Source organism: Spirochaetota bacterium (assembly GCA_017999915.1).
Classification (GTDB): domain Bacteria; phylum Spirochaetota; class UBA4802; order UBA4802; family UBA5550; genus RBG-16-49-21.
In genome coordinates, this window is sequence record JAGNKX010000004.1 from 57,672 (window position 1) to 115,342 (window position 57,671).

53 protein-coding genes and 1 tRNA gene (2 of these 54 cut by a window edge) are annotated in these 57,671 nt (G+C 49.9%); 18 read left to right on the forward strand and 36 right to left on the reverse strand.

Annotated features, from left to right (window positions below; all coding sequences use genetic code 11):
* Together KA369_07315 and KA369_07320 are read right to left on the reverse strand one after the other, a co-directional pair.
* Nucleotides 1-799: the 5' portion of an NAD-dependent epimerase/dehydratase family protein gene (locus tag KA369_07315; GenBank protein ID MBP7735764.1), read on the reverse strand. The gene continues 194 nt to the left of window position 1, outside the view; 799 of the gene's 993 nt are visible here — the first part of the coding sequence; its start codon is at nucleotides 797-799; its stop codon lies off the left edge, out of view.
* Between the two features lie 111 nt (nucleotides 800-910).
* Nucleotides 911-3,088, reverse strand: a complete 2,178-nt coding sequence (locus KA369_07320; protein ID MBP7735765.1) for a hypothetical protein — start codon at nucleotides 3,086-3,088, stop codon at nucleotides 911-913.
* Nucleotides 3,089-3,859: 771 nt separating this feature from the next.
* Between KA369_07320 and KA369_07325 the strand changes: the two genes are divergently transcribed.
* Nucleotides 3,860-4,777 carry a cysteine synthase family protein gene (locus tag KA369_07325; protein MBP7735766.1) on the forward strand — a complete coding sequence of 306 codons (918 nt, stop codon included), beginning with the start codon at nucleotides 3,860-3,862 and terminating at the stop codon, nucleotides 4,775-4,777.
* 112 nt (nucleotides 4,778-4,889) lie between these two features.
* The gene (locus KA369_07330) at nucleotides 4,890-5,843 is read left to right on the forward strand and encodes a serine acetyltransferase (GenBank protein MBP7735767.1); all 954 of its coding nucleotides are present in this window, start codon (nucleotides 4,890-4,892) and stop codon (nucleotides 5,841-5,843) included.
* Here the strand turns inward: KA369_07330 and KA369_07335 are convergent.
* The 8 genes from KA369_07335 to KA369_07370 form a co-directional block, all read right to left on the reverse strand.
* A complete protein-coding gene (locus tag KA369_07335) occupies nucleotides 5,840-7,195 on the reverse strand; it encodes an FAD-dependent oxidoreductase (protein ID MBP7735768.1) in 1,356 nt (451 codons plus the stop codon). The genes KA369_07330 and KA369_07335 overlap by 4 nt on opposite strands.
* A 532-nt stretch (nucleotides 7,196-7,727) precedes the next feature.
* Complete coding sequence (locus KA369_07340) at nucleotides 7,728-8,303, reverse strand: rubrerythrin family protein (GenBank protein MBP7735769.1); 576 nt, start codon at nucleotides 8,301-8,303, stop codon at nucleotides 7,728-7,730.
* A gap of 136 nt (nucleotides 8,304-8,439) precedes the next feature.
* The gene (locus KA369_07345) at nucleotides 8,440-8,970 is read right to left on the reverse strand and encodes a ferritin (protein ID MBP7735770.1); all 531 of its coding nucleotides are present in this window, start codon (nucleotides 8,968-8,970) and stop codon (nucleotides 8,440-8,442) included.
* A 16-nt stretch (nucleotides 8,971-8,986) separates the two neighbouring features.
* A complete protein-coding gene (locus tag KA369_07350; protein ID MBP7735771.1) occupies nucleotides 8,987-9,364 on the reverse strand; it encodes a desulfoferrodoxin in 378 nt (125 codons plus the stop codon).
* Nucleotides 9,365-9,418: 54 nt separating this feature from the next.
* Nucleotides 9,419-10,417 (reverse strand): cytochrome d ubiquinol oxidase subunit II, encoded by a 999-nt coding sequence (gene cydB, locus KA369_07355; GenBank protein MBP7735772.1) that lies wholly within the window; start codon nucleotides 10,415-10,417, stop codon nucleotides 9,419-9,421.
* A 2-nt stretch (nucleotides 10,418-10,419) separates the two neighbouring features.
* Nucleotides 10,420-11,751, reverse strand: coding sequence for a cytochrome ubiquinol oxidase subunit I (locus KA369_07360; GenBank protein ID MBP7735773.1), 1,332 nt, complete (start codon nucleotides 11,749-11,751; stop codon nucleotides 10,420-10,422).
* 43 nt (nucleotides 11,752-11,794) lie between these two features.
* Nucleotides 11,795-11,959 carry a rubredoxin gene (locus KA369_07365; GenBank protein MBP7735774.1) on the reverse strand — a complete coding sequence of 55 codons (165 nt, stop codon included), beginning with the start codon at nucleotides 11,957-11,959 and terminating at the stop codon, nucleotides 11,795-11,797.
* A gap of 371 nt (nucleotides 11,960-12,330) precedes the next feature.
* Nucleotides 12,331-12,738 (reverse strand): transcriptional repressor, encoded by a 408-nt coding sequence (locus KA369_07370; GenBank protein MBP7735775.1) that lies wholly within the window; start codon nucleotides 12,736-12,738, stop codon nucleotides 12,331-12,333.
* 490 nt (nucleotides 12,739-13,228) lie between these two features.
* Between KA369_07370 and KA369_07375 the strand changes: the two genes are divergently transcribed.
* Nucleotides 13,229-14,506 carry a cytochrome c554 family protein gene (locus tag KA369_07375; protein ID MBP7735776.1) on the forward strand — a complete coding sequence of 426 codons (1,278 nt, stop codon included), beginning with the start codon at nucleotides 13,229-13,231 and terminating at the stop codon, nucleotides 14,504-14,506.
* Between the two features lie 169 nt (nucleotides 14,507-14,675).
* Here the strand turns inward: KA369_07375 and KA369_07380 are convergent, their stop codons facing one another.
* Complete coding sequence (locus KA369_07380; GenBank protein ID MBP7735777.1) at nucleotides 14,676-15,152, reverse strand: peroxiredoxin; 477 nt, start codon at nucleotides 15,150-15,152, stop codon at nucleotides 14,676-14,678.
* A 65-nt stretch (nucleotides 15,153-15,217) separates the two neighbouring features.
* On the opposite strand from KA369_07380, the gene KA369_07385 reads away from it, so the two are divergent.
* On the forward strand, nucleotides 15,218-15,877 hold the full coding sequence (locus tag KA369_07385) for an N-glycosylase/DNA lyase (GenBank protein MBP7735778.1): 660 nt from the start codon (nucleotides 15,218-15,220) through the stop codon (nucleotides 15,875-15,877).
* Between the two features lie 29 nt (nucleotides 15,878-15,906).
* On the opposite strand, the gene KA369_07390 is transcribed toward KA369_07385, so the two are convergent.
* From KA369_07390 to KA369_07425, 8 genes are all read right to left on the reverse strand, one after another.
* Nucleotides 15,907-15,978: transfer RNA gene (locus KA369_07390), tRNA-Gln, on the reverse strand.
* A 244-nt stretch (nucleotides 15,979-16,222) separates the two neighbouring features.
* Nucleotides 16,223-16,705 (reverse strand): ferritin family protein, encoded by a 483-nt coding sequence (locus tag KA369_07395; GenBank protein MBP7735779.1) that lies wholly within the window; start codon nucleotides 16,703-16,705, stop codon nucleotides 16,223-16,225.
* 4 nt (nucleotides 16,706-16,709) lie between these two features.
* Entirely contained in the window at nucleotides 16,710-18,182 is a 1,473-nt protein-coding gene (locus KA369_07400) for a leucyl aminopeptidase (GenBank protein ID MBP7735780.1), read from the reverse strand.
* An 87-nt stretch (nucleotides 18,183-18,269) separates the two neighbouring features.
* Nucleotides 18,270-18,650: a hypothetical protein gene (locus KA369_07405; GenBank protein ID MBP7735781.1), complete on the reverse strand. Its 381-nt coding sequence runs from the start codon at nucleotides 18,648-18,650 to the stop codon at nucleotides 18,270-18,272.
* Between the two features lie 2 nt (nucleotides 18,651-18,652).
* A complete protein-coding gene (locus KA369_07410) occupies nucleotides 18,653-20,743 on the reverse strand; it encodes a VacB/RNase II family 3'-5' exoribonuclease (protein MBP7735782.1) in 2,091 nt (696 codons plus the stop codon).
* An 8-nt stretch (nucleotides 20,744-20,751) separates the two neighbouring features.
* The gene (locus tag KA369_07415) at nucleotides 20,752-21,102 is read right to left on the reverse strand and encodes a hypothetical protein (GenBank protein MBP7735783.1); all 351 of its coding nucleotides are present in this window, start codon (nucleotides 21,100-21,102) and stop codon (nucleotides 20,752-20,754) included.
* Nucleotides 21,103-21,263: 161 nt separating this feature from the next.
* On the reverse strand, nucleotides 21,264-22,298 hold the full coding sequence (locus tag KA369_07420; protein ID MBP7735784.1) for a nitronate monooxygenase: 1,035 nt from the start codon (nucleotides 22,296-22,298) through the stop codon (nucleotides 21,264-21,266).
* Nucleotides 22,299-22,393: 95 nt separating this feature from the next.
* Complete coding sequence (locus KA369_07425; GenBank protein ID MBP7735785.1) at nucleotides 22,394-23,545, reverse strand: acyl-CoA dehydrogenase; 1,152 nt, start codon at nucleotides 23,543-23,545, stop codon at nucleotides 22,394-22,396.
* Nucleotides 23,546-24,072: 527 nt separating this feature from the next.
* On the opposite strand from KA369_07425, the gene KA369_07430 reads away from it, so the two are divergent.
* The 9 genes from KA369_07430 (at nucleotide 24,073) to KA369_07470 (ending at nucleotide 32,276) form a co-directional block, all read left to right on the forward strand.
* The gene (locus tag KA369_07430) at nucleotides 24,073-25,017 is read left to right on the forward strand and encodes a hypothetical protein (GenBank protein ID MBP7735786.1); all 945 of its coding nucleotides are present in this window, start codon (nucleotides 24,073-24,075) and stop codon (nucleotides 25,015-25,017) included.
* Nucleotides 25,018-25,021: 4 nt separating this feature from the next.
* Nucleotides 25,022-26,563: an NAD(P)H-hydrate dehydratase gene (locus KA369_07435; GenBank protein ID MBP7735787.1), complete on the forward strand. Its 1,542-nt coding sequence runs from the start codon at nucleotides 25,022-25,024 to the stop codon at nucleotides 26,561-26,563.
* 9 nt (nucleotides 26,564-26,572) lie between these two features.
* The gene (locus KA369_07440) at nucleotides 26,573-26,959 is read left to right on the forward strand and encodes a YkgJ family cysteine cluster protein (GenBank protein MBP7735788.1); all 387 of its coding nucleotides are present in this window, start codon (nucleotides 26,573-26,575) and stop codon (nucleotides 26,957-26,959) included.
* Between the two features lie 432 nt (nucleotides 26,960-27,391).
* On the forward strand, nucleotides 27,392-28,243 hold the full coding sequence (locus KA369_07445) for a hypothetical protein (protein MBP7735789.1): 852 nt from the start codon (nucleotides 27,392-27,394) through the stop codon (nucleotides 28,241-28,243).
* A 60-nt stretch (nucleotides 28,244-28,303) separates the two neighbouring features.
* Entirely contained in the window at nucleotides 28,304-28,654 is a 351-nt protein-coding gene (locus KA369_07450; GenBank protein ID MBP7735790.1) for a hypothetical protein, read from the forward strand.
* Nucleotides 28,655-29,232: 578 nt separating this feature from the next.
* Entirely contained in the window at nucleotides 29,233-30,165 is a 933-nt protein-coding gene (locus tag KA369_07455) for a M23 family metallopeptidase (GenBank protein MBP7735791.1), read from the forward strand.
* Nucleotides 30,166-31,227, forward strand: a complete 1,062-nt coding sequence (locus KA369_07460) for a tetratricopeptide repeat protein (GenBank protein ID MBP7735792.1) — start codon at nucleotides 30,166-30,168, stop codon at nucleotides 31,225-31,227.
* 164 nt (nucleotides 31,228-31,391) lie between these two features.
* Nucleotides 31,392-31,850, forward strand: coding sequence for a hypothetical protein (locus KA369_07465; protein ID MBP7735793.1), 459 nt, complete (start codon nucleotides 31,392-31,394; stop codon nucleotides 31,848-31,850).
* A gap of 12 nt (nucleotides 31,851-31,862) precedes the next feature.
* Complete coding sequence (locus KA369_07470; GenBank protein MBP7735794.1) at nucleotides 31,863-32,276, forward strand: ParB N-terminal domain-containing protein; 414 nt, start codon at nucleotides 31,863-31,865, stop codon at nucleotides 32,274-32,276.
* On the opposite strand, the gene KA369_07475 is transcribed toward KA369_07470, so the two are convergent.
* On the reverse strand, nucleotides 32,277-33,422 hold the full coding sequence (locus tag KA369_07475) for a class I SAM-dependent RNA methyltransferase (GenBank protein MBP7735795.1): 1,146 nt from the start codon (nucleotides 33,420-33,422) through the stop codon (nucleotides 32,277-32,279). It lies immediately after the preceding gene.
* A gap of 248 nt (nucleotides 33,423-33,670) precedes the next feature.
* A complete protein-coding gene (locus KA369_07480) occupies nucleotides 33,671-33,817 on the reverse strand; it encodes a hypothetical protein (GenBank protein ID MBP7735796.1) in 147 nt (48 codons plus the stop codon).
* Between KA369_07480 and KA369_07485 the strand changes: the two genes are divergently transcribed.
* Nucleotides 33,816-35,249 carry a hypothetical protein gene (locus tag KA369_07485; GenBank protein ID MBP7735797.1) on the forward strand — a complete coding sequence of 478 codons (1,434 nt, stop codon included), beginning with the start codon at nucleotides 33,816-33,818 and terminating at the stop codon, nucleotides 35,247-35,249. The two genes, KA369_07480 and KA369_07485, sit on opposite strands and share 2 nt — an antisense overlap.
* Nucleotides 35,246-35,707: a hypothetical protein gene (locus tag KA369_07490; protein ID MBP7735798.1), complete on the forward strand. Its 462-nt coding sequence runs from the start codon at nucleotides 35,246-35,248 to the stop codon at nucleotides 35,705-35,707. Before KA369_07485 ends, KA369_07490 begins: the two co-directional genes overlap by 4 nt.
* A gap of 50 nt (nucleotides 35,708-35,757) precedes the next feature.
* Here the strand turns inward: KA369_07490 and KA369_07495 are convergent, their stop codons facing one another.
* Nucleotides 35,758-36,798, reverse strand: a complete 1,041-nt coding sequence (locus KA369_07495; protein ID MBP7735799.1) for a hypothetical protein — start codon at nucleotides 36,796-36,798, stop codon at nucleotides 35,758-35,760.
* A gap of 419 nt (nucleotides 36,799-37,217) precedes the next feature.
* On the opposite strand from KA369_07495, the gene KA369_07500 reads away from it, so the two are divergent.
* The 3 genes from KA369_07500 to KA369_07510 all read left to right on the forward strand — a co-directional run bounded on the left by KA369_07500 (nucleotide 37,218) and on the right by KA369_07510 (nucleotide 43,279).
* The gene (locus tag KA369_07500) at nucleotides 37,218-38,984 is read left to right on the forward strand and encodes a DNA primase (GenBank protein ID MBP7735800.1); all 1,767 of its coding nucleotides are present in this window, start codon (nucleotides 37,218-37,220) and stop codon (nucleotides 38,982-38,984) included.
* Between the two features lie 171 nt (nucleotides 38,985-39,155).
* Nucleotides 39,156-40,910, forward strand: coding sequence for an RNA polymerase sigma factor RpoD (rpoD, locus tag KA369_07505; protein ID MBP7735801.1), 1,755 nt, complete (start codon nucleotides 39,156-39,158; stop codon nucleotides 40,908-40,910).
* Between the two features lie 62 nt (nucleotides 40,911-40,972).
* Entirely contained in the window at nucleotides 40,973-43,279 is a 2,307-nt protein-coding gene (locus KA369_07510) for an NAD(P)-binding domain-containing protein (protein MBP7735802.1), read from the forward strand.
* 2 nt (nucleotides 43,280-43,281) lie between these two features.
* On the opposite strand, the gene KA369_07515 is transcribed toward KA369_07510, so the two are convergent.
* From KA369_07515 to KA369_07580, 14 genes are all read right to left on the reverse strand, one after another.
* Nucleotides 43,282-44,691 (reverse strand): aspartate aminotransferase family protein, encoded by a 1,410-nt coding sequence (locus tag KA369_07515; GenBank protein ID MBP7735803.1) that lies wholly within the window; start codon nucleotides 44,689-44,691, stop codon nucleotides 43,282-43,284.
* Nucleotides 44,692-44,716: 25 nt separating this feature from the next.
* Nucleotides 44,717-46,348 carry an FGGY-family carbohydrate kinase gene (locus KA369_07520; protein ID MBP7735804.1) on the reverse strand — a complete coding sequence of 544 codons (1,632 nt, stop codon included), beginning with the start codon at nucleotides 46,346-46,348 and terminating at the stop codon, nucleotides 44,717-44,719.
* On the reverse strand, nucleotides 46,345-46,851 hold the full coding sequence (locus KA369_07525; protein MBP7735805.1) for a TIGR00725 family protein: 507 nt from the start codon (nucleotides 46,849-46,851) through the stop codon (nucleotides 46,345-46,347). Before KA369_07525 ends, KA369_07520 begins: the two co-directional genes overlap by 4 nt.
* 63 nt (nucleotides 46,852-46,914) lie before the next feature.
* Complete coding sequence (locus KA369_07530) at nucleotides 46,915-47,829, reverse strand: hypothetical protein (protein MBP7735806.1); 915 nt, start codon at nucleotides 47,827-47,829, stop codon at nucleotides 46,915-46,917.
* Nucleotides 47,830-47,876: 47 nt separating this feature from the next.
* Nucleotides 47,877-49,082 (reverse strand): hypothetical protein, encoded by a 1,206-nt coding sequence (locus tag KA369_07535; GenBank protein MBP7735807.1) that lies wholly within the window; start codon nucleotides 49,080-49,082, stop codon nucleotides 47,877-47,879.
* Between the two features lie 92 nt (nucleotides 49,083-49,174).
* Complete coding sequence (aroE, locus tag KA369_07540) at nucleotides 49,175-50,032, reverse strand: shikimate dehydrogenase (GenBank protein MBP7735808.1); 858 nt, start codon at nucleotides 50,030-50,032, stop codon at nucleotides 49,175-49,177.
* Between the two features lie 59 nt (nucleotides 50,033-50,091).
* A complete protein-coding gene (ispH, locus tag KA369_07545) occupies nucleotides 50,092-51,816 on the reverse strand; it encodes a 4-hydroxy-3-methylbut-2-enyl diphosphate reductase (GenBank protein MBP7735809.1) in 1,725 nt (574 codons plus the stop codon).
* Nucleotides 51,817-51,829: 13 nt separating this feature from the next.
* Nucleotides 51,830-52,762 (reverse strand): hypothetical protein, encoded by a 933-nt coding sequence (locus KA369_07550; GenBank protein ID MBP7735810.1) that lies wholly within the window; start codon nucleotides 52,760-52,762, stop codon nucleotides 51,830-51,832.
* Between the two features lie 16 nt (nucleotides 52,763-52,778).
* Nucleotides 52,779-53,294 carry a type II secretion system protein M gene (locus KA369_07555; GenBank protein MBP7735811.1) on the reverse strand — a complete coding sequence of 172 codons (516 nt, stop codon included), beginning with the start codon at nucleotides 53,292-53,294 and terminating at the stop codon, nucleotides 52,779-52,781.
* Nucleotides 53,291-54,925: a pilus assembly protein PilM gene (gene pilM / locus KA369_07560; GenBank protein MBP7735812.1), complete on the reverse strand. Its 1,635-nt coding sequence runs from the start codon at nucleotides 54,923-54,925 to the stop codon at nucleotides 53,291-53,293. The genes KA369_07555 and pilM overlap by 4 nt, the downstream gene beginning before the upstream one ends.
* An 18-nt stretch (nucleotides 54,926-54,943) precedes the next feature.
* Entirely contained in the window at nucleotides 54,944-56,170 is a 1,227-nt protein-coding gene (locus tag KA369_07565) for a general secretion pathway protein GspK (protein ID MBP7735813.1), read from the reverse strand.
* Between the two features lies 1 nt (nucleotide 56,171).
* Complete coding sequence (locus KA369_07570) at nucleotides 56,172-56,873, reverse strand: prepilin-type N-terminal cleavage/methylation domain-containing protein (GenBank protein MBP7735814.1); 702 nt, start codon at nucleotides 56,871-56,873, stop codon at nucleotides 56,172-56,174.
* Nucleotides 56,870-57,220, reverse strand: a complete 351-nt coding sequence (locus tag KA369_07575; protein ID MBP7735815.1) for a hypothetical protein — start codon at nucleotides 57,218-57,220, stop codon at nucleotides 56,870-56,872. The genes KA369_07570 and KA369_07575 overlap by 4 nt, the downstream gene beginning before the upstream one ends.
* 37 nt (nucleotides 57,221-57,257) lie before the next feature.
* Nucleotides 57,258-57,671 carry the 3' portion of a prepilin-type N-terminal cleavage/methylation domain-containing protein gene (locus KA369_07580; GenBank protein MBP7735816.1) on the reverse strand. 171 nt of this gene lie beyond the right edge of the window, so the window shows 414 of its 585 coding nt (coding positions 172-585); its start codon lies off the right edge, out of view; it ends in the stop codon at nucleotides 57,258-57,260.

Consider the following 57,671-nt stretch of genomic DNA (forward strand, 5'->3'; position numbering starts at 1 on the left):
CAAGGACGCAGTACGCGGGCAGGGTGCACATCCAGGCGGGTGTCGCGAAACGAGGCGTCTTTTTGCAGTACATGTCCGAGATGATCCTGGCGATGTCGCACACGTGGTACCAGTGGCCGCTCGCGAGGTAGTTTTGCCCGGCCTTTCCTTTTTTTTCCGCGGCGAGGGCGCAGGCTATGACGTCCCGTGAATCAACCCAGTTGTAGCCTCCATCGATAAGGGCGGGGTACTTGCAGTGGTATATGTCGAGCAGGACCTCTCCCATGCGTGAGGGCTTGAAATCGAACGGGCCGAGCACCGCCGTGGGATTGATGACGACCGTGTGCAATCCCCGATCGACGGATTTAAGGGCCTCAAGCTGGCCCATGGCCTTTGACCTATCATAGGGAAACTGTTCTTGGCCGAGGGCGAGGGCCCTTGTTTCATTGATCTCCTCGTCGTAGGGATCGGAGGAATAGGCATGGATGGAGCTGAAATGGATAAGGCGTTTGACCTTGTTGCGGAGGCAAGCCTCGACGATATTGCGGACACCGCCGACGTTTATCTTTTCAACGGCGCCGCCTTCGGAACCTACTATTGATATTTTCGCCGCGGCGTGAAAAACGGTGCTGACGCCCTTCGTCAGTTTCATCAGGGAATCGAGGTCCAATACGTCGCCGTCAATGGTCTCGACATCAAGGCCGTTAATTCCCCGAAGGTCTTTGCGCACCAGGACCCGGACCGATCTTTTCTGGTCGAGGACGGCGCGTACAAGGCCCGCGCCGACGTGACCGGTTGAGCCGGTAATTGCCACATCCATACTATCTCTCCTCGTGATTGCCGCAGCAAGTAAATTGGAATCGTTCAGCTGGAAACATGAGGGTAACTATTTGAATGGGGAGATAAAAATCAAGTTAAAAAAGCAGCCCGCTCACTCGGTTTTGAGGATCGAGAGCAGGTCCATGATCTTTTTGGAATAACCGGTCAAGCTCTCGATTATTTGCACGAACTGGTTCATGCTCTGTGCCGTTTTCTGGACCGCTTCATTCATCTGGTCGATTGCCCCGAGGACTTCCTTGGCGGTGTGGAGCTGCTCGTCCGAGGCAACCGCGTTTTCATTAGAAAGCTCGGTGAGGGCGCTCACCTCCTGGAATATGTTCTGCGCGGTTTCCATGAAGGATTTTGAATTATAGGCGATGCTCACGATGATGTCGGAAGTATTGCGGACGGATAAGATCATCTTCTGGATCGAATCGGAGATATTGGATATAAAGGTTATGCCCTCACGTACTTTCTGGTTGCTCTCGTTGACGAGCCGCTCGATTTCCCTGGCCTCCGAATTTGTCTTGTCCGCGAGCTTGCCAACCTCGTCGGCCACGACGGCGAAGCCCCTGCCGGCGTCGCCGGCCCGGGCGGCCTCGATGGACGCATTAAGGGAAAGGAGATTGATCTGGTCCGAGATGTCCTGTATGACCGACAGGGTTTCGGCGACCTTGCCGGAGCTGTCCCCGATGGCGCGTATGCCGTCGACCGTGGTTTTCAGCTTCTGTTCGATATCAGTGACGCTGGCGTAGGATGCCTCGGCGATTTCCTCTGCTTCCTCTGTCTTGAGGGAGATCTGTTTCATCGATTCGACAAATTGCTGGATTACTTTGAAAACATTCTGGGTTTTGTTGAATTGTTTTCTAATGTTCTCTGATATAAGCTCTATGGATGAGGATATTTCCTCCACCGAGGCGGAGAATTCTTCAATGGTGCTGGCCTGGATGCGGGAATCGTCCGAAATGATCTGGCTGGTGGAGGAAACCGTGCCTGCCATCTTGTTCAGGTCATCGGCGGTGCCCTTCAGGTTCAGCGAGAGCCCCCTGAAAATATAGGCGAGGTTTTCAATGGCCTTTACCATGTCGCTCATTTCATCGCCGATGCCGTGGGACCCTGATAGCCTGGTTTCGGTCAATATGCCCTGGGAGAGCTTGATAACAAAGGACGATGAATCTTCGAGGATCTTGAATTTACGCGTCGCCATGCTCAGGGAGAATACGGTAATGCCGATGACAAAGGCGATGCCTATGAGGACCATGAACATGGCCAGGTTGTTGGTGGGGCTGAAAAACGAGTGTGACACCTCGCCGGTGATGATGTACAGAGCCGTGTCCGGTATATGGGAGTAGAATGAATAGAATATCTGCTTATTGTAAAATATATCGCATAAACCTTCTTTGCCGGATAAAAGTTTTTTAACATTTTCGGTAAAATGGTCGGTGTTTTTCCAATTCTTTTCTATATCGGTGAGGGCGCTTTTTCCTATGGTATCCTTGAAACTCGAATCTACAATGGTTCCCGATTCATTCATTATGAAAAAGAAATCTTTGATGAGGATATTCCCCTCTTTGAGTTTCTCCGTAAAATAAGCTGTTTTATCTTCCCCGGGTTGTTTTAAATATGCCTCATCAAGGCTTACTATTTTAAGTTTATAGCTGTTAAACAAGTTTTGCTGCTGCGCCGGTTGAAACAACCCCCACGCTGTTTTATAAGCATAAAGGGAAAAAATGATAAGCAGGGCTAGAACCATATTCATGATCGGCAGAACGATCTTATGCTTAAGCTTGATTCGCTTGAATTGTGTCTTGTAGCTTGAGAGGACAAGAACGATGACAGGATATAAATAAACATAATAGAGGTTGCCGGTGATGATGCCTATTCCCAGGAGACAGAAATTGCCTATGGCTATGCTTCCCATGGCAGCCGGAACACCCATGATGTATTGAACGATCATGTAGAGGGTGGGAGCGAACACGAAGATGACCATGGCCATGACATAGAGCTTTGTCGTGTAATTCTGCATCCTTTTGGCAGTTACGTCATCGATGGCGGCGTTTTCATCATTCGTGGAAAAAGCCGATCTGAATCTCAGCATCAGGATAAGGTTCGTCGTAATTGTAACCGTCATTACGCCGATGAATATGCCGATGGCGGTAAATCCCACTGTCTTGAATTTTGCGCTTTCGGCAAGGTACATGGTTACGCCTATTGCCGCAGCTTCGCAAAGGGCCGTGATTATCAGGTGCATGACAATTAATTTTGGGAAGGCTTTTTTTCTGTCAAACATGCTATTATACCGGTAACGCAAAAATTTAATGGGAATTTTTTATATTCACAATATTGAGCAACCATGTCAAGCATAAACATTCGTTTGAACATAAATTAATTGGATGACCAATCAAAAATACTGTATCCAATTGATTTTGCTAACCAGCGGTTACAGATGATATCGTTACCTGTCGTATTGTGTAGCCGATCGAAGTAATGTCCCTTCTGAATACATCTGTCCTATTCTATCATTCAATCAGACCTGCGATCAGCATCACCGGCATTCAGGGATCGGATGGCGTCCCAACAATGCCTGGGAATTGATTTTTTGCGCACAACAAGTCGAGATATTCTCCTGAATTATCCGAGCGCAGTGATGGCACGCTTAATTGCCATGTAAAAATGCTGTGCATTATTGCATTGATTTATTTTCTATGAATGTTTCAGGTTGTGTGGGGTGTTGTTGAAGGCGGTCATATTAAGTGGATGAAATATGATTGGAATGTCTATCCATAAGAAATTGTATTTCCATAACTACCTTAAAGGTCATTGAATGGTGGTTGATAAATTAAACGTACGTTAAATTTATTAGTGTATATAAATCTACAACAACAATTAAAAAATCAGTATCTGGAAGACGAGAGCTTAATAATATGATGTTTTTATGCCATTATAAGATGACTTTTTATATCGATGCGTAATTATTTGCTGTATTGGTAAAAAATTACTTGCAAATCATGGGATGAAAAAATCTATCATTACCTGAATTTTTAATATTGGAGGAGCGGCCATTAGCGTTTTAGATGCAATAGGCAACACCCCGATGGTTGAAATGACCAGGATTTGGTCTCCCAAAGATACGGGCATAAGAATACTGGCGAAGCTCGAAGGGTCCAATCCCGGCGGCTCGGTGAAAGACCGGCCCGCTTATTATATGATAAAAAAGGGGGTCGAATCGGGAGAGCTCACAAAGGATAAGATTATCCTGGAGCCCACCTCGGGTAATACCGGCATCGGCATGGCGATGATCGCGTCCGCCATGGGGTACCGGATCAAGCTCACCATGCCTGCCTGTGTCAGCGAGGAACGCCGCTCCATACTTATCGCCATGGGAGCCGAGCTGGAGCTAACCCCCGGGTGCGACAAGACGGACGGCGCCATAACAAGGGCCCACCATATCATAGAACATTTTCACGAACAGTATTTTATGCCGAACCAGTTCGGAAATCCCGCAAACTGGCTGGCCCATTACGAGACTACGGCGCCGGAGATCGTCAGGGACACCAAGGGAGAGGTGGACGCCTTCGTTGCCGGCATGGGGACGACCGGCACCCTCATGGGATGCTCGCGATATTTCAGGGAGCGCAATCCCCGCACGAAGGTCGTGGGCGTTGAACCGACACTGAATCATCGGATCCAGGGACTCAAGAACATGAATGAATCGATCATTCCCGCCATATATGACCCGAAGCTCCTTGATGTGAAACTGGAATGCACCGACGATGACGCCTTTGACACTACGAGAAACCTGGCGCTCATGGAGGGCCTTTTCTGCGGCATGTCAAGCGGCGCCGCCATGTGGGGCGCCATGACGGTGGCAAAAGACATGCCCCGTGGTTCCACCATCGTGGTTCTCTTCCCGGATCGCGGAGACAGGTACCTCTCGACGGAAGTGTTCAGGTCGGTGTGCGCCATCTGCCCGCCCTGATAGGGCTCTCTCGCCGACGCCGCATCCCGAATCTCACCCGCGCCTGAACTGCTTGACATTAATAGCGGCCTGATCGATGTTTATTCATCCTATGCGATATCCGGAGGCTGATATGAAATGCGGGATCGGCGCGCGTAACGGCAGGCTCACAGAAGATTTTATCAATGACATTGTCGGCGATCTCTGCAGGCCTGAATCCTACGAAGCCGTATACCATCGCACCTACCATGATTTTCCCATGCCGTCGGTGGAAAGCCTCAGGGAATTCGTCGATCTGATGAAGTCGATATTGTTCCCGGGGTATTTCGTCAATTCCGACGTGAAGCCCGAGACCATGAAGTTCTATATCGGGTCGGCCCTTGACATGGTCTATCGCCACCTGGCGGAACAGGTGAAGCGGGGGTTCTGCTTTTCCTGCGCAGAGGCCGGCGAGACGGACCATGACTGCGAAGATTGCGAGAGAAGATCGAAAGATGTTTCAAAGAAATTCCTGCTTACCCTTCCTCGTTTGCGGAGATTGCTTACCCTGGATGCCCGGGCTGCCTTCAAGGGAGATCCGGCGGCCAAAGGCGTCGGTGAGACCATATTCTGCTATCCAAGCCTGTCCGCGCTGGCGAACCACCGCGTCGCCCATGAACTGTATTGCCTCGAAGTCCCTCTTATACCGAGGATTATTTCCGAGATGGCCCATTCCGAAACGGGTATAGACATCCACCCCGGCGCCAGGATCGGAGAATCATTCTTCATAGACCATGGCACCGGGACGGTCATAGGCGAAACTGCGGTGATCGGCGCAAACGTGAGGATCTACCAGGGAGTGACCCTGGGCGCGAAAAGCTTTCCCCTTGACGAAAATGGAAATCCGATCAAGGGGATTCCCCGCCATCCCATCGTGGAAGACGACGTCATAATCTATTCCGGCGCTACCATACTGGGGCGCGTCACGATCGGGAAAGGGGCGGAGATCGGGGGCAACGTGTGGCTCACCAGGGATGTCGCCCCGGGGGCGAAGATAATGCAGGGTAAGGCCGAGGAATTCCTCTTCGGGGATGGACTCGGCATTTAGAAGGGCTTGCGCTTCAGAAGCTTCTGCGCCGCCGCGTTGACCGGGTCCCAGACCGGGGAAAAGGGCGGGGCGTATCCGAGGTCAAGGTAGGCGACCTCGTCGATCTTCATCCTGGCCGTGACCGCAGTTGCGATCACATTGGTACGGAGTGCGGCGCCGTCGGGACCGGCTATTTCCCCACCGATCAATTCGCCGGTGTCGGAGTTGATGGTCAATGAGACCAGGATTTCCTTCGTCCCGGGATAATAACCGGCCCGCGATCGCCATTTGACCAGGGCCGATTCGGCCTTTATACCCTCGCGGGCAGCGTCGGCGCCGTTCAGGCCGGTTTTTCCCACCTCGAGATCAAAGACCTTGACGAGCTGGGACCCCACGGAGCCCCGAAACAGCTCTTCCTGGACGCCTGCGGCCTGGAGTCCGGCGACGCGCCCCTGCTTGTTGGCGGTGGTCCCCAGGGGAAAATACACATCGTTGCCGGTTATTATGCTTTTTACCGTTGAGCAGTCACCGGCCGCCAACACCTCGGGTACATTGGTCCATGATCCCTCATCAACTATGATGGCGCCCCGGTCATTCATGAGCAAACCGGAGCCTTTTAAGAATTCCGTATTGGGAGCTATGCCGGTGGATGCGATGATAAAATCAGCTTCATGGATGCCCCTGTCGGTATGAACGGCCAGGCCCGTAACTGATGCATCGATATGGCTGATCTTTGTCGAAGCGATAATGGTGACATTGTTCTCCTCAAGGGTGCGCCAGATGAGGTCCCTGATCTCCGGGGAAAGAGGCATGGCAACGGATTCAAATTTTTCAAGAATAGTCACATCAATGGAAAGCCTTCGCAACGTTTCAGCCAATTCCAGACCGATGAATCCTCCGCCGATGATTATACATGATTGAGGCCTATGCTCCCTTATGAAATCCTTTATCGATATTCCCTGAGAAAGATTTCTCAAAAAAAAGACCGATGGGCTGTCAATTCCGGGGATGGGGGGTATAATGGGCCTGGCCCCTGTGGCGATAACGAGCCTGTTGTATCCCAGCGTATATGTCTTTTCGGAAGTACGCGCCGTCACGGTTTTTTCGGAAAAATCGACATCAATTACTTCAGTGCCTATGCGGATGTCGATTTTTCTTTTTCCCCTGAATTCGTCAATATCGATGGCTATAAGGCTTTCTGAATTTTTGACTATATCGGCTATAAAATAGGGCATGCCGCAGGCCGCGTAAGAAACATGAAGGCCCAGTTCCAGAACGGCAATTGTCAGTGAAGGATTGATACGCCTTGCCTGGGACGCAGCGCTCATTCCCGCGGCGTCACCGCCAATGATTAAAATGTCAAATTTTTCCATCAGGTATTATCATTAATCTTTATTTATTTATATATAAAAAAAAATCGCAAATGTCAAGAAAAATATAGAAAATTCTAAAATACTGTATTTCTATGTTGACGATAATTTGAAAAATTAGTATTTTAAAAACACCTTAAATACCATGGAGGTTATTTTGAATATTAATATAACAAAAGAAGCCAGGACGCGATTGCATAAGGCCCTTGTAGAATCGGATTTTCACAAACCGGCGTTGAGGGTGGTTTTTTCAGGTTTTGGTTGAGGCGGTCCCCGGCTGGGACTGGCTCTGGATGAGCTGGAAAATAGCAGCGATCAGATCATTGAAAGCGACGAAATCAAGATCCTGGTCGATGAAAGGGTATCGGATTTTCTGGATTCCATACCTTCCCTGACGGTGAATTATATTGAAACAAAGCATGGATCCGGTTACGTTTTTGAAGGATTGAAAACGTGTTAGAAATCTAATGCATTATCATATTAATAAAAAGAGCGGCACCGCATGATGCCGCTCTTTTCGTTCTGGGGCCTGTTATTAGAAATTGTCATCGAGCACTTCGAAATATGCCTGGGGATGGAGACAGGTCGGGCATTTTTCCGGGGCGCTCTCGCCCTCGTGGATATAACCGCAATTGCGGCATTTCCATTTGGTCTTTCCCTTTTTCTTGAAGACCGTACCGTCCTGTATGTTCTTCATGAGCGCCAGATAGCGCTCTTCGTGGTGCTTCTCCACTTCGGCGATCTTTCTCCAGGCAATGGCGATATCCTTGAATCCTTCCTGTTCCGCTACGTCAGCGAAGGACGGATAGAGCAGGGTGTGCTCTTCATTCTCGCCGGCGGCGGCGGCTTTGAGGTTTTCCACCGTGGTGCCTATGACGCCGGCCGGGTAGGAGGCGTTGATTTCCACCACTCCGCCTTCGAGAAACTTGAAAAAGCGCTTGGCATGCTCTTTCTCGTTCTCGGCGGTTTCAAGGAATATCGCCGCGATCTGCTCATATCCCTCTTTTTTAGCCTGTGAGGCGAAAAAGGTATACCTGTTCCGGGCCTGTGATTCGCCCGCAAAAGACGCTAAAAGGTTCTTTTCTGTCTTAGTTCCTTTTACACTTTTCATTCTAATCTCCTCGTTGAGTTGATAGGGGTATGGTTCCCCCGTAAATTATGTTGCTACACCTGGCAGGCGCCATGTTTCAGTCATGTGCTGATAGGACTTACTCCGGACTTAGAGCGCGTATTCAGACGCGCCAAAGCTATGCGCCGGCACCGGCAATGCCCGTATACAGTGCCATGTTCAATATCCTCTGTGCGAGCTCGCGGTCTTTCATAAGGAGACCATTGCCGTCATTGCCTATAAGCTTGAGCTCGTCCAGTATCTCAAGGGCCGATGCCTCTTCCTCGACCTGCTCGGCCACAAACCACTGGAGCATGTTGTTCGTCGCGTGATCCTTTTCCGCGATCGAGAGGTTGACGAGATCGTTTATAAGGCCGGTGACCTTCTGTTCATGCCTGTAGACTTCTTCAAAGACGTGCTCCGGCGATTTCCAGTCCGTGGGCGGGCCTTCTATGGGCTTCAGAAGCACCCTTCCGCCCCTGTCAAAGAGGTAGCGGTAGAATTTCCTTGAATGAGAGAATTCCTCGGCCGCCTGGATCTCCATCCAGTGGGCGAAGCCTTTCAATCCCTTGTTCTGGAAATAGGCGCACATTGAAAGATACAGGTAAGCCGAATACTGCTCGGCGTTTATCTGGTTGTTGATGGCATCTTCTACTTTTTTGACTATCATAGAGCGTTTCCTGGCGTCATTTTTTCCAGAGACCGTGAAGGTTGCAGTACTCGCGCACCGTCGATTTTTCGTCAGCGCAGCAGAATTCAGCTTCAGGCGCCTGGCCCGGCTTGAGGAACTTGCGGTCCGATGTTCCGTCTGCGGATATCACCTGTATCCACTCGATATAATGCTTTTCCTCCATCGGATGGGCGACTTCTCCCACCTTGGCCTTGATCCCATGATCGGATTTGCTGACGGCGGGAATATGCTTCTCCTTTGCCGCGTCGGTGGTATTCTCGGTAAGAAGCGTCATGTCCTGACCGCAGCAGACAAGGGTTCCGACGCTTTCATGGATGACCTCGACGATATTGCCGCAAACCTGACATTTGTAAATTTCAAATCTCTTTGTCATTATGAACCTCCATAAAATTTGTTACCGGCAGCATGGCCGGCGATACTGTGATTGTTATTGTGAGACTTTTCCTTTAAAAACACGGTATGAATATATGGTATACCCCAGGACTATGGGCATGCCGATCAGGGCGATGATGAGCATGACCGAAAGCGTCAGTTGGCTCGACGACGTGTTGTATATCTGAAGATGAAGGCCGGCGTCATCGGTCGCCCTTACGAGATTGGGGAATTGAATTGACCCGGCAATACCCCATAGCCCTATAAAAGAGATCGACGACAGGATGAATGCGGCAAAGCCGCTGTTTTTCCCGAGCCGTGACCTCGCCGCCGCGATGGCGATGAAAACAATGGCAGTACAGATCCAGGCGGGAATGTTGGCCATCCGCTCCGGCATGACGATAAAGGCGACGATAATGGAAAGGGCAAGGAGCGCCGCGTAGGCGATAGCTATTTTCTTGCCGGCGCTCACGATCCGGTCATGGAGCTCACCCTCGGTTTTAAGGGCCCCATAGGCGCATCCCTGGAGGAGTATCGCAGACAGGCCGAGAAGTCCGATGGCCAATGGATAGGGACGCAGCAGGGTGAAGAAGGTGCCGGTAAATTCCATCTTGTCGTTCAATGGAATGCCAATGAGAACATTGCCGAGGGCCACGCCGAAAAGCAGGGATGGCAGCGCGCTCCCCACGGTAAAGGCCCATTTCCAGAGGGTCCGGCGATTTTCATCCAGCGACCAGAATTCAAGGGCCACGGCCCTGAATATCAGGGCGAACAGCACGAGCATCAGGGCGAGATAAAAGCCGCTGAATACCGTGGCATAGACATGGGGGAACGCGGCGAACAGGGCGCCGCCCCCCGTGAGGAGCCATACCTCATTGCCGTCCCATACAGGGCCAATGGCGGTGAAAAGGGCCGTTATATCTTTTTTATCCCTGGCAAAATAGGGGAGCAGGGTGCCAATGCCGAGATCAAATCCGTCTAGGACAGAATAGCCGATGAACAGAACGCCGATCAGGATGAACCATATGATCTGAAGGATTTGAATGGTTTCCATGATTATTCCCCCACGTATCCGAGAGTTGTTTTATCGGGTCCCTTGCGAATAATGCCGAAGAGGAGCTTCAGAAATACAATGAATAAAAGGATGTAGATGGCGCTGAAAGCAATGATAGTCAGCAATATCTGCCATGCCGGCACCACGACCGATGCGGCATCGACGGTTTTCAGCACTTTGTACACTGCCCAGGGCTGCCGCCCGATCTCGGCGGCCATCCATCCCAGTTCGTTGGCAATGAAAGGAAGGGGCACCGATAGGACAAGAACCCAGAGAAACCACCGCGCATCCTTTAGTTTGCCGGTTATCATGAGGATGGCGGAGATCGCGGCAACGAGGGCGAAGAATGAGCCAAGCCCTATCATGCCGTGATAGGTGAGATATGTTAACACAATAGGCGGCTGTTCATCTTCGGGAATCTCGTCAAGGCCCTGTACCCTGGAGTTGGGATCGAAATTGATGCCGATGCTCAGGAGCTTGGGAACGGCGATCTCGAAATGGGTCTTCTTCTGCGACGGATCGGGCAGTCCTATGATGGACATGGGCGCGCCTTCCTGGCTTTGCCAGAGCGCTTCAAAGGCGGCCATCTTCGCAGGCTGCGTATTGGCGACCTGAACGGCATGTCCGTGACCAGAGCCGAACTGGAGAAGCGCAACGGCTATGAATAACCAGAGGGCGATCTTTATCAGGTACTGGGCAGATTCCCGGTCCCGTTGTTTCAGGAGGTACCACGCGCCTATGCCGGCGGTGAAGAGCGATCCGGTGATCCAGCCGCCCATCACGGTATGAAGATAGCGGATAAGCGTTGAATCGTTGAAGGCTGCGGCGAAAAAGTCCTTGAGCACCGCCCGGCCCCCTTCAATGGCGAATCCGGCCGGAGTCTGCATCCATGAATTGGCAATGATTATCCACAGGCCTGAAAGATGGGAAGCGAAGAAAACCAGGAACGCCGATAACAGATATACGCCTTTGGAGAGGCGGTTTCTCCCGAAGATGAGCATCCCCAGGAACACCGATTCCATGAAAAAGGCAAATACGCCTTCGGCGGCGAGGGGCGCGCCGAAAATGTCGCCCACCATCCGGGAATAATTGGACCAGTTCGTGCCAAAGGAAAATTCCAGGACGATACCGGTGGCGACTCCCATGACAAAAACAAGGCCCAGAATCTTGATCATGAAATTTGATATTTTAAGATTATGCTCGCTTCCGGATCTGTAATACAGAAGCTCAAGTATTACGATCAGCAGCGTGAGCCCCAGTGTCAGGGGTGGAAAAATGAAATGGAATCCCGCAGTTAAACCGAATTGAATTCTTGAGAGAAGAACCGCATCCATTATTCTGCCTCCAAATGATCAGACATGTTTCAGCAATGTTATGCTAATCTTCGTATGGCTCGAACTGGTCTTTTCCTACGCCGCATTGCGGGCAGACCCAATCATTGGGCAGCTTTTCAAAGGGCGTGCCGGGTGCGATGTCGGAATCAGGATCTCCCGCTTCAGGATCGTAGACATACCCGCATACTGAACATACATATTTTTTCATAATTAAGGCCTCCCTGATGATTTTCAGCAAAAAATTAGTTATTGCTCGAATGCAACTCGTTATGTTGTTTATATTCTTTAAATATATATTATATAATAAAGGGCTTTTTGGAAACCATTTTTTATATCAGACCAGTTGCAAAACCGGTATTTCACCTCTCCCGGCAAGGGGTGGCAAAATTAGAAATCTATAAAAGCAACAAGCCTGTTGATAAACGCCGGATATATTCGTACTATCTAACATTTGTAATAAATACAAATATCATTTCCCCCTATTTTATTTCAAGAAAAAAATAATCGGAAAATGGAAATATTTTTAAAACGTGGTAATCCGTTATGCGAAATGAACAATAGAAAATGCGATGCAACCGGTTATTTTGAGCATCGTTTACAGATGCCCTTGAAATAGACCTGCCGTTCCGTAATATAATGACCCTGAATTTTTCTGCTGACGCTCAATCTCTTGTCGAAGCTCATCTGGTCCATCTCGATGTCATATAACATTCCACATTGGATGCATTTGAAATGACCATGAAATGTAAGGTCCGCGTCATAGCGAACCTCATTGTCTTCAATGGTAATGGAGGATACAAGGCCTTTTTCGGAAAATGTTTTCAATGTATTGTAAATGGTGGTTTTTGACAGGGTCGGTATCTGTTTGATCACTTCGTCATAGATCATGTCTACCGTTGGATGGGTCCTGTTATTAGATAGGTATTCGTAGATTTTCAAACGATGAAAGGAGGGACTGATGTCGTTTTCCAGTAAAATGCTTTTAATGTCGTTAGCCAATGTTGCCCCCCACCGCGACAAGTCAAATCTGATAGGATATGAGCATATGATCTTCACTGTCAATTGAATCTATCAGATACTGATCAGAATTCATGCTGTCAATGGCGCCCACCCGATATGCATTGTCACGTATTGTAGCCGCTTTCATTCCGGAACCGCCGGGTAATATTTTTGTGATTGTTATGCGATATATCAATAATGCGCGTCACTATTCATAACTTGTCATGGTATTATCTTTCTGCGTCTATTTGTCAACAAAAAGATAAACGGGTAAATAATGGTAGTCCATAATTGTTTCAAAAATGTAACGATTACAAGATATATAAAATTTTGCCGCATTACAATGATTAATGAGGTTTTCGGCGAAAAAATGATTGCTAACAGGATGATGGTGTTTAAAATCATAATAAATTGCATAAAATAAAGAGGAATGCGTATGAAATCAGGTTTCTCCCTTGGTTCGATGATGGTGATCTGTATGGCGTTACTGCCTATGTCCTGTTCAAAGACGCGGCATTATGAATTATCGCAGTTTGTTTCGCCTGAGACATGCGGAGGATGCCATGCTGAAATATACGAGCAGTGGAAAGGGTCAATGCACAGCCTGTCCCATGTGGACCCGATATACAAGGAGGTGGCGCTTCATGACCTCAAGGGGGTCACGGACCCGGACGAAATCAAAGAAGCGGAACATTGCGTTTCGTGCCATACCCCGGTCGGGTATGTATCCGGCATGCCTCTGAAGACATCGGACCATTTGAAAAAAATTCCGGATCTGGCGCAGAAGGGCGTCCAGTGCGACTACTGCCACTCGGCAACCGGAGCGGGAAGGATTTACAACGCCGATATCAGTCTGAAACCGGGCAACGGCGAGAACGAGCCGGGAATCAAGCGCGGTCCCCACAAAGACGCAAAGCCTGAGTTCCATGGAGCAGAGTTTTCGAAATTCCACACCGGGGCGGAAATATGCGGCGCATGCCATGATGTCCGCCACGTGGTTTTCGGCACCAGGCTGGAAACGCCCTATGAGGAATGGAAGAAAAGCCCCTATGCCGAAAAGGGCATTCCATGCCAGGATTGCCATATGAGGCAGCGTCCCGGTATCGCGGCAACCGGATCGACCGACAGGCCCGACAATCCCGGTTCTTCGGCTGAAGGGGGGCCGAAACGGAAGCACATATATACTCATTACTTTACAGGAACCAATACACTGGTCCCGAAACTATACGGAAACAATGACCAGGTGGCGATGGCTGAAGAGCGCCTGAAAAATGCGGCGGACGTATCTGTCGGCGATACGATCAGAAATGGAAAGCTGACCGTTGCCGTGAAAAACAAGGGAGCGGGCCACTATCTGCCCACGGGCCTTACCCACGTGCGACAGATGTGGCTGGAGCTAACGGTTTCCGGCAGAGGCGGAGCCACGCTGTACCGCAGTGGTGGATTAGACCCCCAGGGCCGCATTGCAAGCGGAGCCGTCATCTACCATACGGTATTCGGAGACGGCAAGGGAAAACCGGTCATGAATGTAGCGAAGGCGCGGGAGATATTGAAGGATAAAAGAATCGAACCGCTGAAAAGCGCCGTTGAAAATTATACCATGCCCCGGATCAATGATAAAAAAGTTACCGTCGAGGTTAAGCTCTGGTATCGCATTCTTCCCCAGGAAGCGGCGGACGCGGTCATGGGCGCGGGGAAAATAAAGATCCCCGCTGTTCTGATGGCGTCGGACAAAAAGCTTGTGACTGTTGAATAGACATTTAACGCTGTCGGATTATTTATTAATTATAATAGGATCGTTCTGGTAAGATTGAAAAAGCTTAACACGTGATTTTGTCTAATCCGCGATAGTCGCCAATGCCGCAGCGGCTATCGCGGCAATGACATGGAACGGCTCAAGACGATTTTCTCCGGTCCGGCAACGGTCAGGACAATTCTTTCAGTCTTTCAAATACCTCGTCAACGTGTCCCTTCACCTTTACCTTTTCCCACGCTCCCCGAATCACTCCCTCGGGATCGATAAGAAAGGTTGACCGCACCACGCCGTAGGATTCTTTGCCGTACAGCTTCTTGATCTGCCACACACCATAGAGCTTCAGGACCTTGCGGTCGCTGTCGCTGAGGAGGGTTATTCCCAGGTCATTCTTGGCGATGAACTTCCGGTGGCTTGCTTCGGAGTCAGGGCTGATCCCCAGGATTACGGCATTGAGCTTTTTGAATTCACCGGCCCGGGAGGTGAAATCAACCGCCTCCAGGGTGCAACCGGAGGTATTATCCTTTGGATAGAAATAGAGAACGACCCATGAACCCCTGAAATTTTCGAGGGATATCATGGTTCCATCGGAATCTGTGAGGGTGAAACCGGGAGCCGTCGATCCGGTCGTCAGCTTTTTACCTGCCATGGCATATCCTCAAAATACAATTGATTTTAATGCTCGTCATTATAGTCTATGGCGGAAAAGCCGCCATGTCAACAAAACAAATTAAAAATCGTATCGTTGAGATCCTGAAAATCCATGCTGAAATTTCCGGCCGGATAGAGGAGCGACTTCTGGAATTTAAAAAGATATGGAAGGAGGGCGATGATTGCGCACTTTTCATAGAGATGGTTTTCTGCCTCCTGACCCCTCAATCAGGCGCGAGGCGGTGCTGGCGGGCCGTGGAGCTTCTTCTTGGAAAGAATTGCCTTTTTGAAGGCACATACGAAGATATTTGCCCGGAGCTTAACATCGTTCGTTTCAAGAACAATAAGACGAATTATATCCTGGAAGCCCGGGACATGTTCAGGGGGCCGGGAAAATCCCTGAGAAATATCCTGGAAGGTTTTGACGATAGTTTTTTATTGAGAGAATGGTTAGCGAAAAATGTAAAGGGATTGGGATATAAAGAGGCAAGCCACTATCTGAGAAATATAGGGCGGGGCGATTCCATAGCGATCCTTGACCGCCACATCCTGAGGCATATGCATAACCTCCGCATTATCAACGATGTCCCCGGTTCCATATCTCCGCGTCAATACTGCGAGATGGAAAAAAGGCTCGATGACTTCGCGTTGAAAATCGGCATCCCCCTGGCACATCTTGATTTTGTTCTCTGGTACATGGCGACCGGCGATATATTCAAGTAAGAACCATGAATCGTTGTGAGCTTTGAATGCTACGGGAGAAGGATTCGAACCTCCACTGCTGAGTCCAAAGCCCAGTGTGCTACCAGTTACACCATCCCGTAATGATAAAAAAGAGCCCGAGGCTGAATTTTACACCGTCGAATGAATATATGATCGATGACCTCGTCTTCTAAATGTCAGAGTAATAACAGCATGGTTAATCAGCCATAATTTATTGAAAAAGCTTGTTTCAATGATGTAAAATTAGCCATGGCTATCCATGGCTCTATGGGTGGACAAAACGTGGAATTGATCGCGGCACGCGCAAACCCCGCAGTTTGCTGCGGGGTATTTTATATATCGTTATTATGATGATATTTTTAATTTGTCAATCACGTCAAGGATCGTGGATACGTGTTTCCGCTCTTCATTTATTATCCTGTCGAGCATCAGGGTCGTATCCTTGTCTTTTGTGAAGAGCTCCTTTAATTCGCTGTAAAAAAGTATGGAATCTTTTTCGGCGGAGAAGGCATGCTTTAACGCGTCCATCGGAGTGTTTATCCCGGAGAGTATCTGTGCGATCGATTCATGTTGTGAGTCGAATATCCTGCCGCCGCCAATTGCCCTCAGGTAGGCGTAGTATTCCTCGTTATATAAACCGGCGGCCTCGGTCTTGCCGTGGAATGATTGGAAAAGCCTCTCATGCTCCAGCTCCTCGCGGGCGAGGAAGTCAAAAGCATCATGGACGGACATGTCCGTGAACCTGCCGGCGCAGCCGGAATAAAATTCATACCCGGCTCTTTCAATGCCGATGGCGATGTCTATGATTTCCTTGATCGTATAGGGCATGATGTTAATCCTTCCATTGGGATAGGGCCTCAACGAGGAGGCGGACGCCGAAGCCCGTGGCGTTTTTGGGCCGGTATCCGCGCTGCTTGGATGAATGCGCCGTGCCGGCGATGTCAATATGGGCCCACCGGGTGTTTGTCGTAAAGTTCTTCAGGAAAATCCCCCCCATGATGGTGCCGGCGTTTTTTTCGGATGAGATGTTGCACAGGTCCGCTATATCGGACTTCATGTTATCCTCGTAATCCTTGTACAGGGGGAGTCTCCAGATCAGCTCCCCGGTGTCTTCGCCGGCCTTTTCAAGGAGCGCTCCCAGTGGCTCGTCGGTGGTGACGTATCCGGCAATTATCTCGCCGAAGGTTACCACGCAGGCCCCGGTCAGGGTGGCGATGTCCACGATGCAGTGGGGCTTCAGCACTTTATCGGCATAGGCGATGGCGTCGGCGAGTATGAGGCGCCCCTCGGCGTCGGTATTGCCGATTTCGACGGTAATCCCGTTATACCCCTTAAAGACATCGCCGGGGCGGTAGGAGTCGCTGGCAAGCATGTTGTCCGTGAGGGGCAGGACGGCGTAAATGTTCTTGTTCAGCTTCAATTCAGCCGCTGTCTTCAGGGTATACAGGGCCGCGGCGGCGCCGGCCATGTCGGTGCGCATGTCCTCGATATGGCCCGAGGGCTTAAGGTTAATACCTCCTGAATCGAAGGTGATCCCCTTGCCGATCACAGCGAAGAACTTTTTGCTCCGGGGATTGCCGCGGTAGGTAAGTATGACCAGGCGGGGAGGTCTTGAACTACCCTTGTTGACGGCAAGGAGGAGTCCCATCTTCAATTTTTCTATCTGCTTTTTGTCAAGGATCGTGCAGGCGACGCCGGGAATCTTTTTCAGCGCAGCGGCCTCCCTGGCGATACCACTGGAATCGGATTTTTCGCTGGTTTCGTTGATGAGGTCACGGCAGAGAAGGGTGTTTTTCGATATGATGGCGGCTTTTTTAAGCATAGCCGCGGCGCCTTTGACGCTGGTGTAAAAAACGGCGCCCTTGATAGGGGCCTTGCCATTGTCGTTTTTCTTTGTCTTATACCGGTCAAAGCTGTAATTGGCCAGATACAGACCTTCGGCTAGGGCGGACAGCACCGCGCCGCTTTCGATATTTTTAATTTCCGGGACGATTACATGGACCTGGTCTATGGATTTTTCGCGGCACTGGAAAGCGGCGCCAGCGGCGCTGCGGCGCAGGGATTCGGCGTCGCAGTCCTTTTCCTTGCCTATGCCGCAGAGGATGATGTTCGGCTTGTCAGAGAAAGGAAGGAAAATGGTCTCGGATTGCTTACCCTTGAAAAACGAAAGGTCTATCGATTTTTCCACGTAGGAAAATCCGCCAGGCAGCTTTATGCCCTGACCGGCGGCTGATTCACCGGCGAAGATCAGAACAGTATCGATTTTGGTATAAGAAGAGACGGGTTTTTTTGAAACAAGATTCATGTCACACCTCATCTGAATCCCTTTGTAGCACTGGTGTTTTTTCATACAACAATTTTTTAGAATTAACGGAAGGAAAAGACGGAACGATCACCGGTGGTAAGACTTCCTTGATCTGCTGCGGATGTATCGCAGGCTGTATCCATCTTCGACTTTAAGCATATGGATCGTTCCGTAAAACTGCTTGCCGGCGACCTGTATCAGGTATACCGGAGGGCTCCAGCGCTCGATGGCGCACAGGCCAGAGTCAAAGAGGCGCACTTTCCCGGCGCCGCAGGAGACAGGCTTGTCGAGGGGCGCGGTCCCGGCTGAACCATTGTCGACCTCATCAGCCTTGACTTCGGTTCCGTCCAGGAACGCCAGCATGTCAAACTGGGCGATACGGAAGGTTGCAAGTGATTCACCGCCGTCAATTATAATATCATAGTATGCAGGCGAATCCGGATGATGATGGATCGCGAATTGGGGCATGGTCATATCACTTCAAAATCGATTATCATGCGGTCGATTTCGACGCTGGTGAGTTTCACCCGGACGCGGTCTCCCATCCTGAAGCGCCTGCCGTACTTTTTGCCTATCACCGTGTAATCATCCTCTTTCACCAGGTAGAAATCGTCCGTAAGGGACCAGATGGGAACCATGCCGTCGATGGGCTTTTCCGTGATGGTCACGTAGAACCCGTACCGGCTGACGCCGTTGATGACGCCGGTGAAGATCTCGCCGACGCGGTCCTTCATGAGCCGGCAGATCTTGAGCTTGCGGAAATCGCGCTCCGCCGACTGGGCCACCCTCTCCATTTCGGAGCTGCGGTCGCCGATCTCGATGATCTCATCCTGTCCGTAGGGATGGTTCGTTCCGTCAAGGATGCTCTTAAGACAGCGGTGCACTATGAGGTCCGGATAGCGGCGAATGGGCGACGTAAAGTGGGTGTAATCCTTGAAGCCGAGGCCGAAATGCCCCTCCGGGAAGGCGCCGTAATAGGCCTGCATCATAGACTTGAGTATCACCATGTTCACAACGTGCTCGACCTCGGATCCAGCCACCTGCGACAATACCCTCTGGAAGTTCATTGTCACATTGCCGGCCGCCTTGAAGGGAATGCCCAGCTGCCTGAGAAATTCCTTGAGTGAAACAAGGGAGTCGGCGCCCACCGGCTCGTGGTTGCGATAGAGCGAAGGAACGCCGTTTTCACGTATGAACCGGGACACGGTGACGTTGGCGCAGAGCATGCATTCTTCGACGAGGAGATGGCTTTTCAGGCGTTCCACATACTTGATGTCGGTGACGACGTTGTTTTCATAGACCAGGGACTGGTCCGTCAGGTTGAGTTCCAGGCTCCCCAGGCTCAGGCGGCGGCCGTTAAGGAGCAGGGCGCACTCATACATCGTCCGGAGCTTGTCCGCGATGGGGCCGGTATCGCCGCCCGATAGTATCTCGTCTGCGCCTTTATAGGTGAGTCTCCGGTCGACTCGTATGAGCCCGCGCGAAAAGCGCTGCCCCCGCACTGAACCCTTCCGGTCGATGTCCATCTCGACTGACATGGTGAGGCGGTCGACTCCCTCGCGCAGGGAGCAGAGGTCGTTGGAAAGTACCTCCGGAAGCATGGGAATGACGTTTTTGCCCAGATAGCAGCTGGTGCTGCGCTTCAGGGCTTCGCGGTCAAGCTCGGAGTTCTTGCTTATATAGGATGATACGTCGGCGATATGGACATAGAGCGTGTAGCCGTCGCCTTTCCGCTCTATCGATACTGCGTCGTCGAAGTCCTTGGCGTCGGCCCCGTCAATGGTAACGGTAAACAGGCCGGTATAGTCTTTGCGGGATCCCATATCGGGCCGCAGGGCCTGAATGTCTTTCAGCTCATGGTAGTCCCTGTGGGGAGAAGGAAGCGAGTGCTTGACCTTGATCCGTTCAAGATCCTGACTGTCGTCATCGGGCGAAAAGGTATTGATGATTTTGCATTTCTGGCGTTTAAGGTAAAGTCCCTCTTCAAGGATAACAATGGCTATGTCGCCGACATCCATGCCGTTTCGGGCCTTGGGGGCCGCAACTTCTCGGATACCCGGCGCATCCAGGAGATTTAGGATTGCCGCGTCCCGGGTCATGTGGACGGTTTTGGCGAAAAAAAAGCTCTTTTCGCGGCGGATGATCTTATCCACCGCGCCGGAGATGACGCCATTCCTCACGTCGGTGATCTTGACCAGCACAAGATCTTTATCGTGGGCGCCTACGGTATCATCCTTTTTTATTATGATCTCATTTTCCAGGAATTGCATGATGCCGTTTCCCGTGGAGTTGATCCGTATCGCGCCCTCGATGGAAAAGGCATGGACCTTGACAAAGCTGTTTCTTTTTTTGCGGAGGAGACCTGCTTCCGTCATCGACTCAAGGGTCATGTCAAGGACGGATATCTCCCTTGTCGGAGCGGCGTCGCGGGTCTTTTTCCCTGATTTCTTTTTGCGTCGATCAACCTTCTGACTTACCAGGTCGTTGATGATCTCTTTCCTGGTAAATTCGCCCGTGCGGGCATTGATGTAGGCAACGATTTTTTTTGAGGTTACAGGCATGTATCAGGCTACTGTGAGCCGCCCTCGGGCTTGCTGCTGCTGCTGCCCGGCTTTGCTTCCCTGGCTTCGGTTTTTACTTTTTCTATCTCGGCCTTCTTGTCTTCTATCTTTTTGACCAGCGACGCGACCTTGTCGTGGAACTCCTTCACCTTGACGTCGGCGCAGTCGATGCTTGAGGCGCCACCGTCTATCTTCTCGATGATATATCTTCCCAGTTCTTTTTCGGCGATGCCCTGGTCGATTTTCAGACGTTTTATATCGAGATTTAGCTTCGCAATTTTCGCGAGCTCTTCTGTCTTATTGACAATGATTTCGCCGTACTTGACAATGGTGTCACCGGTGTCTTTGAGTATACCCATGATTGTCTCCCCTTTTATTTGATACTATGTAAATACAAAAATTATGGTTAATTGTCAATATAAATTAGGAAATAAAAAATCCGCCGATCAAAACGAATAACTTTTCAAAAAAATTAATGTAACAATATGCGTTCTGACAGGCGGTATTTTTAGATGAGGGATTACACCTTGGAAGCCAGAACCTTCTGAGCTTCTTTTGCTTCCTTTGCTATCCGCTCGATGATCTGCTTCACCGTCGGGGTATCGTGGATGATGCCCGTAACCTGGCCGATGGGAAGAACGCCCTTTTTATTGTCGCCGTCAATGGTGCCCACCTTGAATGCCTCAAAGCCTATGGCCATCCGCGCCATCTGCATTGATCTCTGGAACCCCATGAACATTATGCCGATTGCCAGCTTGAGCCACGGGAATCCGAGGAGCTTCGCTATTTTTCGTGACATGAGGAGCGAGGTCAGGGGATTCAGCTTTTTCTTCATGAGGCGCAGGGACCCCGTCGATTTCATGAACCGCGCGGGAAGACCGTCGACCTTGTCGGTGTAAATGGTGCTGTAGACATCGGTCTCGTTGCTGATGGCTTTCTGCGACGGATGGACTGGACTTTCTACCGAGTTCATGAACCGCGTCCCCATGGAGATGCCGTCGGCGCCGAGGAGCAGGGCGGCCGCGAGGCCCCGGCCATCGGCAAAACCGCCCGCAGCGATGACGGGGATCTTGACAGCGTCGACGATGCTGGGGATCAGCACCAGGGATGTGACGGCGCCGCCGTGGCCCGCCGCTTCGTGGCCGGTGACGATAAGGGCGTCAGCTCCGTCCTTCTGTGCCGCCAGGGCGTGCTTCAGCGTTGTCACCGTGGCGATCACCTTCCCGCCGTAGGCATGGACTTCCTTGCATATCCAGTCGCCTTTGCCCAGGGCGTAATTGACGACGGGAACTTTTTCTTCAATGATGACTTTAGCGTTCCGGTCCGCTCCCGGGAAATAAAGAGTAACGTTGGCGGCAAAGGGGTTCTTGGTTAGCTTCCTGGTGCGCTGGATGTAATCGCGGGTCTCTTCCGCTTTGAGGATGCCGGTTGCCAGGATCCCGAGACCGCCGGCATTGGCAACGGCCGCCACCAGCTCGGGGGTGCTGATCCAGCTCATGCCGGAAAGTAGAACCGGGTACTTGATGCCGAATAATTTGGTGATTTGCGTTTTCATGGATTACCTCTCATGGGATGTGGTAGACGGTAAGATGTAAAATAAAATCTGCCCGGCATTATAATTGCCGGGCAGGTGGAAGATCAATCAATTAATTAATATTCGCGGATTACGTTGCTGGCAATGACAAGCCGCTGGATCTCGGATGTGCCTTCGTATATTTCCGTGATGCGGGCGTCGCGGTAGTGGCGCTCCACGGGGTAGTCCTTGACGTATCCGTAGCCGCCGAAGATCTGGATCGCCTTGTGGGTGACCCGGTGCGACATCTCGGACGCGTACAGTTTCGCCATGGCCGCGTATTTTGAATAGCGCTGGCGGTCGCCGGTGCCGATGAGGTTGGCTGCCTGGTACACGAGAAGGCGGGCGGCCTCGATTTCAGTAGCCATGTCCGCTATCATCCACTGGATCGCCTGGAAATCGGAGATCGATTTGCCGAACTGCTTCCGGTCCTTGGCGTACACAACAGCCGCGTCAAGGGCTGCCTGTGCTATTCCCACCGCCTGCGCCGCTATGCCCACGCGGCCTCCGTCGAGGGTATGCATCGCTATCTTGAAGCCTTCGCCTCGCTTGCCGACCAAGTGGCCTTCGGGAATCTCGCAGTTGTCGAAGACGAGCTCCGTCGTGGAGGAGGCGCATATGCCGAGCTTGTCTTCGGTCTTTCCGACGCTGAAGCCCGGGGTCCCTTTCTCAATAAGGAAAAAGCTGAGGCCCTTGTGGCCGATGCCCTTGTCGGTTACGGCCGTAACCACGGCCACCTGGGCGACGCCGCCGTTGGTGATGAAATTCTTCGATCCATTGAGGACCCATTTGCCGTTTTTAAGCTCGGCCGTTGTCTTGGTCCCTGATGCGTCAGATCCCGCGTCGGGCTCGGTGATGCCGAAGCATCCGATCCATTCGCCGGTTGTAAGCTTGGTAAGATATTTCTGCTTCAGTTCTTCAGAGGCAAAGTAGTTGATGGGCGAGAGGCAGAGGGAGTTATGGGCGGAAACGATGACCCCGGCTGAAGCGTCGCCCCGGGACACCTCTTCCACCGCTATGGCGTAGCTCAGGTAGTCCATGCCTGCGCCATTGTACTTTTCAGGATACACGACGCCCATGACACCCATTTCACCAAGTTTTTTTACGTGTTCAAATGGGAATTCATGGGTCCTGTCGTAATGCTCCGCCTTGGGCTTCAGGTCGTTTTCAGCGAATTGACGCAGCGTGTCCTTCAGCATCTGTTGTTCTTCGGTTAAGTTAAAGTTCATGTCGTACCCCTTGTACAGTAGTTAAATTGCGTTTTTTTTGTGATTGAGACGTTTGAAATCTATATATATTATCATCCCCATACCAGCTGGAAGTCGATAATCGATGACTTTCAGGCAATGGGTAATAAGGATGTTGTAATCTATTTTTTTAACGGATTGATTTTTGTCAAGGCGAATAAAATACTTGAATCCAATGATTATCATCCTTGCTCAATCATATTGCAGACATGGCGCCAAGTCCGCACCATTCCCTTCCGATTTTAGGCGGAGAGGGTAAAATTATCTTGAAAAATATGATGCCATTGATTCTAATCGCAAAGGTGCCGGGCTTATTTCTTATGTTTTAATGAAAGCTGTGCAATTCCCGGTCATCATTATATGATCCCCTATGAGGCGGTATGAAGAGAATAGTCCCTTTGGTGTTGGTATTGCCGTTGATTTTGACAGGTTGCGCTTTCTGGAAGTCTACTTCCCTAAACTCGAAACGTTTGGCCTTTATTCAAAGCGGTTCGAAGCCGGGCCAGGTGATGATAAAGACCGATGAATACGGGTTGGAGGACCTTTCGGTCGGCATAGGCGTGAGCAAGGGAATGATCTGTGTGGCGGATAATGAATTGCGGCGCGTGCAGATAATGAAATCCAACGGCGACGTGGAGCTTATTATCGGCAATGTAAAAAACCTTAAAACAAAGGATATTCCAAGCGAAAATTTCAATTTCGGAAGCATCGGGTTTGTCGTACGAGATGATGATGACAATGTCTATATCCAGAACAAATTGTCCCATGGCCGGGAAGCGGGCAAGGAAAAAGACTCGGCGATGGACAGCATTGATGTGTTATCGTCTTTTATTCTTGTATTCAACAAGAGCGGCGAGCTTCAGTACACCCTGGGTCAAAAGGGGACTCCCGATACGCCATTCTCGCATATAGAGCGGCTATATATAGATTCCAAGGACCGCCTCTTTGTGATTACCCGTTCCATCGAGTCATGGAGCGTTTTCCGTTTCAAGGGAAAAAACAGGGACTATTTAATGAATCTCGGAAACCTCAACCTGAAGGAACGCGAGGAAGGCAACGTATACGAAGGGAAGATAGACAACGTCAAGGTGTATTCTTCCGGCGACAAGATACTTATTTCGGTATCGTATTACCATGGCACCAGGCTCAAATATATCAAGATCTTTGAATATTCAATTCCCGAAGGGAAAATATCGAAGACCATCATGATGATCCCTGATCCGAAAAATGTTCTATTCGATATTATTGACGACAAGTACGTCTATCTCTGGAACGTGAGCAATGACGAGGTAAAATACGAGGTTGCCAACCTCGACGGAACAATCGTCAATAATGTCTATCTGAAAACGGAGCACAAGCGAAATTATTATTCACGCATCATTCTGGATGATACCGGCAAGCTGTATTCATATAACATCCTTAAAAACGGAGTTGAGATACTAAGGTGGGAGTAATTCCATGAAGGTTGTGACCTCTTCTGAAATGCAGGCTATTGACCGGATTACCATTCAGGAGCTGGGGATCCCCGGGGATGTGCTGATGGGGATGGCCGGCAGGTCAGTCGCGGAAACAATAAGATATGAATGTCCTCGCATGAAAAAGGCCGCCGTGTTCGCCGGGACCGGCAATAACGGCGGTGATGGGTTCGTGATTTCCTATTTCCTCACCCAATACGGTACGCAGACGGATGTTTTCCTTGTGGGAGATGAAAGCAAAATATCCGATACATCGCGGGTCTATTTCAATCTCTGCAAAAAAAGCGGGATACCGATCGGCTCGGTACGGTCAGGTCTTGAACTGGATGACTATGACTGCGTTATCGATGCCATTCTAGGCACAGGGTTTGCCGGAGCCGTGCGAGGCGAGGCCGCCGAAGTAATACGTATGATCAATGATTCTGATTCCTTTGTCGTATCCGTGGATATACCCAGCGGCCTCGGTTCGGACGGCGCCGCTCCTGAAAGCGAGGCTGTCATGGCGGATCTGACGGTGACCATCGGGCTGCCGAAGATATCCCTGGTCACATATCCCGGCAAGGAATACGCCGGAACAATGCGGGTCGTTGATATCGGTTTTCCCAGAAAGCTCACGGAATCGGAAGACCTGAAGACAGAGCTTATCGACGGCGGATTCTTTTCGAAGCATGGCATCAGGGAAATAGAGTCCGAATATTGCTCAGGACCGGATTCCCACAAGGGAGCGAGGGGGCACCTCCTCATCATCGGCGGTTTTGACGGCATGGAAGGCGCCGCGATGCTGGCCGCATCGGCGGCCTTTGAAACGGGCATCGGCCTTGTGACGCTCCTTACCACTGGAGCGGCACGGCCGCTGATCGCAGGGAAAATACCGGAGTTGATGACTATGGCCCTGCCCGAAGGCCTTGAGGAAGCGGCCGAGGCGGTTAGGTCATTACTTGGCGCAAGGAGATGGAACGCCATTCTTATCGGTCCCGGACTGGGAAGGTCGGAATATTCCCGCGTGGTGGCCGAAACGGTGTTTGCGGCCGCGGCAGGATGCGGAACCGGACGGATCCTTGTTGACGGTGATGGCCTCTTTCACCTGGGAGATTATGTGAAAAAAGAGCGTTTGGACGCCGCGGTCGAATGGATCATAACGCCGCATTTTCTCGAAGCTTCAAGGATATCCGGAATGTCCGTTGATGATATAAAAAAGAACAGGTATGGTTCGGCGGGAATGATTTCGCATGAGCTTTCCTGTGCGGTTCTCCTCAAGGGGCCGGCCACAATCGTGGCCGGGGGCGGGCGACGGTATGTCAACACAACCGGGTGCGCGGCCCTGGGAACGGCCGGGTCCGGCGATGTCCTGTCAGGCATCATCGGATCCCTGCTGATGAGACGGATGCCGGCCGTCCATGCCGCCGCCTGCGGGGCCTGGATCCACGGCCGGGCTGCAGAATTGCATTGTTCCGAGAATAATACGGATATCCTGAGATCATCGGATATTATTTCCTTCGTACGCGCCGCCAAACAACAGATGTAACAGGTAATCATGAAAAAAAAGAATGAACAATTCATACCTCCCTGCGGAGATTGCGGGGGAAGGTGCTGCAAGTATACCGCCATAGAAATTGACAGGCCCACGTCGAAAAATGACTACGACAATATCCGTTGGTACCTGTCCCATGAAAACGTCCATGTGTTCGTGGATCATGATAAAAAGTGGCATGTAGAATTCAGAAGCCCCTGTGAGAATCTCGGCCCGGAAAACAGGTGCCTTATATACGAAATTCGTCCCAGGATATGCCGCAATCACGGCAATCTCGAAGAGGAATGCGAATATTTTGACTCACCCTATCTCCATTATTTTTCGACACGCATTGAATTCGAAAACTTTCTGGATAAGAAATCGATTCAATGGCGTTTTAAGAAAAAATAGCATTTCATCGTTGAATTGTTTCTTTTATTTAATCGTTTTAGACAAGCGTAAAAATATGATCTATTTGATTGATGATCAAGTTTTTTACTTGCGCTTTTTTATGAATGGTATTCATTATTACTTACGATGAGTATATTCGGCATACAGAATAAAAAAACCGCCTTACAACTTGATAATTAATAATGTGCCCCCTGTCGCCTTCGGCGGCGGGGGGACACGTGAATAATTATAAAAAAAGTTTTGCATAGAGTCTAGCAGTCATTAGTTTCAACAAATATTAAGGAGGCCTTTATGATGCGAACATTTTTCGTGCTTGTAAGTCTTATCTTAATTACTCTCTTTGCAGCACCCGCCTTTACTCAAGAAAAAGAAATCAAAGATGTTGAAACTGATATTATGACTCCAAAGGAAAAAATAAGAGAATACCAGCATGTGCTTGTATTGGGAGTCAACCAGCCCTTCAGCAAGGGATACGATAAATATTCACCGCTGTTTTTTTATGCCTGGTTCGGCGATAATTTTAAAAACAAAGACCTTTACATGCAGTTCACCTTGACCACCACCAGGGTGTTTTATATTGCGGCATTTAAGAACGACAGGATCTACGCGGGGGTAAAACCGCTCCTCGAGCATTCAACCTATTCCGCGTGGAGATCGTACAACCGTGGAACAAACGATACTCCGCGTCAGTTCGGCGGCAATAACGCCGGTGTAGGATTGTTCTTTCAGTATAACTGGCTCCGTATCCTGTCCACGAAAATCACCTATCATACCTCGTACCATTTTTACAGGATGGTCCTCCTAACTGAAAACGATAACAAGTATCCCAACATGCCGAAGCGTCACTGGCAGGTTAAGCCGGGGTTCGAAATACTCATCTCCGACGTGAAAGAATCGAGCCTGGGAAGGGTAAAGCACGGCTACCTGTTTCGCGGAGAATACCAGTATGCCCACCGCATAGGCTATGGCACCTGGTACGATTATGACAGGCTCTGGTTCCATGAAAAGCTGAACGGACATTGGGCGCCGCCGACGGGCATGACCGAAGGGGTCTGGTACAAGTCCAAAGTTCATGATACGCATCGCCTCTATTTCAATGTCGGGGCATATTACAATTTCAAGCATGATATCAATCTCCAGTTTGAATTGTACGGCGGCTATTTCAAGGGACTCGACAGGAACAATGCAGAGCAGATCGGCTACATGCAGCAGGACCACGCCATAATGCCAGGATACGCCAGCACGGAATTCTATCACAATTTCTATACGATAGCCCGTCTCTAGCTCGGCATACCGCTCAAATTCTGGGACGCAAGGATACAACCGGGGTATAATGTCCTGTACATGCCGAAAACCAATGAAGTCGTCGGTGTCGGTAATGGTTTTTATGCCGCCGGAAGGGGGGCGCTGCTGTCATATCATCATCTCGCTTTGAACGGCTATCCGCGTAGATTCTATTCCAGCGTGTCGTGCTCCTTATCCATGCGCCTGGGGAATCTCGTTCCGATATTCCTAGATTATGCCTATGGCTGGGACGCGGTCAGGTCGAGATCGTCGGTCAAGATGTACATGAACAGGCTGGAGCGGGGATGTCATGAGATACAGGTGCTTGTAGTTGCCGCTTTCGGCAGTAACATAGAAAAGAAAGAAGATGAAAAAGAAGAAAAAAAGGAAGGAAAGAAGGGCAGGGGTTAAATAGAGAAAAACCTATGCCGTCGACCAGGTCCCGTTTCGCCCGGTCGGCGGCACTAGGGACATAATTATCGCCCGGGATGCTTTTTTTTAATAGAGCATGCCAGTATATGGGCACTTTCCGCTGAATCAGCTGATAATCCTACAAACCACATATTTTGTCCTACAGAAAAAAAAGAGTAACGACCAAGCATTAATCAGACAACCTCTGATAGACAGAATAATGATAATCATGTATTATAAATACAAGATTAACTAACAGTAATTAGTGATCAGAAGACAGATCACTAATTACAACAATTTCTTCATAAATCCACACCCCCTTGGCAACAAGGGGGTCCCCCCTCCCTCCAGCAGTATAAATGATGGGCCGAAATGCTGAAATCCTTCATTTTAGTATATGTATATGTGTAAAGATATTCAATCGGAATTCCGATTTTTAAAATATGAGAAAATATATATTGATCGGCTTCCTGGCGTCTCTAATAGCAATCGGGACAATAGTCCTCTATAATAAATATTCCAGTGATGATAATGATCCCGTTAAATTGGAAAATTCAATTATCATACATGGCATTAACATGACGTCGGATACCCCCCCTTCTGAAACCGAAGATGAAGCCGACGGTAAGATTATTTACAATGATGCCTTCGATGATGCAATCATAGATTTTGAACAGTATAAGAAAAAAAGCCGCACGGGCATATCCGAAAAGGCGGTAAATGAATTTGAAAAGCTCCGCGCCAAGGACAGGCGCTGGCATCTCCGCCGGTACCAGATTAAAAAAAATGACAATCTCTGGAGAATTGCAAGGCGTTTCGGTGTCCATCAGCACAGTATCATAGGAATAAACAAGATAAATAATCCGGATATGATGAAACCGGGCAGGTATATTAATGTTCCTACCAGGAAGGGAATATACTACAAGGTTGACAAGGGTGATACCCTGAACAGAATAGCGGTTCGTCACAAAATTTCCATGAAAAGCATAGTGGCTCATAACCGGCTTAAAGGTAAAATAATAAGGCCGGGGCAGAGGATATTCCTCCCGGACGCGGAAGAACAGCGCGAAGCTACCACGGTAGCCGTCAAAAAGATAAAAGCCATTCAGACGATAATTGCCGAGACGCTTAAATTCAGATGGCCCATACGCGGCAGGATAACCTCTGGCTTCGGCAACCGCACCGATCCCCTGTACGGGCATAGGCAGTTTCATTGCGGCATTGACATCAGCGCCAATGTGGGGACTCCCGTCCATGCCGCGGCCGACGGAAGGATCATTTTCAGCGGCTGGAAAGCAGGATATGGCAATTGCGTTATCGTTCGTCATGACCGAGGCTTCATAACCGTTTACGCCCATAATTCGAAGAACGTGTCAGAAATTGACAGTGATGTAAGGCAGGGCTCGGTAATCGCCTATTCCGGCATGACCGGTGCCGTGACCGGGGCCCATCTGCATTTTGAAATACGCAAATATGTGAATCCGTTAAATCCTCTGAGGTTTTTACGATAGATGAAACAGATAACAATCGCAGTGGCGCTGCTGTTCATAATGGTTATTAATGCCGATTCGGCCGTAATTTCGGGCGATAAGGGGTCCAGGATCAAGGTCTTTTATACAATGAACGACCGGACCGGACAGGATGCCATCCAGAAGGGGAAGATAATATCATATTCATCGAAGGACGAGTATAATGCGGCCGACCTTTTTGGACAGGCGCAGGACAAGAGCAAGGCTACAGTGCGCCTCCATGACGCCGAAGGTATAAGCGAGGGTGATATCCTCTATGTCATCAATGATAAGAACCTGATCATCGCGAAGATGGCAGTTCGCACAATTTTTAAAAGCGCTTCTTTTGGGCCGATGCTCGTGGGTTACGGCAACTTCAGGCTCAGTTCGGTCGGGGACAGGGTGATCGTTACGGCCGGTAGTGAAGAATCGAAATATTCATATATCTACAAAGCCAGGGGAGATTATTATCATGTCACCGGGGAAGATGGCGAAGCGATAAACGAATACAAGAACGCATTGAAAGTCGATGCGAACAATCCGAACGCACATCTCGCCCTGGGTCTTGTTTATTTGAACCAGGGGCTTGACCAGTTCGCCCTGCGCGAATTCAATCAAGCCAAGAATAACATAAGCAGGTTATACGACAACGAAGACAAGTTCATCCTCCTGCGCAGTATTGCAGAAATCAGCTACAGGAACGTATACGAAACATTCATGCCCCGGAAGCTGAAGGAAAAATACCGCGATGAAGGGATGAAGGCGTGCAAGGACGCCCTGAGGATATATCCCAAATCGGAGAGAATGTATTACTACCTCGGCGTGTTCAGCTTCCGTACGTCGGATCCGGATGACAGGGCGGCCAAGGATTATCTGCTCAAAGTCATTGAATTGAATCCCTCACACGCCAATGCATATGTTGCCCTTTCGGAGCTCTATTACCGGCATGACAACATGATAAAGGCCCGAATGTTCGCCGAGAAGGCAATTGAAGCCGATAACGGAAACATCCGGGCCCAGAAAATGCTCAAATACATCGAATCGAAAGAGCAGATCAAGCAGTAATCAAACACCGTCCCAAAATGAACGATGGCACCCACCCGGGCAGTGCTCAACTCCTCACCGCCATGGAGAGGGTTTCCCTGTATCTGTCATTCAAATTTATTCATATTAAATTTTCTTGACATTTTATAGACATAATATATTTTCCTTTGGGGAAAGAATATTTTATGATCATTTATACGCTATTTTTCTGCCTGCTTACGTCATTCACGCTCCATGCAGTAATCATAGCCTTATACATCAAGAATAAGGATAAGCTCTATTTTTACTGGTTTATAGCGACCGTTGCGATGAACATGGCGATTGCCCTGGCCCTCATTGTCATTTCGCTGAGCAGGCCCGAGCTGATCCGCCAGCTGAACCTGAAATTCTTTTTCTGGCTCCTTTCGGGATTTGTCACACTGCTGCTCTTATGCTTGAAAATCGTCATATTCAAGAATATCTATAAGCGGAGCAAGGACCCGAAGTGGTATCACTTCAACCATTTCGGCAAGAAGGTGTTTGAGAAGGGAATAGTCAAGCAGGTCGAATTCCTCGGCATATTCGGATCGCTCCCGTTCTTTCTTTTTATCGGCGCCTTTTTCGTATCACGGCTTATAAACATGATTCTCTACGGCAGAATGTAGCGGAGGATTCTGATGAAAGTGAAAATAGACGATATTATCATTCGAAGAAGGATACGAACCTCCCCGGGCGACCTGGCGTATCTCATGGAATCGATAAGCAAATTCGGGCTTCTGAACCCGATAACGGTCACGGAGGATTTTGAGCTGGTCGCGGGCTTCCGGCGACTTGAGGCATGCAAGGCCATCGGCATGAAGGAGATCGAATGCAGCATCATGCCTTCTTTGTCCAAATTCGAGCGCCTGCTGGTCGAGGCGGATGAAAATCTTACCCGGAAAGACCTTACCATAGCGGAGATCGAGCGGTACGAAGATGAAAAGCGGTACCTCCAATCCCGGGGCCTGGAGCGGATACGGCTCTGGTTCATCAGGTTGTTCGGGAGAATCATTGAATGGATTCGCAGGTACATCCTCAGGCGGAATGACTGATCACTTCTTTACGAAAAGGGATATGAGCTCGATATGGTGTGTGCAGGGGAACATGTCGATCAGCGTGAGCCTGTCAATAATGTAGCCGCCGGAAACAAAATCGCGGGCGTCGCGGGAGAACGTCGCTGGATTGCATGAAACATAGACGATCCGTGGCGGATCCATGGCCATGATCGTCCTTCTTGATTTTTTGTCTATCCCTGCGCGGGGAGGATCGATCACGACCAGATCGGGATGGTGACGGCCTGGATGGACCCGGGAAGATGCCATCGCCTGGAACCGGATGTTATCGAGGCAGTTCACACGGGCGTTGTGCCTGGCCCAGCGGATATTTTCTTCACTGATGTCTATGCCGGTCCCTGATCCCGCTGCTTCGGCAAGGGGAAGGGTAAAGAATCCAACACCGCAGTCAAAATCCATAAAAACTTCATCGTCGTTGATCCCGGCATAGCCAATGACAATATCGAGCATTCGCTCCCTGAGACAGCGGTTGGCCTGGAAAAAACGGTCAATGTCCCGTAAGAAACTGAGCGAGCCGACCCTTTCTGCGACGACGGGATTCTTGCCGAATGATGTTATGATGCGTGAATCTGTATCCGCCGCGATCCTGGCATCATCGGGGAGAACATTGTCATTCAGGATCCAGTCATTGAGCTCCCGGGAGAGCAGGAGGCATCCCGTTTTTCTTATGGAAACGAAATCATTGGTGCCTTTACGATAAAAGCCGGGGAGTCCTTTTTCCGCTTTTAATGCGGCATGGCTCCGGTAGTTATGGCGATCGTCATGGACCGTTTCAATGGCAGGTATCAGATGGGCCGGCAGGCCTGCTATCCTTCCAAGGTTGTCTTCAACAATGCTTTTCTTGCATGAAAGCTCTTCATCATAGGGCATGTGCAGATAGCTGCACCCGCCACAAACAGTGAAATGAGGGCATTGCGGGATGATACGACTGTCGGATTGTTCGATGATAGATACAATAGAGGCGAATGCATAATCTTTTTTATCCTCGGTTATGGCGACTGAAACCATTTCTCCTGGGATGCCGTAGGGAACAAGGATCGCTTTTCCCTTATGACGACCGATGGCATAACCGCCATATAGCGGCTTGTCAAGGGTAATTGTTAAGAACGTATCGCCGAGTGCCATTATGCCTCTGTATTAATGATGTTATTTCCATGGTTTGGTTAAATGTAAAGGAAATAATTATGCCCGGAGGTGCTTCATTGGATCATTGCCGGCGATGCATGTCCTTGCGGGGGGAAAGTGATATCCGTAATTAATTGGGAAAACAAAATTTATTTGACAATAGCCGGTTATTTGATTACACATTATCGATTCGGACATGGGAACTGAATGCCATTTTTTAATTTTCAGATTTCATGTTGAACTATGTGTCAATGGACACGGCCAGGAAATGCCATGAGAATCATCATCACCGCACTATTCATAACAACAGCCTTGCTGTTGCCGTCTTGCGCCAAAAAAGGCAAGATTGAGAAGGAACCGAACAATTCTTTCTCAACAGCCTGTGATATTACCATGGATGAACGCATCCTCGGTTACATGGGGAGCCCCAATGACAGGGATTTTTATGTGATACACGTAAAGGAAAGAAAGATAGCGGATATCCAGCTTTCGGGCGTAAAAGGCATCAACCTGGCTGTAAAGATATGGAAGGGCGGTGATGACCCAAGCCTGATAAAGTGGATTGATGACAACAGAAAGTCTTCGCCCGAACGATTCGCAAACTTGTCGGTTACCCCGGGATATTACTATTTTGAGATATGCCAGAGCGACCGCGACCAGAGGAAAACAGACAAGGAGAATCCCTATGAGCTGATACTCAAGAGCCGTGTTGCCATATCCGAGGAATCCGAGCCGAACGACTCAAAAGAGGACGCGGACACCATACACATGGACAAGGAGATAACGGGATATTTTTCTCCCGCTTATAACAGGCTCAATGAGGACAAGGAGAATCTACATCGCGAGGAAGACTGGTTTGCATTGGACGTGAACCTTAAATCGGACACTCCGCGTCTTATAAACGTATCCCTCTCCGGCGTCAGCGACGTCAATTCGCTCCTGTACCTTTATAATCCCGACGGAGATTTGATATCGATGGCGGATAACGGAGGCCCCGGCGAACCTGAATACATCAGCGGTGCCGGAATAAAAAAATCCGGGACCTATTACGCGATGGTTGCCGTCAGGGGATATGCCTTCAACCATGATGAGCCATATACCTTGAGCGCAACGATAAAAGAGCACGAATCTGGCAATGAGATGGAGCCTAACAACGATTTTGAATCGGCAAATAGCTTTACGAACACCATCAGCGGTAAAATTAATTCTAAAGATGATACGGATGTTTTCCTGTACCAGGTTGGCAATGGCCCCGGCACCTTCCGGATAGAGCTCAGGTGCCCGGATGACATGGATGGCATTCTTGCGCTGTACAACATGGACCGAGAGAAAATTATGGATGTGAACAGCGGCGGCAAAACCAGGAGAGAGGTGCATCCCAATTTTTATTCGGAAAAGGATTTTTACATAACCGTATCGGCCAGGTCAGCCGGCAGAATCCCTTCAGGTGAATACATCCTGACCGTGACGTCCCTCGCCAACTCTGAAAAACAGGAAAGAGAGCCAAATAATGAATTATCCCAGGCGAACAAGTTAACTTTGAAAACCATTTCGGGATTCACTTCGTTCCGGGGGGACAAGGATTATTTCTTACTGGTCTATGACACCAGGGTGAAGCAAAAATTCGAGATACAGGGGGCAAGGGGGGGATCGATCAAAGTCTCTGTTACGGATCCACTGGGCTTTATCATTAAAAGCATGGATGTACAGGGAGACAGGAAGGTTGTGTTCAGTGAAATGATTGACAAGAAGGGCTATGTCATCGTAGAAGCCGTTACTGAGAATTACGATAATCCCTATGTGATCAATCTCAGAGGTGCGCAATGAAAATCACCAAGCTTTTTGTCTTAGCGCCGCTCTTCCTGACCCTGGCCGCGGGGTGCGCCACAAAAACAGCAAAAAGAAACGGGGAGACATACCGGCTGCCTGAAAAATATAATTTCCGGTTTATAGGCAGGGACGTGGAAATAGATAACCCGGACAATGACCGGAGATCATACTACAAGCTCATTATTGACAAGGCCGACGAGGGAAGAACAACGACCGGTCTTGAATCCCAGGAAAAGATATATGAAGCGACTCTTGCGCCTAACCGGCACCTGGTCACTGTTGAAAAATGGGTCCTTGACCAGAAATCGTCGCGTTATATCAAGCTCAACAATATCGAGCAGCCCAAGCCTAACTTCATTTATTTTGACGTGCCCGAAAAGAAGATCGTTGTTGTCGATATGAAGACCGCGAAGGACGGCAAGGCTGAAATAACGATAGATTACGAAAGGAAATGAAAAACGATGGTATAGATTAAGGGCGGGATTTTTCACCCCGCCCCTTTATGTCAGTCTATGATAGTGTCGGTTTTATCCGAGCGTTCTTTCCTTGATACCTTGTTCGAGTAAAAGCTTTTAACAACCGCCAGAGGGAAATCATATTCCTGCCGCGCGTTCCAGAGTATATAACCCTTGATACCGGAATCATGAATGCCCTTGAGCTGGTCCGTGATGTATTTATCGAAAGGTATCCCCACCATTTTCATTTTAAAGGCCTGTATGTACGTTACGATCATGGCATTTTTGCTTCTCGATTTGGCCCGCACAGAAGTCTCGCGGACCGTGTAATAGGGATCCCCGTAGAATTTCTTGCTCCAGGTGTAATGCGAGGGATACGCCATGGGGCATATGATGTCAACGACCTTGTCGAGGCTTTCCATGTTCTGGCCGATGATGTCATCCTTGTTGAGGGGAATCCGGCCGAAAATATCCGCCGCGATGCGCACATTATATTTTTTAAGCCTGTTGCGGGCCCTGGTGAGGATGTCCTCGATATACTTGTATCTCTGGCTGAAGGTAAGATGTCTCGTACTGCCGGAGTCGTGGAAGCGTATATAATCGAACTGAATTTCCTTGAAGCCGTTTTTGCAGGCGTCCTCCGCAATGGATATCCTGTCCTCTATATAACTGTCGGGAACAGGGTATTTTCTCAGGCCGTCTGGAAACATGACGACGCGGGCAATGGGATGAATGCCGTTGTCCTTGCAGTATTGCACGTTGGATGCCGGGACCATGCATTTTACGAATTTGGCGCTCTGCACGTCAAGGACCATCGTGTTGATTCCGGCGGTCTTGGCTTTGGTAACAAGATCCTGAAGTTTCTTCATGTTATTGGCGGATGAGACGTTGAGATACATCCCGCGGTAAAATTCAGGAAACCGGTAACCTCTCTCGGCATCAGGAGCGGCATTGTTCCTGTCTTTGACGAATGGCGCTGCTACAACATTGTCTTTCAATAGACTGGTCGGATACTGAAATATTTTATGTGGCAGGTTGCTGATGAATAAAAAAACACCAGTGATGAACAGCAAGATACCAATTTTTTTCATGTGAAACACTCTCCTGATTATAAATGATGGATATTACGTATTGCAGTGATGAATATGTAAAAGAATGTTTAATTTCAAGTAAAAAATTATGTCGTCTATTCTTTATGGAACATTTTCAGCATTGCATCTATATATTGAATATCGACATCATGAGAATGATTTGATTATTTTTATAGTTAATTTTTTATATAATTATTAAATAAATTATTTATACTATTGACGCTGGTATAAAAATTTATTATCTATAATTTAAGCACTCGAATTGTCTTCACTGTAATATAATAAGGATACCTCAATACGCTAATTGCGTGGGTATGGATCTATAGTGGCTGGCCTTCCGGGCATAGGGCTACAGTCATATACATCCCGGTGGGCGGGTCCCTCAAAAGTGCAAATATAAAGTCCATTACGGTGTCAATGTGTTTATTCAACCTGAAACGTTAGACCTGATCCGGGACAAGGTTGTCATTCAGGATGTTATCAAGCGGTATGTCCCTTCCTTGAAGAAAAAGGGGAAAAATTATATAGGTCTGTGCCCGTTCCATAAAGAAAAAACCCCGTCATTTACAGTTACGCCGGAAAAACAGATTTTTTACTGTTTCGGATGCCATACGGGAGGCAATGTCTTTAGTTTTATATCTAAGATTGAACGCCTGGAATTTCCCGAGAGCGTGAAGTTCGTCGCTGACATGGTCGGTATTGACATCGGCGACGGCAGGAAGAGCGAATCGACGATCGTAGAGGCGATGCAGAGGCTAAACCGCCAGGCGGCGGAATTATACCACAGCCATATAAAATCGCCGGCGGGCAAGAAAGGCCTCGCTTATATAACCGGCAGGGGAGTAACCCATAAAAGCATCACTGATTTTAAGATCGGTTATGCCCCTGATTCATGGGACTTCTTACTCAGGGCGCTCATAAAAACAGGGAAGGATCGTGAAGTCGCCGAGTCCCTCGGGCTCATCAAGCCGAGCCAGAAGAGGGTCAACAGCTATTATGATATGTTCAGGGACCGGATCATGTTCCCGATTTTCGACGCCCCGGGCAACGTGATTGCCTTCGGCGGGAGGACCATCGGCGACGATCCTCGCAAGTATCTCAATTCATCGGAATCGCAGCTATTTAAAAAGCGCAACGTCCTATACGGCTTTAACCGGGCCAGGGAATCCATAAAGGAGCTGAACCGGGTCATTATCGTGGAGGGCTACCTGGATGTGATAGGGTGCCACCAGGCCGGCATTGAAAACGTTGTTGCGCCCCTGGGCACCGCCATAACGACGGAGCAGATCAAATTGCTGGGACACTACTGCACGGAGATAATATTTCTTTTTGACGCCGATTCGGCCGGCCTAAAGGCTGCGGGACGCTCCCTGGAGCTTTCCGAGGACGTGAACGTCAACATAAAAATAGGGATGCTTCCGGAGGATGATCCCTTCGATTATGTGATCAAAAAGGGGCCCCGTGAATTCATGGCGGTCGTTGACAGGGCCATGGGTCCTGTTGATTTCAGGATAGCCCGCATCATGGACAATTATCACAACCTTGGAAGGGTCAATACCCTCAAGCTGCTTTTTGCCGCCATAGCCGACGTGAAGCTGGAAACCGAGAGAGGGGTATATCTGAAAAAGATAAGCACTCTTCTGGATGTGGATGAAAATTCAGTGCGGACCGATTTCAAGAATTACATTGCCAATCAAAGAGCAGGACTTAGAACTGAACAGCAGCCGAAAAGTGACCAGGCTGATTTTTTAACACGGAGCTACAGGGACCTGGTAAAGCTCATATGCCATTACCCTGAGCTCATTGAAAAGGCGGTCATCGATTATAACATAAACGACATCCCCGATGAATTGTTGCGGTCTATCATGAAAAAGATTGCGGATATGTATTTTGCCGACAGGCAATTTTCAATTGATAAAATATTTGACTTTTTCACGACCGGTCGAGAAATGGATTTTCTGAACCAGATGTTTAATGAAGATTTTTCAGTGCCCAATCCGGGATCCGCCTACACTGAAATATTTATAAACATGAAAGTTCATGAAATTGACGATAAAATTGATAAGTATGCATCTTTAATAAAGTCGTCTCCCGGCGGAAGTTTCCATGAGTATATAACCGAAATCGAGGTATTGCGCAGAGAAAAGGAAAAGCTTTCTCAATATATTTACAACAAGGTCATGTAACGGCACTGGACCGGCGCTTTACAAATGGTATATTGAGAGTGTTTTGTGTCCTAATAATCCAGTATGACATTGTCAAATTTGCTATTTAACAAAGAAGAATAGATAACAGGCGGACTTTGGAAGCAGCATATATTATTTAAAGGATATGATAGCGACATGAGTAAAAAAGAGATGACGTTGGATGCCGTTCCGGAAGTTAAAAAGCTCATTGAAATAGGTAAGACCAACGGCGAGGTCACCTATGATGAGATCAACGACATACTTCCCGACAAGCTGCTCAATTCCGAGAAGATCGATGATGTATTCATTCTTCTCAACCAGTTAGGCATCGAGATGGTGGAGGAATCAACGAGAAAAGACCAGTCTCTTCCCGGCGTAAAGAAGAAGAGCAGTACCGCATCGAAAAAGAGCCTTTCCACGCAAACCGAGACGTCACATGTCGATGATCCAATACGGCTCTACCTGAAGGAGATCGGAAAGGTGTCCCTCCTTTCGGGAGACCAGGAGGTTGACCTGGCGAAGAGGATCGAAGAGGGCGAGATTCTCATCGAGGAGACCGTATACAATTCATCTCTGCTCATCAATGACCTCATTAAAAATTACTCCAAGATAAAGAGCGGAAAGATCAAGCTCACCGACGTATTGAAGGTCAACCGGCTCTATTATTTCTCATCGGTAGACCTGGACAAGCTGGAAAAGAAATTCCACGAGACGATGAAGATCATTATTGAAGAAGACAACAAGATGATCCAGTTCGGGAACAAGCTGAAGAAGGTTGATTCGGAGTCCAAGAAGGCGGAGGAATTCAAGGAAAAGATCGAATCCGCCAAGGTGAATATCCGCAAGACCATCCGGAACCTTGAGATCAACGACAACGAGATAAACAAGCTTTCCGCCAAGATAAAATCCATGGTGGCGCGGATCCAGGAGACCTACGAGTTTTTCACCGATATCGAGAAGGACTTCCACCGCGACCTGAAGGAGCTCAAGCACCTGGCGCGCAAGCTTGAAAAAGGCGAGAGCATAACCAAGATCATCAAGGAGCTGGGGATCAAGAACAAGGACGAGATCCTCGAGGTTATCAAGAACGTGCGCAACAACGAGCGCAAGATTCGCAGGATAGAGCAGGAGGCGGGGGCCACGGCCGACGAGATCATGGAGTGGGGGCTGCAGATAAACGCGGGTCAGAAGAAGATATCGATCGCGAAAAAGGAGCTCATCAACGCAAACCTGCGTCTCGTCGTTTCCATCGCCAAGAAATACGCCAACCGCGGCATGCACTTCTTCGACCTTATTCAGGAAGGAAATATCGGCCTCATCAAGGCTGTCGATAAATTCGAATACAAGAAAGGCTACAAGTTTTCCACCTATGCTACCTGGTGGATACGACAGGCCATAACGCGGGCGATATCCGACCAGGCCAGGACCATCAGGGTCCCGGTCCACATGATCGAGCAGATTAACAAGGTCATGAGGGAAACGCGGCTGTTCCAGCAGGAATTCGGAAGGGAGCCGTCCCCGGAAGAGCTCTCCGACAGGCTGGGATGGGTGGTTGGCAAGGTAAAGGCGGTAAAGAACGTTGCCCGCGAGCCGATTTCCCTGGAAACGCCGGTGGGCGAGGAAGAAGATTCCCTCCTCGGCGATTTCATCGAGGACAAGGAGGTCGATTCTCCGGCCAATACCGCCGCCTACCGTCTCCTTTCCGAGCAGATAAACACTGTCCTTTCAACGCTCCCGGCGCGGGAGCAGAAGGTAATCCGCATGCGCTTCGGGCTTGATGACGGCTATTCCCATACACTTGAAGAGGTAGGCTATGTCTTCAAGGTCACCAGGGAGCGGATACGGCAGATCGAGGCCAAGGCGCTGCGCCGACTCCGCCATCCGACCAGGGCCCGCAAGCTCAAGGATTATCTGGATCACGCATAGGAGCCGTTGGCCCGGTGCATCCCGACAAAAATAAGGATTATCGGGTTTAATACAGGCACGTAATGCGCCAAATCAAAAAAATCGCCATGGTAGGTGCGGGCTCCTGGGGCACCGCGGTCGCCAAGAATATAGCGGAATCCAAGTCCCATCTTACCGTCGTCATGTGGGCCTACGAGAAGTCCGTTGCCGCGTCCATCAACGCGCAGCATGAGAATATCGAGTTCCTGCCGGGCATAAAGCTCCCCGTCAATATTATCGCGACCAATGTGCTGCGAGAGGCCGTTGAGGGTTCTGACGTGGTGATCCTCTCGACCCCGTCGAAGGCGGCTTACGATTTATCGCAGAAAATGGCGCGGTTCATAACCGCCGACATGCATGTGGGTTTTCTTACCAAGGGATTCTGCAAAATTAATGGCCGGGTCCTCACCATTTCACAGGCCATGGAACTGGCGTTACCGCAGATGGCCGGAAAAATTGTCGCCATATCGGGGCCGAGCCACGCCGAAGAGGTGTCGCAGAGATTCCATACCTGCCTGAATGTCGGGAGCGACTCTGAAGTGTCCCGCTCTGTCATGGCGGAGCTCCTTAATTCGGAATACGTGCAGGCCCGGGAAACTGAAAACATCCGCGCAGTTGAAGTGGGCGGTACGCTAAAGAATCCGGCCGCCATAGCAGCAGGCATGATCAGCGCGCTGCCCCGGTGCGGAGATAACCTGGCGGGAGCTCTCATCTCCGAAGCGCTCAAGGAGATGGTCCGGCTCGGGAAGATCTTCGGTATCAGCGAGGATGCCATGATCGATATATCCGGGCTGGGGGATTTGGTGGCAACCTCCCTGAGCGAGCATAGCAGAAACCGCCGGTTCGGGAGCGATATAGCAAAGCAGATCATTAGGAAGGGCAGGACCCTTACCCTGTGGGACCGGATCATTCTCAGGATCAGGCCGTCCAGCGTCATCGAGCGGATGGGTGGGAAGATGAATTACCTGGCCGAGGGCGCCTACGCCATCGAGCCACTCATTGAGCTCGCGGAGACTTCCCGTGTGCCGATTCCGGTATACCGGTCGCTCTACGAGGTATTGCTCAATAAAAAAGACCCGTCGCTGCTGATCGAGACCATCAAGAACCCGTCGAAATTCGAAGATATCTTTTATAACACAAAAATACAGATTTCCGACCGCAAGAAAGGCTTGGAACAGCTCAAGGGCGCCGTGTTCAGGGAGATGATAATAGGCCGGGTCATGGAGAAGTTCGTCGCGAAAGAGAATAGTAGGCTGCTGCCCCAAAGGCCCGATGATGTTATACGTGATCTTTCGGCTTTCGCGTCATCCGATTCCGCCGGTGACGGGGAGCGGCGCATCATCAAGGCAATGACCGCTGATACCTATGGGGATTCGATGCGTCGATTGGTTGAATTGTACACGGATTCCATCACCGATAATTATACTCCCCTGTTCAAATGGATCATGGCAATTTATATTTTTTTCCTGCGAGTAATCGCCGGGCTTTCGGGTAGAGGGGGGCGTTTGCTTATCTCCGGGAACATGGGAGAGATCAAGAAATCAAGCAAGTCGGTCAATGTACTGTATGTGAATCGATACAGGGGGATGACGGATTCATTGACGATTATGCTCTCCATCATGATCAAGAATCTTCCATTTCCACGATTTTTTATAAGCTCGGAAGCGGCCGGGTCCAGAGACAGATTTATCCTGAAGCGTTGCGGCGGTTTCGTGGTGGACAGGTCGAAGCTCGGAAATGCGGTGTATCGTGAAACAATCGTGCAGTATCTTGCGACGGTGACAGGTCACGGCGTCCCGATGCTCTATTCGGTTTCATACGATCGTGGGGTGGATAACAGGCCGGAAAATGATGAGTTTCTTATGGCTGTCAACGAGTGCCTCTACAGGCACACGGCGGAAGTGGCCCTCGTCCCGGTTGAGGTGTCATATCTTGGGAAGCCTGCAGGAGCATTCGGTTCCATCAGGTACAGCAGTCTTCTTGCCGATGTGACAGGGATTAACTTTTCAAAACCTGTCATGCTGTCGGAATATACCAAGCGGTCTCACATGATAAAGGGCATCCCCGAAACGGTCAGGGGAATATGGAAAAAGGATATGAAGATATTCCCTCATTATATTATCTGCAAGATCCTGGCCGACAATGACCATTCCGTCAAGGATGATGCCCTGATAAGCCTCGTTAAGCATTACACGTCAAAGGCGGCCCGCCAATTCGACTATGCTCCTTCAAAGATCGTGAAAAAGGGCCTGCGATATCTCGAAAAGAGCGGTCTTGTATCCGCGGAAAAGGGGCGGATAACTTCAACAGACCGGTCAGCGGTGGAATACTTCGCCGCAATCCTTGATTGACATCATACCCTGAACAGGTGCTCGAAGGTGCCGTACAGGACCTGTACGAGCTGGGATCTGCCTTCAAGAGAGCCCGACAATCCATAGAGGGCGCTGCTCCGGGCAGGGGTTCCTGCCTTATTCCGCGCGTAGTCAACGGCGGCCCGCAGATCTTCGATGAGCATATCCCCGATGCCGGGTACCATGGTCTGGGGCATTGTGACGCAGAAATGAATGGCCGCCGGGCTCTGGAGGCCGTTGAAACGCCATCCCTTTGAAATCATGTAATCGTTCACGTGGAAGATGTCGACTTCCCTGGATCTGAAGCTGATCAGGAAGGTCGGGTCGCCTATTATCTCCAGCTCCCTGATGGAGGCGACGCCTTCCCTGATCCGGTCGGCTATTTTCATGATGGCGGATGCGGCCTCGAGGTAGCCGCTCTCGCCGAGGTACACCATCGTCGCCCAGGTTGAGGCGGTGAGGCCCCCGGACCTGCTGCCGGTCATTGACGGCGATGCGTAAATGCCGCCGGGCCAATGGGCCATCTGGAAGAACTGGTACCTGCGCAATTTAAGGTTGCGGTAGAGAACGACGGAATTGCCCTTGTGGCCGTAGCCGAACTTGTGGGTGTCGGCCGACATCGATGTGAGACCCGGGAGCCTGAAATCGAACACCGGCACCTTGTAGCCCAGCCGTTCGATCCAGGGCAGGATGAATCCGCCGAGACAGCCGTCTATATGGAAGCCGAGATCGTGCTCCAGTGCTACATCGGAAAGCGCTTCCATCGGGTCGACCAGGCCGTAGGGATAATTGCCCGCGCTGGCGACGATGGCCACCGTGTTTTTGTTTATCAGCTTTTTCACTTCCTCCGGCTTGACGCGGAAGTCCGTCTCGTCAACGGGCGCGAGGACCATCTTCATACCGAAATATTCACCGGCCTTGTGAAAGGCGGGGTGCGCCGTTATGGGGAGAATGATCTCCGGGGCGGTGATGTTTTTCTCGACCCTGCCCCTGTCGCGGTAGACCTTCATGGCCATCATGATGCTCTCGCTGCCGCCGAAGGTGACCGAGCCGCAGATCTCATCGTCTGGATTGTTCTTCTTTACCGCGTCGCCGTTGAGCATCCTGGCGGTCATGGAAATGATCTCGCTCTCGAATTTAGACATGCTCGGGCACAGGTCCACCTGGAGCACGTTGACATGGGAATAGAGGGAGAACACCTTGTTCAGGAATTCGCGGTGCTCTGCGCCGGCATGGTAATAGGTCCCGGAAACCTTTCCGTTTGTCCATTTGGCGTTTTCCTCGTCAGACATGGTCCTGAGCTCTTTCAGTATATCTTCCTTGTCCCGTCCGCGCTCCGGCATACGCTCGTAGCTCTGGAAACGCCCCTTGTAGGGCTTGAAGGGGTCTTTGAATTCCTGCTGATCTGCCATGATTGATCCTCCGGTCGTTGCGATTCTATTGGTTGGAATTTAAGGCTGAGAAAATTTTCTTGGTCCTTTTGAATAACTGGCGATACTGGCCGTACATCTTGTCATAGACGGCCCGGTTCGCCGGGTCGGGATAGAACACTTTTTGTATTTTCACCAGGCCGGGAAGCTCCTCCACTCTGCGCAATCCCAGGGTATGGAGCGCCATAAGGGCGGAGCCCCGCAGGGTCGTCCGATCGGGGTCCTGTACCTGGTGAATCGGCACGCCCAGAACATCGGCATGGATCTGGGCCCAGAGATCGGAAAAAGCTCCGCCGCCGGCGAACCTGAAACTGTTAAAAGGGCGTCCGGTGAATTTTTCAACCACTTCCTTGGTCCACCGGTTATTATAGGCGAGGCTTTCCAATACCGCCCTGGTCATGTGGGTCCGCTTCGTTGACAGGGACAGGTTGAAAAATCCCGCGCGAACGTACCCGGCTTCCTCCGGCGCAGCGGTCCCGCTGAACCATGGCATGAAGATGACTCCGCCGCTGCCCGGAGGCGACTCGGAAGCCATGATATTGGCGCGGAAATACATGTCGTCAGGAGCGGGACCGGTGTCGAAGGCGTCGTTTCCATATATTACGGTATTCAGATAGAACTCGAGGGCCTTGCCTCCGACGAGCTGTTCGGCAAAGAGCAGAAACCGGTCCGGCAGTGGGCTGGGCATGGTGGTGATGGAATGGAATATATCGGTCTTCTTGAAGGGCAGATGGCAGGTCTGTACCAGGGACGTCCCGATATAGATGACTCCCTCAAAATCGATGATTGATCCGGATCCGATGGCGGAGGCCGTGGTGTCGTTGGAGCCGGCGATAACGCGCGTTGACGGGGAAAGCCCCAGCTCTTTTGCCACCTCGGGGAGGACCGTGCCGATAGACTCCTTGTTGCGGACAAGGTCCGGCATTTTTTCACGCTCAAGACCGGCAAGCCTGAGCAGGCCTTCATGGTAGTCGGTGGCTCCCCAGGAACGGTTGTCAACGGTCATGAAGGGGACCATGGTTTCCTGGGAAGCGGCGCACCTGCCGGAGAGGCGCAGGTTGAGGTAATCCATCGGCTCAAGGAACTTCCACGTTTTCCGGTAAATGTCAGGGCGCTCATGTTTCAGGTAGAGCACGTGACCTATGGAATCGATGCCGGACTTGGTCGGCGCAAAGCCGTTCACACGCACCCATCGGAGCAGCTTGGTTATGCCGTAACCTTCGATGTTGATTAACCCGCGGATACGCTTCGTGTTATGGGAAGAGCCGCGTGAATCCATCCAGTGGAGCGCGTTCATCAGCGGCTCGCCGTTGGAATCGATGGGTACGACGACAAAATACTGGGAATCGCAGATAACAGCGGCGATCCTCTCAGGAGAAACGCCGGAGGCGGTGATGGCCTTCTTCGCCACTTCCTTGACGCAGGCCCACCATTCATGGGGATCCTGCTCGGCTCCTCCGTGAGGAAGAATATGGAGAGCGACTTTCGCCGACGCGCTGGCCACTATTTGACCGCCATCGGACACAACAGCGGCTTTGGGGCCGCCGCTTCCAAGATCGATGGCCAGGACATAGTGATCCGAGTTTGCGGAAGGCGATGATTCTGAACATGGAGAGGCCAGCGTTGACGTTTCTTTCATTCATCACCCCCCGTTAGAATCTCTTCGATCATGCGGCATACTTCATTGGGATTTTCGGCGGTCATGAAAAGGCCGTCCTCCTGACCGTCGATATGGATCTGGGGAAATACGGCGCTCCATCCGCCGGCGAAGGAGCAGCATATGACCGGCTTGCCGTAGGTCTTCGCATAGGCCAGCTCGGAAAGGGTTCCCGATTTGCCGCCGATGGCCACCACGACGTCGGCCGCCAGGATGTTGATGGCGTTTCGCGCGTATCCCATGCCCGTGGGTATCACTATGGAGCAGAACGGATTTGCCAGTTCCAGGTCCTCGCCCGGGTGAATGCCGATGACGGTGCCGCCCCTTTCTGCCGCCCCGCGGGAGACGGATTCCATGATGCCGCCGCGGCCGCCGGTTATCAGCACGAAACCATGGTCGGCGATGAAGGCGCCGATCGCGTGAGCTTCTTCCTGGAATCCAATTTCGTCAGATGAACCAATTACGACAACCTGCTTTTTCCTCATGGGTAACTCCTGTGGTACGCAGAGGACGGAGCGCGACATGCGCCATAACCGGCAAGGCTTTTGTTAAAACGATTCGAGAAACAGGTACAGTTGCTGTTGTGTCTCAATCTCGTTGTGAATCACCTTGTAGGGTATGTTGTTTCCATGATAATCAAAATCGATGCGGTTGAGCTTTATATCGAGTCTCGTTTTCGTTTTTTCATCGTATAGAACGAAATAGTTGTTCAGGGAAAGCGCAAAAATATGGACATCCGCCGGGTAGGTCAATTTAAGCGTCTTAACGACGAAATGTGAGAAATCTATCAGGTTGTATATCCCTGCGCCGATGAAAGCGCCAGGCTGGTTATACAGGATGAAATGGTCGATGTAAATGGGACCGTCTTTTCCTCCGTTGAAAAGCCTGGAGGTTTCAGTGGATATATCGTCGCTGTAATTGAGCGTGACTGGGCTGTAGAACTTTCGCTTTTTGGTGTACAATAAGGTGAGCAGCTCGGCAAGGAGATCGAAATCGTCGGTGCCATACAGCGGTGTTGATGTTACCGCGGCAGGTATGATCGTTTCGTTGCCGATATCGATGAATTTCGCGTACAGGGTGAAAGGATGACCGCTCTGCTCGCCGAGACGAATCTTGATCAGGGTTCCACTCTCCCGGTCTTTCAGCGATTTCTTCAAAAAAGCAGGAATGGCTTTAAGGAGGATCGCGTCACCGGCATATACCAATGGCTTGATATCGTCGTCATTGGCGCCGAAAAGCGCTGTCAGGGTTGCGCTGTTGACGGTATTGTGATGATACAGGAGACCCTTGACAAAACCCCGGGTATTCTCCGAGATATATTTGCGCTCCAGTTTATGGAATTGCTCGCTGAGTTTCCTGTAGGCCATTTTCGCCCTTTCCGCGGAAAGAGAGCCATCGGACATCATTGAGATGGTATTCTTGACCTGGTTGAGGAATATTTCGGTATCTGGCGTTCCGGACATGGCTCTGATCACATTTTGTGGTATTCTATACAAGCATTCATTGAAATTCAAGAACATTTTACACAAATATGGCGGGCGTAATCGAGGGCTGTTCGGTACAGTCGGAATGATCCTGTAAAGAAAAAGAGCGATGATGATGACGCAGACCGATCGAGAATGGCGGCCAGGTCCGTAAAATCTGCCTGTACAATATGATCTATGACATCCGGATAATCACCTTTCTTCGGCTTGTAGCATCTCGGGTCATTCAGGATATAGTAGCATGCGCGGATCCCCTGTGCCGCCATCATTGACATGATACTCTCAATGTCCTTGTCTTCCATGAGCGACACTATCACGGATAATTCACGGCCGGGGAACCGGTGGGAGACGACCTGGAACATCTCGTGTAATGCAGCTTCATTATGGGCCGGGTCGAATATGACAAGGGGGGCCATCCACAGGGTCTGGAACCTTCCCGGAGCGCAAAAGTCATTGATGCAGCCTCTGATGACATCATCGGTCAGACCGGGAAAATGACCCCTTGATATAACGGCCGCTGTAATGGCGCTTGAGCTGTTTACGACCTGTTTTCCCAGAGGGTGGTTTATGAGAATCCCCGGCATAGAGGTTAAAATCCCGGATTCAAGGAAGTAATCAAAGCAAAAGCCTGTGGATGTCTCGGTCGTATTTTTGGAATGATACTCCCGGTTGTAAACGTACAGGGGCGAACCATGGAAACCCGCGGCTTCCGCGATGGGTCCCAAAACGGACGGCTCGGTATTGGACGTAACAACAGGAACCCTGTCCTTAATGATGCCGGCCTTTTCCCGGGAGATGGCGGAAAGCGTATTCCCAAGAATTGCAGCATGATCGATCGATATGTCGGTAATTATACTGCAGATCGGCATGACAACATTTGTCGAGTCAAGGCGTCCGCCCAACCCGGTTTCGATGACGGCGCATTCGGCATGGCAGTCATTGAAGTAACGGAAGGCGCAGGCGGTGAGGACATCGAAATATGTCGGCGCTATGGATCCGTTCGATTCAACATATTCCGTTATTTCGTCTATGTAGAGCGATAATATTTCGGAAGGAATGGCACGGTCACAACACATTATGCGCTCATTGATCTCCAGGAGGTGCGGAGATGTATACAGTCCGGTCCGGTACCCGGCCCGGGAAAGCATGGCATTGATCATGTGCGCGACTGAGCCTTTGCCGTTGGTGCCGGCGATATGGAATGAAGGAATATTCAAATGAGGATTGCCCAAATGCGACAGTAAGACAGAAATGTCTCTCAGCCCGTATCGCCGCATATCGAAGCGTGTTTCGTTATTGGCAAAACGTTGGAGCTTTTCAGGTATCATGATTCAATATTAAGGTGCTTGTGGGCGGCCCTGCGCATGGTTTCAATGGGCGCATCCATGCCGGTCCATATCTCGAATTGTCGCGCGCCCTGCATGACCAGCATGTCAACGCCGAATACAGTGGGGCACCCTTTTTCCCTTGCGACTGCAAGGAGTCGGGTTTCATGGGGCGCATACACTATATCAAACACTATATGGCGCTTCTTGATTAATTCGATGTCGATCGGCACCGAACCGGTGTCGGGGGTCATGCCGATCGGAGTCGTGTTTATGATGATGTCGACCGATTCCATGAAGACGTTATCTATAGAATTTAGCAGGATGGAACGCGCTTTCCGTGAGATGGTCCCGATATCTCCTGCAAGTTTCGATATGCGTTGCTCATTCCGTCCGGCTATTATGATGGAAGCGCCGTGCCCGGCCAGGGTGAAGGCTATGGCCCTGGCTGATCCGCCATTGCCCAGGATAAGGCAGGTTTTGCCGTCCACTGATATCCCGCGCTGTTCGATGGATCGAACGGCGCCGTAGCCATCGGTATTATATCCGATGATTCTTCCGTCCCTGTTGGCGATCGTGTTCACGGAGCCGATTCCCGCTGCGAGGGAATCTATCTCGTCACAGTGCCCGCATACATCTATCTTGAAGGGAATGGTGATACTGGCTCCCTTGATTCCGAGGGTTTTCAAGGAAGAGACCGCTTCGCCTATAGACATCGGCTCAAAGGCAAGATATACGGCGTCAACATTCATTTCCCTGAATGCCGCATTGTGAATGACGGGGGATATGGAGTGTCGCACGGGGTTGCCGAAAATGCAGTAGAGCGCGGTCCGGGAATTGATATCCGTGATTTTCATTGACATGTTTTTGCCGGGAAAAATATTTTTGTCAATACATTTCCTGCAGGAGCTGATTCTTATGATGCGGCCCTGATCACAAAGTAGCACGCGATGATGAATAACAGGTTCATGTCGACCAGAAGTTCGTATTTCAGCGAGATAAGATAGTTCAATCGCTGGACCAGGTATATGAGCAACAGGTAAAAAAGTATCGCGGGAAGGAGTATCAGATATATCCAATGATGCAGCAGGATTGTCATCGTGGTAAATATCAGAATTGTAACCATGGAAATTCCTATCGAGAGCATGCTGATGGCTCGGGCCCCGATAAGGACCGGAAGGGTTTCGCGTCCCAGGATGAGGTCGCCCTGGAACGCGATGAGGTCCAGGAGAGCCGTCCTGAGGAATATGACGGTGAAAACGAAAAACGAGAGCGTGACCAGGGCGGATATCGATATATTCGTACCGACCATGGGCACCAGGATCGTTATTATGATCCATCCGAAACAAGCGACGATTTTTGAATTATAAAGTTTTCGCAGGAGCTCGGGCATCAGCTTTGCGATGAGGCCCTTGAACGGGTCTGTCGAGTAGATGAATCCAAGGAGATAAGCGCCGAAGACGATTGCCGTCATCAATATGCTATAGGCACTCGTGATATATATCGAAAGCGCCATTGAAGCGATAGAGATGATGAGAAGGGGCCTTCCGTATTGTGCGTAAATATCGTATTTGTATGGATTGCTGAGTTTTAAGAGATCTTTTTCAAAATAGTTGTTAATGGAATACATGGAAAAGACATAGAGAAAGGAGAGCGCCGGAAACGAATAATTATCATGTATGCCGACATATGACAGGGCTATGAGTGTTATGAAGAAAGCGGCGATAGAGGAAAAGAGGTTGGTCCTCACGATGAGCTGCAAAAGTGACATGATAGCCTTGATGAGAAGGTTGCTTTTTTTAAAATTGATGGTGTAAAGCTTTTCGAGGATATTATTGATGATCCAGCCCGGCGTTGAAGTCCCGGCGGTCACAAGGACGCTTTGGGAATCCGAAAAGTCGTTTTCATTGATTTCATCATCGGTTTCAACATGAAGGGTTTTTATGTTGCTGTCCCTCCCGATCTGCGCAAGGCGTTTTGTGTTCGCTGAATTTTTGCCGCCGACCACTACAAGGGTATCGTTCCCCTGCATGATTCCTTTTATGACATCCTCCTGGCGATAACGCGTGGAATCGCATATCGTGTCATAAACCCGGGTGTTTACATACATCTCGGCTATTCGGTCCACGATTTTTTTGAACAGCGTCCGGTCGAAGGTTGTCTGTGACACTATCACGTACGATTCGGAAGGAGGGATGGAATCTATTTCGTTGATGTCCGAGATAACGGTGACGCCGTGGGACGCGTAACTCATCAGACCGGTCACTTCCGCGTGATCGCGATCCCCGGTAATGATGGTATGGCATCCGCGGCCGGACTCCTTCTTGATGATCGCCTGGACCCTCGCGACGCGGGGGCAGGTGAGATTTATGACCTTTGAGGCACATTGCTTTAGATACTTGATTTCATCGACCGGGATGCCATGGGTACGGACGACGATACGCTTGCCCGTAATGCCGTCCAGGGTATTGACGGTCCTCATGCCGCGGCCATGGAGAACGTTTATGGTCTGGGGATTATGGATAAGCGGGCCATACACATAGATCTCGCCTTTGGAGATGTTGATTTCGCGGACTATGCGCAGAATGGCGTTCCTGACACCCATGCAAAAGCCCGAATGTCTGGCAAGGGTGATTTTCATGGCTGGCTCGTCCTCACCGGACCGGTATGATCCTGTCGATCGGATGCTCGGGCCTGTCCGGGGGGCCCGAATCGCCGCGGTACATTTCAATGCGCGGCATCATGAGGGAGCCGCGGAGCTGAAAGACGACCTGGTTCGAGTCGTTTATGAATTTAGTGAGGAAATCGCGGTATCCTTCAAGGACCGGCGAATTGGCGTTCATCAGTATTCTCAGGTCGAGGCCCGAGGTCATGAAGTTCTTCGAGAGATTGATCGACCCGGTAATGGTCCCGTTGAGGTCCTTGCCGAAGATTCGTATGTTTTTCACGTTTATCCGGTTATTGCCTATATCGGCGTCGATTTTCATCGAATTTATCCTGATTGCCGGCAGGGAGAGCGGCATTCCTCCCATGCTGTCGGGGAGAGGGATCTCGCCAAGCTTGAGAACCGCGTTGTCGATGATCATGTTGATAGAGCCGCCCTGGGGTATTTCGGAAAAATTCTTGTAATCGATGAAAATATTGCCGTTCAGGTTGAATAATATCTGGCTGGCAGGCGAGACGTACTTGAATCCGCTGATCTGCAGCGTGCCGCTGATGTCTTTGCGTATCAGAAGCTTCAGGAACGAGATGTCGATTTCTGCGGTGCGGATATTTATTTCACCGCCGCTCTGTGTCGTCAGCTGGATGCCCTTCATCTCTATGATATCGATGATGCTGAAATTTATTTCACTTACATAAACCGACTTGAAGGATGTCTTTTCAAGATCTTTCATTTTTTTGCGTATGAGCATATCGTAGGGGAAGGTGAACACGATGAATACGCCCAGCAAGACGATTGAGGCGGATATGTAGGACTTTGCGTAGGGGAGCTTGAGCGCTTCCTTCGTTTTGCTCCAGAGGGACGAAAGATTCAACAGCGGCTTTATCCGCGTGATGAAAAAGTTTTTTACTGTGCTAATGTCCATCGGTCCCTCATGCCGTCTACTGCGACGCTACGCTGTTGAATGTTATGGTAACGTCATAGGTGTTGCGGCCCTTGATCGTCTGGTTGATGCGAAGATAGCTTATCTTGACCACCATCCCGGAATTTTCCATCCTGTAAATGAAATTCAGTATGGAGTTGATATCAACACCCTCAAACCGGACGTCGGCCGATATTTTTTTGTATTTTCCCTGCGTCACCGTGGGCCGGTCCCTGGTGTATGTCTTGTTCTTGATAATGTTGAGGCTCTGGGCGTTCTCTTCGATGAGCGACGTAAGGCCCTTCGTGTTGTTCAGCTGGGCATTGTACTGGGAAATCTTTTCGCGGACTTCCCTGTATTGATCGTATATCTTATCAAGCATGTTGAGCTTGTTCATGTTGGATTCATATTCCTTGTTGATGCTTTCCCGCAGGCTCAGGATGGGAGATATGATCAGGAAATATACGGCGACTACGCCTATAAGCGCGGCAAGGGCCTGTATAAGACGCTGTTCGCGTTTGCTTAATTCAATCATTCCTGTCCGCCTTTTTCCTTGGATGCGTCGGCTGAGGTCTTGTATTTAATGGTCATCGAGAACTTCACTTCGTTCTGTCGTGAATACTTTATGTTCAGATTCACCGAGTCGAATTTCTTCGTCTTCAAAAGGCTCTCTTTAAAAGTATCGATTGAAGAGCTTGATCCGGCCGTTCCTTCAATCATGATGACGCTTTCATTGTAAACAAGGTTGTTCAGGATGAAGTTGCCGTCTTTCGGAAAGTAGGTGAGAATGTCCTTCATGATGTCAAGGAAGGTGTTGTCGCCCGGCACCAGCCTGGCAATGCCGTCCATCTCCTTCTTTTCTTTTTTCAGGAGCTTCCGCGCCTCGGCTATGGGATCGCCGGAGACCGGCCTGGAATGAAAATAGCGGTTATACTGCTCTTCTATGATCTTATTGTACTGCCTGTTTGACCGGGCCGTGAGCACGGCGGTGAGAATGAAGTTTACGATGAGCACCAGCACCGTAAGAATGGCAAATCCGCCTGAGAGATAGTAGATTTTTTTCGATTCGCCGGCGATGTCAGGTATGAATTCGCCCTTGAGAAAGTTTATGGAGGAACGACGGCGGTTGATATAGGCAAGAACAGTGCCGAAGGCAAGAGGAAACTGAGTGCGTATCTCCCGTTCCTTGTAATCATCAAGAAAGGGAAGGGCGTCAACGGGAATGTCGAGCTCTCTCGAAATGATGGTGCCGATTCCGGTGAGATTTGAACCGCCCCCCGATATGAGGGCGCGGTTAAAGGTGATGTCCCCGCAGTCCAGCTTCATCGCTTTCATGGTGAGGATTATTTGTTCGACGAGCTCGTCGGAGACGTTCTGGGCCGCCGCGTATATCTTCTTCAGCTGCTGGCGGTTCAGGCCGAGGGACTTGTAGTAATCGCGCCGTTCATTGTTCTCAAACGAGGTAAGGTCCAGGTTGAGGTTGAGAAACAGGCGGGTCGCCTCGGATTGTGGGATTTTCAGCTGTAATGCCACCGCCTTGATGATGGTGCCGATGCCTATGGCAATCGATCTCGTATAAAGAAGATTGTTTGCGGAAATGAAGTTTACGATGGTCTTCCCGTGCCCGATATCGAGCTGTATGACCGTCTCGTTATCGATTTTATTGAAATACCGGTAGCATTCGTAAAGGGCATTGGCTTCCATGCCCATGGTGATCGGTTTGACGCCGTTGGTGTTCAGCACCTGGAGAAAATTATTAAGATTGTTCTTATGGACCGCGGCGAGTAGTATTCTCCCTTCGCCTTCCTTGAAGCTTCTCAATGATTGAAAATCAAGCTGGAGCTCTTCAAGCTTGAAGGGTATGTTTTCTTCAGCCTCGTAGGGTATGGCGTCAGCTATTTTTTCAACATCGCTGAAAGGGAACGATATGGTGCGGATGAGTTCCATCTCCATGGGCAGGTTAGTTATAATCCGGTAACCGCCAAGGTCTTCCTCCGATAGTATCCTTTGAATGGTCGCGACAACGGCGGCAGTGCGGTCTTCCTGGTCGGGGTCGACGGGCTCATAGTTGAATGACTTAAGCTGGAAATCGTGAAAGCCGGTTTTTACGGTAACGAGCTTTACCGTGTTGGTGCCCACATCAATGGCTGCTATGTTCTCGAACAATGGATGAGCTCCAGTACCTTATTCTTCGCACCAGTAGTATAACGACCTGTTATTTCTATTATATACCGCAGTTATTTTCGATTGTACGCCGTCAACCGTTGCGGTTGATATGATTCTAAATACCGATGATTTCACCGAAAACCGTTCAAGGACGGTCGAATCAATTCCGAATTCTTTCCCCAAAGCTTGAATTTCATTGTCGTTTTTATAAGGCTGTATCAGTCTCCGGCGGATAATCTCCGTCACAATATCAGGAGTCATTTTATCTGTCAACGCAGATAATACCCGGTATGAGGCCGTATTGATGTTAATTTTATTAAATTCACTGGTATAGTCCATGCGATCGCCGTAGACGGTAAAATAATCAGAGAGCTTCCGGCTCTTTTCCTTGCCGATCTTGACCAGCTCCAGATTCTTTTCCCGCGGTGAGATTTTCCCGGCCTCTTGCTCTCCTGCCATTTCCTCGATTTTATCGATCGGCAGGTCGGTATTGCCTTTGTTGTCGTCGACCAGGGTCTGCTCGCTCTTTTCAGACTCGGTATTACCGCCTCCCAGCCCGTAATATATTTCAGGCGTCATGTCCTTGAGCAATAACATTTCATCAACGCTGTCCATGGCGTTGTTCTTTGACGTGTATGGGGGCTTGAGCGTCTGGTAGTAGTCGTGTCCCTCGGCGCCATAGGGCATGCGCTGTTCGTCGACATCGACCCAGTCATGAATGATGTCGGCGATGTCCAGGGGCAGGCCCATATTCATAAAAAAGTTCTGGGCCAAAAAATAGAACTTAGATCGGTCGGTGAATTCGGTGGCGAAAACGCTCATGTTGATCTTTGAATTTTCGTCGATTATCCGTAGCTTCAGGGAGCCATCGGCCATGGGCAGTTCGGGGACATTGATGGCCCATATGTCATTGTACGAATCGGTATCCTTGTCGGTGGCCTTGCCGGTTATCATTTCAGTGTTGAGCCCCTTCATGTCCGCATAGAGGATGAACTGGCAAAGCTGGACGCCTGACTTGGCCAGGTAATTGGCCCTGAGGCTGTTTTTAAGCTTCTGGCCGTAGCCGATGTTCACCTGCGCAACGACGATGAATTCACCGGCGATCGACACCAGCAGTGTCGTGATGATGAGCACGATAATAAGCACATAGCCGGAGGAGCCGCGCAAATAGCATAGCAGCCCGCGCTCTTCCAGGAGCCGCTTTCTTCCCTCGTAATTTTTTCTCAATGCGTACAGTAATCTCATGTTACCTGAATTCCCTGATATTGATCAGCGAAATAAACTCGAATTTTTCATCCTGGGCCTGGTAGTTCTTTACGACCAGTGTCGTTTTGACCGACCTGGGGAACATGTTGTTCTGGCGCGAATCCCATTCCTCCACCCAGTCGTTCCCCTTGTTGAATTCGAACTTGAGGCTTACCACGTTGGGCAGAAGGACGTGTTCCGTTCCGCCCTCGAGAGGGGCGTCGTCCCAGTAGTTTACTTTTTCCCTTTTTATAAGGTGGAACAGTTCAATGGTGTTTTTTGCCTCTTGAAGGAAATATCCCACCTCCTTGATGTCGCTTTCTCTTACCGCAGTGTTTATTTTCCCGCCAAATTTATGCTCATTGTGATTTACCGTAACGAAGTCAATCCTGCTGTTTCCGCGGATATTCTCGCAAATGAAAGTGATATTCTTGTTTGTCCTGTTGTAATAAGCGTTGGAAATGTCCTGGTCGATCTTCAGGAGAGCGAGGTTGACGTTCTCGTAAAATTCAGCCCGCCCCGTTGAGCGTTTGATCGAATCGAAAATGGAGCGGTATGAAGCGTAGGCCATAACAAGGATTATGGACGCGAGCGCGGTCGCGACCAGTATCTCGATGAGGGTAAAACCACCGCTGCCGGCTGGTGTGTGTGGGCCCGGACGGAAGGCGGAAACGCCTGTAATGTCAGAAAGCTTCCTTGTCATTGTGTCTGATATATATACGATATCTTGTAGTCTTTTTTTCTGCCACGTTCTCTCCAGGTTACGATGATGTCCGTCTTGTTAGCCGGGAGCGGACCCAGGAGAGGATGCTCGAAGCGCTTGGTGACCCTGCTGTATGAAAAACCCGGATACTCCTTGACTTTTTGCCCTTTGATGTCGGTCCCGCGCATGTTTTTAAGGATATAATCGTTCATCTTGCTTTTCGCGATGAGCATGGCGCTAGTGTAGTTCTTCATGCCGGAAATAACGTATACGCTGGATGTTACGCCGGATATGACGCTGATGAGGATGGTCGAAAGGATGGCCAGGGCGATAAGTATCTCGACCAAAACAAAGCCAGTCAAGCGCTTGCCGGGACGATGGCGGCTATTCGATTTCGAGGGAGGCATATCCTTCCATCACTTTGGGTTCTTTGAGATGCTTGTCAATGCGAATGGACCATTTCTGTTCGCCGTTGACAAGAACATGAATGATGTAATTATTTGAATATCCTTGCGGATAAAAAGTTATAGGAATCCAGCCGCTTGTAAATGTTTCGCCCGTTGGAGTGAGCACTTCCTCTATGATAAAATTTTGGGAAAACTGTTTGAATTGAAGTGTCTTGCGCTTTGAGTCGTAGAATTCTCCATTGATCGAATTTATGACGGCAATTCCGTTTCGTCGATTGAAAATTTCTTTTTGGCCCATCGGATCTTCCGGATCGGGAGCATTCAGGTATACGGCAAGAATGTCCTCCCGGTTCTTCAGAAAGGCGTCGTCGAAGGTGGACGCGATCATGCC

Coding starts and splice junctions, on each gene's coding strand:
- KA369_07320 (MBP7735765.1), bottom strand. CDS start 3,088: ATGTTTGACAGAAAAAAAGCCTTCCCAAAATTAATTGTCATGCACCTG.
- KA369_07330 (MBP7735767.1), top strand. CDS start 4,890: ATGAAATGCGGGATCGGCGCGCGTAACGGCAGGCTCACAGAAGATTTT.
- KA369_07335 (MBP7735768.1), bottom strand. CDS start 7,195: ATGGAAAAATTTGACATTTTAATCATTGGCGGTGACGCCGCGGGAATG.
- KA369_07340 (MBP7735769.1), bottom strand. CDS start 8,303: ATGAAAAGTGTAAAAGGAACTAAGACAGAAAAGAACCTTTTAGCGTCT.
- KA369_07345 (MBP7735770.1), bottom strand. CDS start 8,970: ATGATAGTCAAAAAAGTAGAAGATGCCATCAACAACCAGATAAACGCC.
- KA369_07350 (MBP7735771.1), bottom strand. CDS start 9,364: ATGACAAAGAGATTTGAAATTTACAAATGTCAGGTTTGCGGCAATATC.
- cydB (MBP7735772.1), bottom strand. CDS start 10,417: ATGGAAACCATTCAAATCCTTCAGATCATATGGTTCATCCTGATCGGC.
- KA369_07360 (MBP7735773.1), bottom strand. CDS start 11,751: ATGGATGCGGTTCTTCTCTCAAGAATTCAATTCGGTTTAACTGCGGGA.
- KA369_07365 (MBP7735774.1), bottom strand. CDS start 11,959: ATGAAAAAATATGTATGTTCAGTATGCGGGTATGTCTACGATCCTGAA.
- KA369_07375 (MBP7735776.1), top strand. CDS start 13,229: ATGGCGTTACTGCCTATGTCCTGTTCAAAGACGCGGCATTATGAATTA.
- KA369_07380 (MBP7735777.1), bottom strand. CDS start 15,152: ATGGCAGGTAAAAAGCTGACGACCGGATCGACGGCTCCCGGTTTCACC.
- KA369_07385 (MBP7735778.1), top strand. CDS start 15,218: ATGTCAACAAAACAAATTAAAAATCGTATCGTTGAGATCCTGAAAATC.
- KA369_07395 (MBP7735779.1), bottom strand. CDS start 16,705: ATGCCCTATACGATCAAGGAAATCATAGACATCGCCATCGGCATTGAA.
- KA369_07400 (MBP7735780.1), bottom strand. CDS start 18,182: ATGAATCTTGTTTCAAAAAAACCCGTCTCTTCTTATACCAAAATCGAT.
- KA369_07405 (MBP7735781.1), bottom strand. CDS start 18,650: ATGCCCCAATTCGCGATCCATCATCATCCGGATTCGCCTGCATACTAT.
- KA369_07410 (MBP7735782.1), bottom strand. CDS start 20,743: ATGCCTGTAACCTCAAAAAAAATCGTTGCCTACATCAATGCCCGCACG.
- KA369_07415 (MBP7735783.1), bottom strand. CDS start 21,102: ATGGGTATACTCAAAGACACCGGTGACACCATTGTCAAGTACGGCGAA.
- KA369_07420 (MBP7735784.1), bottom strand. CDS start 22,298: ATGAAAACGCAAATCACCAAATTATTCGGCATCAAGTACCCGGTTCTA.
- KA369_07425 (MBP7735785.1), bottom strand. CDS start 23,545: ATGAACTTTAACTTAACCGAAGAACAACAGATGCTGAAGGACACGCTG.
- KA369_07430 (MBP7735786.1), top strand. CDS start 24,073: ATGATAAAGACCGATGAATACGGGTTGGAGGACCTTTCGGTCGGCATA.
- KA369_07435 (MBP7735787.1), top strand. CDS start 25,022: ATGAAGGTTGTGACCTCTTCTGAAATGCAGGCTATTGACCGGATTACC.
- KA369_07440 (MBP7735788.1), top strand. CDS start 26,573: ATGAAAAAAAAGAATGAACAATTCATACCTCCCTGCGGAGATTGCGGG.
- KA369_07450 (MBP7735790.1), top strand. CDS start 28,304: ATGCCGAAAACCAATGAAGTCGTCGGTGTCGGTAATGGTTTTTATGCC.
- KA369_07455 (MBP7735791.1), top strand. CDS start 29,233: ATGACGTCGGATACCCCCCCTTCTGAAACCGAAGATGAAGCCGACGGT.
- KA369_07460 (MBP7735792.1), top strand. CDS start 30,166: ATGAAACAGATAACAATCGCAGTGGCGCTGCTGTTCATAATGGTTATT.
- KA369_07465 (MBP7735793.1), top strand. CDS start 31,392: ATGATCATTTATACGCTATTTTTCTGCCTGCTTACGTCATTCACGCTC.
- KA369_07470 (MBP7735794.1), top strand. CDS start 31,863: ATGAAAGTGAAAATAGACGATATTATCATTCGAAGAAGGATACGAACC.
- KA369_07475 (MBP7735795.1), bottom strand. CDS start 33,422: ATGGCACTCGGCGATACGTTCTTAACAATTACCCTTGACAAGCCGCTA.
- KA369_07485 (MBP7735797.1), top strand. CDS start 33,816: ATGGATGAACGCATCCTCGGTTACATGGGGAGCCCCAATGACAGGGAT.
- KA369_07480 (MBP7735796.1), bottom strand. CDS start 33,817: ATGGTAATATCACAGGCTGTTGAGAAAGAATTGTTCGGTTCCTTCTCA.
- KA369_07490 (MBP7735798.1), top strand. CDS start 35,246: ATGAAAATCACCAAGCTTTTTGTCTTAGCGCCGCTCTTCCTGACCCTG.
- KA369_07495 (MBP7735799.1), bottom strand. CDS start 36,798: ATGAAAAAAATTGGTATCTTGCTGTTCATCACTGGTGTTTTTTTATTC.
- rpoD (MBP7735801.1), top strand. CDS start 39,156: ATGACGTTGGATGCCGTTCCGGAAGTTAAAAAGCTCATTGAAATAGGT.
- KA369_07510 (MBP7735802.1), top strand. CDS start 40,973: ATGCGCCAAATCAAAAAAATCGCCATGGTAGGTGCGGGCTCCTGGGGC.
- KA369_07515 (MBP7735803.1), bottom strand. CDS start 44,691: ATGGCAGATCAGCAGGAATTCAAAGACCCCTTCAAGCCCTACAAGGGG.
- KA369_07520 (MBP7735804.1), bottom strand. CDS start 46,348: ATGAAAGAAACGTCAACGCTGGCCTCTCCATGTTCAGAATCATCGCCT.
- KA369_07525 (MBP7735805.1), bottom strand. CDS start 46,851: ATGAGGAAAAAGCAGGTTGTCGTAATTGGTTCATCTGACGAAATTGGA.
- KA369_07530 (MBP7735806.1), bottom strand. CDS start 47,829: ATGTCCGGAACGCCAGATACCGAAATATTCCTCAACCAGGTCAAGAAT.
- aroE (MBP7735808.1), bottom strand. CDS start 50,032: ATGAAAATCACGGATATCAATTCCCGGACCGCGCTCTACTGCATTTTC.
- ispH (MBP7735809.1), bottom strand. CDS start 51,816: ATGAAAATCACCCTTGCCAGACATTCGGGCTTTTGCATGGGTGTCAGG.
- KA369_07550 (MBP7735810.1), bottom strand. CDS start 52,762: ATGGACATTAGCACAGTAAAAAACTTTTTCATCACGCGGATAAAGCCG.
- KA369_07555 (MBP7735811.1), bottom strand. CDS start 53,294: ATGATTGAATTAAGCAAACGCGAACAGCGTCTTATACAGGCCCTTGCC.
- KA369_07565 (MBP7735813.1), bottom strand. CDS start 56,170: ATGAGATTACTGTACGCATTGAGAAAAAATTACGAGGGAAGAAAGCGG.
- KA369_07570 (MBP7735814.1), bottom strand. CDS start 56,873: ATGACAAGGAAGCTTTCTGACATTACAGGCGTTTCCGCCTTCCGTCCG.